Source organism: Mucilaginibacter polytrichastri, assembly GCF_001911425.1.
In the GTDB taxonomy this organism is placed as follows: Bacteria; Bacteroidota; Bacteroidia; order Sphingobacteriales; family Sphingobacteriaceae; genus Mucilaginibacter; species Mucilaginibacter polytrichastri.
In genome coordinates this window covers 3,086,740-3,142,300 of sequence record NZ_MPPL01000001.1, presented here as the reverse complement: position 1 = coordinate 3,142,300, position 55,561 = coordinate 3,086,740, and the positions used below count along the sequence as shown (strand labels likewise).

The following is a 55,561-nucleotide window of genomic DNA, read 5'->3' as shown; positions in this document are numbered from 1 at the left end:
CTTAACTTCAAGACCTCCGGCAAATTCCGAGACACTGTCTCGGAATTTGGAGAACCGGGAAGAGAATTACGAGACGGTGTCTCGTAATTCTGGTAAACAATGAAAAATGAACGCATATTCTCCAGGTTATCGACTGAATATCCTCTGCCGAAAACACCCGTTAAATACTGACTCAATCCCACCATGGTTTTTGTACCGTAAGCGGCATAGGTTTTTCCTTGCTGTTCATCTTCTACGATCATCCTACCGATTTGAAAGTAGGTTGACACCATCGTTGAATTAACATTCCTGACAATGCTGCGTTTGGCTTGTTCTATCAGTTCCTGGACCGATAGAAACAGTTCTTGTTGTGCCGCCGGTTTCATTAACTTACCTTTTTAAGATGATTGACTGAATTGCCTTTACGCACCGCTTTTCTTTTAGAGGTGGCTGGCTCCAACTTTTCCCTTAACACATGCATATCGTCACTGATCTTTTTGAGCAGCACCCTGGCATAAATTTGCGTGGTTGCGATCTTGGTATGCCCCATCATTTTACTGACCGTTTCAATTGGGACATTGTTGGAAAGTGTAATGGTGGTGGCAAATGTGTGCCTTGCTACGCCGAATGTCAGCACCTTTTTGATCTGATTAATAATGCCGATCTCTTTTAGGCAGCTATTAACTCTTTGATTGGAGATATTAGGAAATAAAGTTCCGGTTATCGCGGCACGATCAGTATGCCGGTAGCGTTCTAATATTTTAAGCGCTGTTGGCAGGATAGGTATATTGGTAGGTTCGTTACTTTTCTGCCGGAAGAATTTGATCCATTGGGCACCATCTTCTCCAATCCTGATGTTGCCTTCATTCAAATTCATCAGATCAACAAAAGAAAGACCGGTATAACAGCTAAAGATGAAAAGGTCACGCACCATGTTCAGCCGCTCCGCTGAAAACTCTTTATTTTGGATGGCATTTAATTCCGTCTGGTTGAGAAACGCAGTTTCTACTTTCTTATAACGGAACTTGTAATTCTTAAAAGGGTCTTTGGATATCCAGGTCAGTTTCAATGCTAGTGTGGTCATTTTACGCAGGCGGATCAGGTGTTTCATTACCCCGTTATTGTTCAGCGGCTTCTGGTGATCCTTCGGCTTATGATTTCGAAGAAAGGTTTCAAAGTCAATGATGAACTTATAGTCGATATCGTTAATGCGGACATCGGTTGTGTTACGCTTTTCTTTCAGGAATTTTTCCAGGTAGCGACGGGAAACCGCATAGTGTTTGAGCGTGCTCCAGGTCAGAGAAGCCGAGGCGACCTCATGATGATAGTCCATCAACTTGCTAAGAGAATAAGTTTCCTCCGTGTCCTCGCCCAGGAAAATGGATTTGAGTAATTGCGGTGTTACTTCTTTACCGGCGATCTGTAATTGCTGGTAGTAGGTGGTGATCGTAAATTTGACTTCTTCCAGGTAAGCGTTCGTGTCTTCTGCCTCTGGAACTTTTATTTTTACGCCGCCTTTTCCTTTGTCCCAATTTTCAACTTTAACATGATGCTTTAAAGCAAAATGTATCCGGTCTTTGTTAATGGTAATACAGGCGTAAACATTTGTTACACCATCCTTTGCTTTGTCTTTTTTAATGGTGAAATGCAAACCAAATGACTGCGATGTTCTCATCTTTTTTACAGTTTGAAATGAATAAATGATTAATTACATCCTGAAACCGTCATTTTCAGGGCGCATTTAAGGCGCAGGAATAAATGTTTATTTTAGTCTCTTTGAGTACTTTTTGGGCTATTTCAGTACCATTAACTAATTGTAAAACAAGTCCTTAACTCTTAAATACGCCCCGAAATTAAAAACTAATTTCAGGTAGCCGGATAGGGGTTCCAAAGTGTGTATTCGTAAGGACTGAAAAGGATTAGAATAAAATAAAAAACCCTCTAAATCAACGACTTAGAGGGTTTTAAGAAGCGGTTAAACTTCATTTTGTGCGCCCACCTGGGCTCGAACCAGGGACCAAAAGATTATGAGTCTTCTACTCTAACCGACTGAGCTATAGGCGCCGGAATTCTGTAGTGTTTTTCCGGGTGCAATTTTACATATTTGTGCTCAATTAGCCAAATCAAATATGCAAAACATCAAAAATATCATCTTCGACTACGGTAACGTTATATTCAGTATCGATTTTGGCCTCACTAACTAAGTGAGTAACAAGCCTGAGTAACATTTTGAGTAACAGTAGTAGAAAGAACGATTATTTTGCACTCGTTTACAAAACGTCACAAATATAGCTAAAAGCAACAAATTGCATCGAAATAGGACTCGTAATGTGTAAACAATCTGTACTTGCTTAAGCCTCAATTTTCATCAAAAGCTACTCCTGCTATTAGATTTAAAAGTCTTAATGGAAATATTACCAGTAAATTAAGACAGTAAAATATCAGTGTATAACCCCTTATATTTAGGTGTCTTATTTATAAATTAGAATATGCCTGCCGACACCCTAAAACAGTTGTTTGATTTTTTAAAAGACAACAGAATCTATAATAAAGAAGTACAACAAGCATTCTACAGATCAGTAATTTTGCCGTATCAATCTCCTAATGATAAAATTATATCGTTGCTACACCTGGAGATTCTGATGAACTAGACCACCTGATTCCGGGGCAAGCTGACCACCAATTCCGGGGCAAACTGACCAGGGGATTCCGGAACAAACTGACCACCCTCAACGTGTAGCAAATGCTGTAGAAGCAACCATCTTTCGGAGGCAACATATACCTCCAAACATGGCCAATTCGACGATCAGCATGAGTAAGATTAGAAAGATTTTAAGGATGTACAGCCAGCAGCGGCCCATAATGACCATCGCTGCTCAGACTGATGCATCCCGGAATACCGTAAAGAAGTACCTGGCAGCCTTTAAAGCCAGCAGCTTTACCTTTGAAGAGATCGATGCCCTTAACGATAAGGAACTCGAAGATCTCTTCGGGAAAAGCAAAGAACACCCGCCTACCAGCCGTATGCAGTCCATGCAGCGCTGTTTTCCCCAAGTAGATAAAGAACTCAAACGCACCGGTGTCAACCGGTATATGCTATGGGAATCCTACCGCAAAGAGTTTCCTGACGGTTACCAGTACAGCCAATTCTGCTTTTATTACAGCCAGTGGAAAGCCAGGGTCAACCCGACCATGCACATGGATCACAAAGCCGGTGATAAGCTTTATGTGGATTTTGCAGGCGAAAAGCTAAGCTATACCGATAAGGATACCGGTGAAGTTATTGCAGTAGAGGTCTTTGTGGCTATCCTCGGAGCCAGTCAGCTTACTTATGTAGAGGCGGTTCCGAGCCAGCAAAAGGAAGACTTTATAGCGGCCTGCGAGAATACGCTGCACTTTATCGGCGGCGTTCCTGCCGCCATTGTGCCGGATAACCTGAAGGCAGCTGTAACCAAAAGCAGCCGCTATGAACCTACTTTGAACGAAACGTTTGAGGACTTTGCAGACCATTACGGCACCACCATACTACCAGCGCGGGCGTACCGCCCGCGTGATAAAGCACTGGTAGAAGGTGCCGTTAAGGTCATCTATACCAAGATCTACGCACCTATCAACCGGGTTACCTATCATTCTTTAAAAGAGCTGAATACAGGTATATGGGAAGCATTGGAAACCCATAACAGCCAGTTGCTTAAAGGACGTAACTACAGCCGCAGGCTACAGTTTGAAGAGATCGAACGGCATACCCTGATGCCACTGCCTGTCCTGCTTTACCAGTTCAAAAAGCACTTTTATGCTAAGGTGATCAAGAATGGCCATGTCAACCTTGGCCCTGATAAACACTATTACAGCGTGCCTTACCGCTTCATCGGTAAACGGGTTAAGCTGTTGTATTCCCGCACCATCGTGGAGATCTATTCCAACTATGAACGTATTGCCCTGCATAAACGGGCAAAGAACCCTTACGGTTATACGACCGATAAAGACCACATGGCCACTACGCACCGCTTTGTAACTGACTGGACACCTGATAAGTTCTTAGATTGGGCAGCATCTATCCATGAGGATGTAAGGCTGTATATCCTAAAGATCCTTGACCGGAAGCAACACCCGGAGCAGGCTTACAAGTCTTGCCTGGGTGTACTTGGCTTCGCCAAGAAAGCCGGGAACGAACGCTTAACGATGGCCTGCCAGCGTGCACTCAGCTATGGTATTCATAACTATAAAACGATACAAACGATCCTGGAGAACAAGATGGATGGCTAGGAGGAAAGCCTGTTTGCCGACGAGCTGCCGATGCCTAACCATGATAATATCCGGGGAAAAGACTATTACAAATAACCATTAAACAACAAATAACATGAACACAAGTACATTGGACAAACTGCGGAAGATGAAGTTCTTCGGCATGTTCCATGCCTTCAAAAGCAGCATGGAAACGGGTAAAACAAATGATTATACAGCGGATGAACTGCTGGCTCACCTGGTAGATGCCGAGTGGGATGACCGGCAAAACAGGCGTATAGAACGGCAGATATTGTATGCTAAGTTCCGCTATAAAGCTTCGATAGAGGACGTGCATTACCATGCTGACCGAAGCATCGACCGTAACCAGATCATGCGGCTGGCAGACTGTACATTCATTGATCGCAATGAAAATATCCTGGTCACTGGCAGCACTGGTATCGGTAAAAGCTATGTGGCTTCTGCTGTGGGCTACCAGGCCTGTATGCTGGGCTACAGGGTGCTTTATGCCAGCACGCCTAAGCTGTTCGCTAAACTAAAGATGGCTAAGGCAGACGGCTCCTATATCAAGGAACTCGCCAAACTTGAACGGCAGCAATTGCTTATACTGGATGATTTCGGTATCCAGCCCTTTGATGCACAAAGCAGGGCTGCGCTAATGGAACTTATTGAGGACAGGCATGGCAAAACCTCGCTGATCATAACCTCACAGTTACCGGTAAGCAAATGGTTTGAAGTGATCGGTGAAAAAACGGTTGCTGATGCGATCCTGGACCGGATCGTTCATGATGCACACCGCATCGAATTGAAGGGGGGATCTATGAGAAGAAAACGTAACGTTGAACCGGAAACCAGCTACTAATGAAAATACCTTTTAAATAACTATTTTTGTACACGCTTTTATAGCGTTTGCTGCACGCCCCACGTCAGCTAATTGCCTGGTCAGTTTGGCCCGGAATCAGGTGGTCAACATCTCCATAACATACATTATGGAGGCCTATAATTTGAAAGAAGTTAGGATTCAAAAAGTCACTGAAGATATTACTTTGCAGATTTTAAAGCCTACAATTGGTACCGCTTTTTTAGCAGACCTTATATTTAAAACCAATCGTTTACCGCTAGATGAGTTTGGTAGAACAATCTACGATGCTTCTAAATTGATAGTGAGATCGGACACCGACGCACACAGTAAACTTATTGATAGAAAGGCTATAGAATTTATAGTTGCTCCACTTATTAAAAACAATGTTTTGTTTCTTGGAGAAATAGGAAATCATTTAGCTCAATGGAAATCTTTAGGTGGGCAGGATTAAACTAAAAATCATTTAGTCATTTGACCTATCTCCAGGCAGTAGTCCCTAATCAATATCATTTTCTTCATCCCTCACTGCTTTTGCGGCTTACTCATAGAATCAGCCATGCGTCTTAATCGACAATAATTATTCATTTAGTTACCAGGCTTAAATAAAATTCCGGATAGATACATACCAATTATCCAAGTCGGCCTTATATGTCGAAAATTTATTGAGAACAAATATATTAAAAGCTATTAGGCTAAGAGAATGAGCATATTGCGTGACCATCTGTACATCTTTCAAATATCTGATTTGAGTACTAGTAAAATCTCTTCGTCCATTCCAAACTTACCCTTCAAGATATCTTTCCGTACGCAGCTTTGGCGGTATGAAAATGGGGAAGACCTGTATTTTCATCCCTGTTAAAAGTGCTTAGAGCTTTGGATATTAGCCTATATGATTTTTTTTAAAGAAGGATTCGACAAAGCTGTTTAGTTAGTATGACTAACTGAAAACTCTTTTTGATAGGGTTATTATCCTAGCTATTCTTTTGTTTTTGTATCATATTAAGTTCGATCATTAACAAATTTTAATTAAGTAAATCTTATAACATTGTTAATTTACCTAATAAATTATTGTTTAGGTGCTCTTTGTGCATGGAAGTTGATTTTTAAGTTTTCAAACGCTTTAATAATATTAATTAATGATTAGAGCTGGAAACACTATCCCTGTTTGCAAGTCGATTTACTATCAGCTTTCATCTATCATTTCCATTGCTATGAGTTAATTGTTTGCTCATTAGTTAAGTGTAAATAACTGACACAGATTACAACTTCTATTGATATATTGTGGCCAAGTTTTAAAGCTTAAACGTATCACAATTTCATGAAAAAACTTCTACTGGCAATCTGCCTTTAATAGCGGCAAGTAATTCCTACGCACAAAGCACATTTCCAACTGATGGCAGCAATGTTGGCATCGAAGCAATAACGCCAGCAAACAAACTTGAGATCAAGGCAAACGTGGGTTCGAGCGCATTGCTTCGTCTTTATAATTCTAACGCTACGGATGGCCGGGCAAGCATACTCTTTGGGAGTGATAAGTTGCCCCTGCAACAATGGGAAGTAGGACAAAATGCGGGAGGTGGAAACAAATATTTCGGTATAAGGGATATAACAGCAAGCGGCTTTCCAGTAAGGTTCCTGGTTAATACGGATGGTAATATCGGGTTGGTACTTATACACCACAGGCAAGTCTTGATGTCAATAACAATTCAATAATTGGCACTAGAGCGGGTAAGCTTGTAACTGCTTTAACGCTAGTTAAAAATGGAGATGCAAATGGCACTGACTATTCAACGCTTCTAATTAAGCATAGCGGAGTAGGAAGTAATCAATTCACTAATTCTGCAACAGATGTTGGTGTTATAAGAATCCAGGGCTTTAACGCATCTGTTGCCAATAAGGCAATTAACTCAAATGATAATTTCTATGTTTTTACAAATGGTACAGTTGGCATAAACACCAATTATATACCAAGCGGGTTTAACTTGGCTGTTAATGGGAGTGCTACAGCAACCTCAGTCACTGTAATGGTCAGAAGTGCCTGGCCGGATTATATTTTTAACCCGTCTTATCATGCTCTAAATCTAAGTGATATTAAAGCCTACATAGACAAAAATCATCATTTACCTGAAATCCCTTCGGCGCAAGAAGTGGCTAAAAGCGGGATCAATTTAGGAGAGATGAATACGAAGCTTTTGAAAAAAATAGAAGAGTTGACTTTATACCTCATTGAAAAATGATAAGGAGCTAAAGTTACAAAAGAAATTACTTATCGATCAACAAAATCAACTTAATAACGTGAATAAAAAATTACATATCTAATTACACCATTTAAATCTTCCAAATTCCATAAAAAAAATCTTCGTCCTTGTTATACTGCTTTGCAGCTTGCAGTTTTGTTATGCGCAATGGACTACCGGCACAGATATCAGCAATACCAACACTGGAAATGTGGGTATTGGTATTACAACACCTACTTACAAGCTTGATGTAAATGGAATAATTAGAACAAATAATAATATAATAGCACCCTCATTAAATTCTCAATATTTAGGGTTTGGAGCCGATGGTAGCTCAACTGTTTCATTTGCAGCGGGCAATAATGTGCTCGGTAGCGCAACAAGTTCTTCTGAATATAATGTAGCGTTAGGCTTTCAAGTTTTGAACTCAAATACAACAGGAGTCGCAAATTTGGCAATAGGTTTCGGTACGTTAAATGCAAATACTACTGGTTCACAAAATATAGCGATAGGAATGTATGCATTAGGATTTGGCAATACTACTGGAGGTAACTCCATAGCTATTGGCCCTCAATCATTACGATATGCCACGGGCGGCCAAAACTTGGCTGTGGGCACCTATGCTGGACAAAGTTTAAGAACGGGCAGCAATAACATATTTTCGGTATCGGTTCTGGGTCTTCTGTAACAACAGGGAATAATAATTTACTCATTGGTCAGTGTGGTGCAGGATCGGACCCAGGCATTACCACCGGCTCAAATAATACTATAGTAGGGTCTTTCTTAAGAGGATTTTTACCCTCAATGAGTAATCATATTATTCTGGGTGATGGAAGTGGAAACCAACGACTGGTAATTGATGATCGGGGTTATACCGGGATTGGCACGACTAATCCAGATGCAAAACTTACACCGATGCCAACTCTAAGCAAGACCAAATTAACGGAATACCGTTTAACAGGCCAAGCCCGTAATATTATTAAAATAGATAAAAATAACGGGCTGGGTTATTGAAGAAAGTTCGAAACAGACGATGACTGGTAATGCAGAAATAATAGATAATCCCCGCGTCCCAGGTGGCGCCAACCTACCTTTAAGTTTCAGTTCAGATATAAAGACAACAAATAGATAGCATTAAGCTATTTTTAGAGTGAAAGAATATTTTACTGAATATGTTATATTTTTGCTGATTTTTTTAACAGTTTGGTAAACAAACTGTTATGTCGAACTGTTACATAAATTGTAGACTAAGCATTTGCCATGAACCCAAAAAGCGGCGAATATAGACCTTGATTTCGGTCATGGAAGAGTAGAAAAACGGACCTGCCAGGCCATAGACAACCTTACTTTTTTAGACGATGAAGAGGATTGGCCAGGACTAAAAAGCATCGCTAAAATCATCTTGGGAGGTACAGACAACGGAGCGGAAAAGAATCCACCGAAACGAGATATTATATATCTTCACTTCCGGCAAGGCCCAAAGTGCTCGGTAATGCTATCCGAAGACATTGGGCTGTAGAAAATATCTTCATTGGACACTTGATATGATTTTCAAGGAGGATAATTGACTCAAAAAGAAAGGAAACTCACCATTAAACTACAATATCATCGCAAAATGTGCCTAACTATCATCGAAAGAGAAACCGAATCGAAAGGTAGCAAATCGCAAGAAAGAAAACGGGCTGCTTTAGATGATGAGTTTAGAAGTATACTCATCGCTGATCAACAAGTTAAAAGCGATTTCCCTGCACCTCTCATGACCTACTTCACAAGTTTATAAAATTAATCCAAGCCCAGCACAATGCTGGAGTTTTTTTATAATCATAAATTGGTCTTACGCTACGTACTAATCCACCTAAAAAAAACACTCATCAGACACTATGATATTTCCATATAAAATTAATAGATTCGTTACATCCTTATCAAAATGCATAATACACCCCTAAAAACAGATAAAAATCGCTTAACCGCGTATACCCTCACTGAAATTTTAGTGGTTTTAGTGATCATCGGCATTCTGGTTTTGCTGGCACTACCCAACCTCCTCCCTTTAATTACCAAAGCAAAAAGCACCGAAGCCAAAGTACAGCTGGAACATATTCAAACGCTGGAAAAAAATTATTTTTACGAACATTCTAAGTATACAAACGACCTGACGGAATTGGGTTTCATCCAGGAGAAGTTAAGTACAGATACCAAAGACGGCAGGGCCAACTACCGTATCGAAATTACCAACTTCACTAATACCACTTTTACAGCCAAGGCAACTGCGGTGGTTGATTTTAATGGCAATGGTACCTTTAATGTCTGGCAAATAGATCAGGACAAAACTTTAAAAGAAGTAACGCCTGACTGAGATGTTCATTGTCAAAATGCTGGTTCTTATTTTTTTGTTAATCATTTTTATAGAAGATATGTTAAGCCGCTCGGTGCACTGGTTTTTATTTCCGATGCTGTACGCCGCCTTGTTGATTACCGGTTATTTTTCTGGTAATGGCTTAGCTTCGGTATTGCAGCACAGTTTATATAATACGTTATTTATCGTGTTGCAGCTGGTTGTTTTGACGGTTTACTTTTCTATAAAAAGCGGAAAGCTCACTAATATTGCTAACGGATTGCTGGGTTGGGGCGATATTCTACTACTGATCAGTATTACGGTCTGTTTCTCCTTAGTTAATTTCGTGCTCTTCTACACCAGCAGTTTAATTTTTGTGCTGCTGACTTGGGGTATGGTTAATTACTTTTCAAAGAACAAGCAACAGCATATTCCCCTGGCCGGACTGCAGGCTCTGGTATTTTCCGTACTATTTATTGCTACGTGGTTTCATCCGGCATTCGACTTAAATAACGATGAATGGATCATCAATAAACTACTAATCTACTGATGAACCTGGCAGAAGAAATTACTTTATCGGCAGACCAGGTACACCTGCTGACCAAAGAGCAGGCCTGGCATTATAAGATCCTGCCGAAGGCTAAAGGGCAGGGCGTGTTCAGCCTGTACTGCGAAGATAATATTGATGCCGATACTTTATTAGCCGAACTGGAGGTCTTAACCGGTGAAAATATCCGACTGGTGCCTACACCATCACCGGTGATCAATAAACTCCTTTCCAAATACTACCTGAAAGAAAGTGCTGGGCAAGGTGGGAATCAACTGAGCCTGAACAATGCTGACGATTTTCTAATTAACCTGATCCGGGAAGCCAAAAGTTTAAAGAGCAGCGATATTCATGTCGAAAACTACGAACACAAATGCCGGGTGAGGATTAGAATTGACGGGATGATGGTAGAGCGTTACTTATTAAAGCATGAAGATTACCCGGCGCTGATCAACAAGATCAAAATCCTTTCCAACCTGGATATCGCCGAAAAACGGTTGCCCCAGGATGGCCGCATCAACTTTAAAACAGGCGACCAGCAGTTTGACATCCGCGTATCGATACTCCCTACATTACACGGCGAAAAGGTAGTGCTGCGTTTGCTCAATAACGATGCAACAGACATTGACCTTTACAAGCTCGGTTTTTCCAAAGAAGATCTGGAAAACTATTTGCAGGGTGTAAAACGTCCTAATGGGATACTACTCATCAGCGGGCCTACAGGCTCCGGGAAAACGACCACTTTGTATGCCACACTAAAGCTCCTCAACAAAGAAACGCGGAATATCCTCACTATTGAAGACCCGATTGAGTATACTATGGAAGGCATCAACCAGGTGCAGTTAAAGGAAACGATCGGTTTGAGCTTTTCGGTTGCGCTAAAAACGTTCTTAAGGCAGGATCCGGACGTAATCATGGTAGGAGAGATCAGGGATAGTGAGACGGCCAACATGGCTATCCGGGCCGCATTAACCGGCCACCTCGTTTTATCAACCATACACACTAACTCCGCTTGGGGAACAGTCTCTCGTCTGATCGATATGGGCATTCCGCCATTCTTATTGGCTAATACGTTAAATACCACGGCTGCCCAGCGGTTGATCCGGTTGTTATGTCCGCATTGTAAAAAACAAGAGTATTTCGATCCTGCTTTGTATCCTAAGCAATTTAAACCCTACCGCGTGGTCAACCATCACAATATCCCACAAGGTTGTGAGAAATGCCATTATACAGGGTACAAAGGCCGTAAAGCGGTTTATGAAGTGATTCCTATTGACCAGGAATTTGCCCTAGCTATTAAAAATGCCGATATGAGCGTAGGTGATCTGCTTTCCGAACGCGGCATACAAACATTGGCAGAAAATGCTTTTAATCTTTTTAGCGAGGGTAATACCTCACTGGAGGAAATCTACCCCCTGTTATTTAACTATTGATTTAAAACCTATAAATGGATAAAGCTTTTACCCGATTACTATTATTCGTTTTCTTTGTTTTGTTAGCGCCGGTATGGTCAATGGCGCAGCAGCAAAATCGCATTGACCAGCTTAAACTACGGCTAGACAGCCTGTCTGCAACGATTCCCGGATTAAAAGAACAAGTGCAGATCTCCGTTGCAGGCGCATCGGTAAAGGATTATTTAAATGCGATAGCACGGGCTAATAAACTGAGTTTTCATGTCGATCCAGCTTTAGACTTTAAGATCAATACTACATTTACAAACGTTACAGCGGCTAACATCCTGATACTGATGGCTCAGCAATACAACCTGGATATCACGTCCATTGGATCGATCATCGTAGTTAAACCGTATCACGATCCTAAGGAAAATGTCAGGCCCGCTGCCAAAATTCTGGGCGTAAAATACCAGTCGGAACAAGGGCTTTTATCACTGGAACTTAATAATGATTCCCTAATGGCTGTCACCCGGAAAGTAACACAGCTTTCTGGCCGGAACATTATTGTCCCTGCTGCACTTCAAGGTAAAATGGTGAATGCCTATATCGCTTCAGCGCCGTTTGATATGGCAATCGAAAAACTGGCCTATGGTAACGAACTGAAAGTGGTCAAAACCAATGATAATTTCTATTTATTTCAACCCTTAGAGGATGGTGAACAGCTTTATGTAAATGGGGATAACCATACTGCGGTTCGTAAAACCTTTAAAGCCCAAACAGCTGCTGGTGCCACCGGTAATACCGGCTTGTTTAGCCGGGTTGTTAACGGGCAAAAACTGTTATCTGCTGATGCGACCAATGCGCCGATTCTGGATATGGTCAAAGCGGCATCGCATGAATGTAATAAGAGTTATTTTATCTATTCGGACATTAAAGGTACCATCTCCATGCATGCCGCTGATTTATCTTATGATGACTTTATGGACATGCTGTTTAAAAGTACGGGATATACTTACACGCAGGAAAAAGGAGTATATATGTTTGGTGAACGAGGCCTAGAAGGTTTAAGAACTAATAAAGTCATTCAATTGCAGAACCGCTCTATAGACACAGTGATGGCCATGATCCCGGCGGATTGGAAGAAAGGGGTAGAGATCAAAGAATTCAGAGAGCAGAATACCATTCTTTTATCAGGTTCTAAGCCCCAGATTGCAGAGATAGAATCTTTTATCAAGCAGATCGACCTGCTGGTACCTATGGTGTTGATAGAGGTAACACTGATTGACTTTCATAATACCAGGACGGTTTCTACGGGTATTGCTGCCGGCGTTTCGGACAGTGTTAAAACCGGGGGCAGCGTTTTACCGGGATTGAATTTTACCATGAGTGCTAATTCTGTAAATAGTTTTTTGAATAAGGTAAGTGGAGTTGCCCACATCAATCTGGGGCATGTTGTACCCAGTTTCTACGTGTCGCTACAGGCTTCGGAAAATAAAGACAATGTAGATATCCGTTCTGTGCCTAAACTTTCGACGCTAAACGGGCACTATGCAACGTTAAGTATTGGCAATAGCCGGTGGTATAAAAACACGCAGGCTAATGTGATTCCTTCTGCAGCAACCTCACAAACAATTCTCTCTAATACTTATACAGAAACTAAAGCTGATTTAAAAATTGACATCAAGCCTATCGTTTCCGGGGATGACCAAGTGACCTTAAATATCAAGGTAAATATTTCTGATTTTACATCTATTCCGACCGATGGTTCCCCTCCACCAAAATCTACCAGTAATTTTGAGTCGATCATCAGGGCTCATAATGAAGATACAATTGTGTTAGGTGGTATTGAACGTACAGAAAGTAATGAATCCGGCTCCGGAATCCCTATCCTTTCCCGTATCCCTATACTCAAGTATATCTTTAGTTCGAGGTCAAAAACAAATGCCAAAGTAGTAACCGTCGTATTTATCAAACCAACCATCATCCGTTAGCCGTTATGTTTGAAAAGTATTACCGTTTTAATAAAGTTGCAGGGCTTAACATCGAGGTCGATAAAGATGGGAATGCTAGTTATAGTGCGTGCTTATTAAGCATCACCGGTAATCAACTGGCTTTAGATCAGAAAATAACTGGTTTAAACGATATCAATGAATTAAAAAAACATATCCCCGCTAAAACGATTATTGCAGTGAATCTGGTAGGTAAGGGTGTATTAATTAAGCAAACAGCCAGTATTACATCAGAAGATGAGCTGAACTTTGCCAGCATTCTTCCTAATGCCCAAGAGCGTGATTTTTATACACAGCTCTTCAATTCAGGCGATAAATTATTTGTATCCTTCATCAGGCAGCAGGAAGCAGATAAGTGGATCGCCCAATTAAAAAATCTGGATTTTATACCAGTAGTATTTAGCCTTGGCCCGTTTGTGATTGGGCAGGTTATTAACCAGTTGAATATATACGGACAGGAGATCGTCTTTGATAACCATGTGATTCAACGCGATGAACAATTGAATTGGATCACTTATCAATACAGCTTATCAGCCTCATCTGCATATCCGTTCAAACTAGAGAATGAGCAAATTGATGAAGCGCTGTTACTGCCTTATGCAGCTGCTTTTCAACTGGCTTTATACCCCAACATTGATTTGATTAGGGCAAACCATGTTACCCTATCAGATCAACTACAAAAACGGTCAGATGGCATTAAGCTAAAAGTACAAAGTGCGACAGTATTAGTATGCTTTTTCGTACTGCTATTAGGTAACTTTTTATTGTTCTCTTATTACAATTCTGCCAATCTGAAACTGGCCGGTCAGGTAGGTCAAAGTGTAAAGTTGGCCAATAATGCAGAATCACTGGCTGACAGTTTAAAAGCTAAACAACAATTACTGGCAGCCATCGGCTGGGAGGGCAAGGTAGACAAAAGTATTATGATAGATCAGATAGCACAGTTGTTACCCGCAGAAGTGAACTGGCAGCAAGTGGCAGTAGACCCGCTGGGCCCGAATCCTGATCATGGGGTTAGTCAGGATGTTTTTGCCAGCAGACAGATCAGGATCAATGGCACATCTGCACGGATTATCCCGGTTAACGAGTGGATTGCCCGGTTGAAGACCAAAAGCTGGGTTAAGAATGTTCAGTTGCAGAGTTATTATTTCAATAATGAATTGAATACCGGGCAGTTTGTGGTTGCTATAAATTACTAATCATGATTAGAAAGCTTCGTTTAAATACTACTTACACGCTTATTGCCGGCGCTATATGCTTGCTGCTGATCAGCTATCAGTTAGCTCTAAAAAATACGCTGGAAGCTTGGCAGTTAAACAAGAAACTGAACGCACAGGTCAATAAGGTAACCATAGCGGAACAGCCTGCTTACCTGGAGCGACAGGACAAAGCATTGGCCGCCATTATTAAGGCCTATCAAACAGACACGGTTAATTACCGGAATACGATCGTTAGCCAAATCTCCGAGATCGGGGATAAAGAGCATGTACGCATTGTAGAGGTTCCAACACAAACCAATTTTTCCACGGGTCAATATCTCGTTCAAAAGATTAACCTGAAGGGTGACTTCTTTGCTTTGCTCAGAACGCTCAATCATTTACAGGAGTTGAATGGGATTGGCTATGTAAGGTCGGTTTTATTAAAGAAAAATGCAAATCCAAACCGCATGAAGGAAGATAAGGAGGTTTTGTTGGATTTATATTTAGAAGTAATAAAGCAAAGAGATTTTTAAATACAATATGCTATTAAATACAATTTGAGCAATAATCTCATCATAACATGAAAAAGCTATTTTTTGCTATTCTGCCATTGTTGGCTACAGCCAATGTTTACGGTCAGTTTAGTACCACTGGAACTATTACCTCAACACCTAACACAGTTGGAATCGGCACGACAAATCCATTGGGCCTTTTAGACGTAACAGGGACAGTTACAAATGCTGCATTGTCAAATACAGTGAAAATCAATGCGGCTATTTTAAAAGACCATACCAGTTATGGCGGTATTTATCTAGGTTATGATAATTTAAGCCAAACAGGTGTAATCGGGGGAGCTACAGCTGGAAATCCAAGTAATCTGGCCTTTGGAATTACAGTGGATCTACATGGTTCGACGCGATGCGACTAACCTCCACGGGAAATTTGGGTATAAGTACTGGAACTCCACAGGCGAGGTTCCACGTTCTTAGCACTGGATCTTCTATTAATGCCGCGATACAATATACAGGTGATTTGATCATCCAAGATAATCCGGGAGTTAGAAATTCCAGTACCGGCGCTTCGTTAGAATTTGTTATTCCAGCCAATACGGATGGAAGCAACCCATGGGGACAGGCACGAATTATTACTGTAGGAGCCAATGGGACAAATCAAGATGCAACGGGCAAGATGATTTTAGGCACGAGGAGGATGTTCGACAAGTGGATAGTCAATGGCACTACCTGGAATTATGGAGATGATCTGGTTATTGATGGGGCAGGCAATGTTGGTATCGGTACAATTAATCCTAATGGCTATAAACTTGCCGTCAAAGGACTAATGCATACGCAATCTATCCAGGTTGACATGAATGGGTGGTCTGATTATGTTTTCGACAAAGAATATGATCTTGCTACATTAAAAGATTTAAAATCTTATATCGACAAAAATAACCACTTACCCGAAATTCCATCAGCAGACGAAGTTGCCAGAGATGGTATCAATCTGGGAGAAATGAATGCTAAGCTGCTGAGGAAGATTGAAGAACTTACTTTGTACCTGATAGAAGAACATCAAAATAATCAGGAACTAAAATCTACTGTTGCAAATCTTAAAAATGAGGTGACTTTAGTGAAACGAAAACTTCGTAATAAATGATAAAATAATTTAAAATGAGAAATCTACTTTTATTGCTTTTCTTATGCTGCCCTTTTTTCGTAAAAGCCCAGTATAGCTATGCGCTTGTTTCTAATACGGATCGGCCAACACTACTTGTAGGTACATTGGGGCCTAACAATACTGGGAACTATCAGAAACTTCAGGTTGATGTATTTGGAGGTGGTTGGGGTGCCAATACATTGGGTAAGACTACTTATTATGTAGGAAACCGTAATGGTATAACCATTACGCAAACAACCATGGGAAGTGCGTCTTCGAGTTTTACGATCAAGGCATATGCCCAGTCGAATGGGACGACCAATATCTACCTAATATGTACAGCGGACTATGCTTCTTTTGCAGTAAACTCTTTGTTTTTTGCCTATAATACGGTTCAGGCTATAACAGTCGGCCCACAAACTCCAACAGGAATAGACATCACGCCAATAATATTGCCCGTTATGATTACAGATCAAAACGGTAATATCTCATTAAACACTATTGATAATAAAGGATATAAACTAGCCGTCAATGGAAGCGCAATTGCAACTTCAGTAACCGTTAAATTATATGACCAATGGTCTGACTATGTTTTCGACAAAGAATATGATCTTGCTACATTGAAGGACGTAAAATCTTACATCAATAAGCATCACCATTTATCCGAAATTCCCTCAGCAGACGAGGTTGCCAGAGATGGCGTCAATTTGGGAGAAATGAATGCCAAGCTTTTGAAAAAGATCGAGGAACTGACTTTGTATTTGATTGAAAAAGATAAACAGTTAAATGACCAGCAAGATCAGTTAAATAAAATTAAGAATAAACTCGGAATTAAATAGTTATCAACGCTTTACAGAAGTAATTTATCTTCATAACATGAACTCTAAAGTCGTATTCATTCTTTTATTACTTTCTGTTGGTGTTTCTTTAACACTTTCTTCCTGCAAGGATCTTATAGAACCTGATATAAGCAACAGGCAAGTTGTGGCGGAAGCTCCCGGAGACAAACTGCAAACGCAAAACTACAGCATGAATTTTTGGTGGGATGATTTAGAGGATGCGCTTCAATACAGGTTGCAAGTAGTCTCGCCCAAATTTGATTCCATTCCTTCGCTGGTGCTAGACACGATCATTAAGGGAACTAAGTTTTCGATTAATTTAAGTCCTGGCTATTATCAGTGGCATGTCCGTGCGGAAAATGGCAGTTCCAAAACAGCTTACTCACAGGCTAAATCATTTACGATTCTACAGTCATCAATTAAGCTACAAAAAGTGCAGCTGTCCACCCCTGCAAATAATTTTTTAACCAATCAAAATAGTTTATCTTTCAGCTGGAGCCCATTATATGGTGCTACACAATATCACCTGGAAATTGATACGGCTAATTTCGCTGATGAAAAAAGTATCTATTATGATAAAACCATTTCCGGCCAGCAAATCAATGTGACCCTTAGTAAGGACCAGGTTTATCAATGGCGTGTAATGGCCATCAATGATACGGCGCAGGCACAGTGGTCGGCTATTAATACATTCACGTATGACCGTACGCCACCGGCCGCAGTAAAACAAATTGCTCCGGGAGATAAGACCACGCTCAATAACCCGGTCAGTCTCCAGTGGAACACGGTCAGCACGGCAGTTAAGTACAAATTGTATGTGTATAAAGCTGATGGTACGACACCTTACAGCAGCAGTTTCCCAATGCTTTTGACGGCGACGAGTTATAATTTTACAACAGGCTCATCGGGAGATACGGTATACTGGAAAGTTACAGCAATTGATGCTGTAGGTAACGAAGGACCTGCAAGCGATACGCGAAGTTTTATGATCCAATAATTGTAATCATGAAAAATAAACCTGTTACTTATTTTTTGATTGCTGCAGTAATTGGTCTTTGGGGAATTATTATTTACCGGATAGTAGATGCTACGGGTAGCAATGAGGATCTTTCCATTAGTAATAATGCGATACTGCCACGTAAAAAAGCCTTGGAAGATTATACAAACATGAAAGATACTACGCATTTGTTGTTGAACTATCGTAACCCGTTTGATGAAGCAACTAAAAAAGAAGAGCAGGAAATCCCGGTGGCAAAATTGATCAACCAAGCGCCTGTGAATCACATCGCTCCGGCAAAGGTTTCTATGAACTGGAGTTTTATTACCTACACTGGTTATATTAGAAACTCGAAGTCGAAGCAATTGCTGGCAATCGTCAATATTCGCGGCGTAGAGTACATGATGGCAGAGGGAGAAACTGATGCCCAGGTTAAACTGGTTAAAAATTTAAGAGATTCTATTAAAATCACTTTCGGTGGTCAATCGAAGTTTATTGCGATGAATACGAAATAATGAAAAAATTAATCCTATTACTGCTATTACCGGTTTCGGCATTGGCACAAAAAATGCCCGATATGGGTTTAAATAAAATCCGGATTACAGAACAGGATCAAACGATTGTTGCCGAAATTGAACCTGTATCAGGGGATATCGCTATTCAGGATAACAAGCTTTATTTCTGGTATAGCAGTAATGGTATTCATACCACGCAGGGCGGTTACAGTGGTAGAGTATTAAATGGTTTGTATACGGCTTATTATTACAATAAAAATCTGAAAGAGCAGGGCGAATTTAAAAAGGGATTGAAAGATGGTACTTGGAAAACCTGGAATGAAAGCGGGAAGCTATCCAAAGAATTAACCTGGAAGAAAGGGACTATGGACGGTAATTTTACGCTATACGATGAAGCCGGCAACTTGAAACAAACCGGAAGGTACCAGGACAATTTACTAGAGGGCCAGTCGGTGCTTTATCTGGGAAAGGACTCTACCAAAACCATTAAGTATCACCACGGGCAGTTAAATAATACAAAAGATCTGACCATTTGGCAACGACTCTATCTCGTTAAAAAAAACAAAGATTCCACCAAAGTAAAGATTTCACCTAAAAAAGAGCATCAAGCTAAATCAAAGACCAATAAAACTCCATAAGCCATCATCGTGATTAAATCATCGGCCTTATATATTGTAATTGTAATTGCGCTAGTTATCGCCTTGCTATGCTCTTCTTTAATCGTAGCTGCCTATTTTTACAGAGCGCAATATCAACGAAAATTCAGGTATGATTTGCTCAAGAATAATGTGAATTCCGGTGTAAACATCCTACTTGCAGGAAGCGACCATGCTTATTCAACCAAAAAGATGAGTTTATTTGGTGGCGAACAGGATTCAGTTTTACTTAAAAATATTTGCTGGGGTATGTATGATGTAGGAGTAGCCCGTTCTTTCATCCACGCCGACACACTAACGGAAATATTTTCAATTGCCTCCAAAGTGGATTCCGTTAAATGGGCTGCATTATACCTGATCGATGAGGACAGACCCTTATCCGTTAGCGGAAAAACAGAAATCAAAGGCAACGCTTTTTTACCTAAAGCCGGAGTTAAAGAAGCTTATGTAGATAACATGGCCTATACCGGCAATAAGAAATTGGTTCAGGGTATAAAAAAAAACAGTGAAAAAGCATTGCCAGTTTTAGATGAAACCCGAATTGGTAACATTAAAAGTCTTTTTAATTGGAAGGCTGGCCGGGATAGTACTTTAAATGATGATTCTTTGAATAAGTCATTTATGGCTGATATCAAGGTCATTAGCCTTGGTAAAAAAACATTACTCATACGGCAAAAATTAGAGGGATATATCCTGATCCGGTCAGATACTATAGTCACTATAGCGAATACAGCACAATTAAATAACTTGGTCATTTGCGCCAGATTCATCAATGTTCAATCAGGTTTTAAAGGAACGTGCCAATTATTTGCGACAGATTCTATCCATATTGAAAAGAATTGTCAATTTGAATATCCATCCGCCATTGGAGTGCTCCAGTTCGAATCCACTACCCTGAAAGCCGCTCCGAAGATTATTATAGATGCGGGTACTATTATTAACGGTGCCGTGTTCAGTTATCAAAAATCCCAATCTGAGGTAAAACCACTGATAAGCCTGGGCGATCATACAACCATTATCGGGCAAATTTATTCTCAGGGTATTTTAAGTTACAAAAAGCAAATTGTCGTTAATGGAAGTGTCTTTACCAATCGGTTTATATATCAAAGCAGCAATACCATGTATGAGAACTACCTGATCAATATACTGATTAACAGCGATCGGCTCTCCCGTTACTATTTAACCAGCGACCTTTTGCCCGCTGCTTCAGCTAAACGTAAAGTATTGCAATGGCTCAAATAAAACAATACCGGACACGAAACCGCATGCAGGCATCATCTATACTGGAGGTTGTGATCGCTATGGTCATTATCGTATTTGTGATTGGTATTGCATTGATGATCCTGTCTAATGTTTTGCGGTTATCCTTGTCTGTAAAGCAAGTTAAGGCCAATGCCATTTTGCAACAGGAGTTGATAAAAACAAATCAAACTGGCAACGTAAGTGATGAAATTTTACACATTAATGAATGGCGGATGGAGAAAATCTTCAAATCATCCAATTTAGGTGGATCATTACTGGAAGCGGATTTTACGCTCTATGATCAAAATAATACGCGGATTACAGAACTCAAAAGTATGATCATTCATGAAACTAAATAAGCAACGCCTGGCTGCATTTACAATACTGGAGCTTACTGTGGTGATGCTACTCTCGGCTATTGTAATCGGGATCACATATACAGCTTACAGCATCATGAGCCAGTCCTACTTGAATTTCACCAATAAGAATGAGGCCATGGGGATGCTGATTAGGGTTGATGAATTATTGAGGAAAGATTTTGAAAGAAGTGAGGCCATAGCATTAGATCATCACTTAATTACATTTCAGGATTCAATAGCCATAATAAAATATCAGATCGAACCGGATTTTATTGTGAGAACTGGGCTCAGCACGGACACCTTTAAATTGAAAACAGCTGGAGTATGGACAGACTTTGAAAGTAATCCGGTTACTATTGATGAGCCAAGCACAGACACTGCCCAACAAATAGATGAATTGTCAATAAATCTTTTATTGAAAGCTGATACAATCACTTATCATTATCATAAAGTTTATAGTTCACAAAACTTAATTAAAGCAAACGCACATGCCGTCAATTGACTTACGCAGATACGAAGTTAAAAAAGTAACAAATAACGCGGTAAGGTTGGGTTCCGAACCCAGTATACTGGATTTGCTTAACCGCGATATCAGTTTTGGTAGTAAGGAGTTAAGCGATAAGCGGAAAGAATATCTGTACCTGGAATTAGGCTCATTGCTGCAAGCTGGAATTAACCTGAAAAGTAGTCTGGACCTCGTCACTGCTGATCAAAAAAAGGAAAAAGACAAAAAGCTCTTTGTTGCCATACAGCAAAGTGTGCTAAATGGATCAACCCTGTCTTTGGCGTTGAAAGAGAGCGGACAGTTTTCGCTTTACGAGGTCTTTAGCTTGCAAATTGGGGAAGAAACGGGAAAAATTATCGAGGTATTAACCGATCTGGCCAGGTATTACCAAAACAAGATCAAACAACGAAGAAAGATTGTTTCGGCCTTAACTTATCCATGTATCGTTATGGCATCCTCGCTTGGTGCTGTATTTTTTATGCTGAAATTTATTGTGCCCATGTTTGGTGACGTGTTCAGGCGATTCGGAGGGCATTTACCCTGGATTACCGAGAAAATTATCAATATCTCCAAAGCATTGGAAGATAACTTTTACAAAGGATTCATATTAACCGTACTGATCGCGATTGCTTTATTTACCTTTCGTAACAGCTTGAAATTTAAAAGGGTATTATCCAAAATGGTTTTGAAAATACCGGTAGTAGGTAATCTGGTGCAAAAGATCTACCTGGCACGCTTCTGTAATTCTATGCGACTATTGATCAACGCGCGATTGCCTTTGCTAAAGGCGATCGCATTAATTCGTCAAATGATTAATTATTATCCCATTGAATCCGCATTACTTATTATCGAAGACGATATCATGAAGGGAAAAACACTTTATCAAAGCATGCAGCAATTCGGAATCTTCCCAGCTAAAATGATCCAACTGGTAAAAGTTGGGGAGGAGACGAACCAGCTTGATTATTTCTTCGCTAAGATATCAGAACAATATATAGAAGAGGTTGAATATAAAACCAGTACGCTCAGCAGTGCTATGGAACCGCTGATCATTATTTTTCTGGGCTTTATCGTTGGGATTATCTTAATTTCTATGTATCTACCACTTTTTCAGATGAGTAATAGTTTTCAATAATTTGTGAAGAGTTAGATTTATTACTAAAATTAGATATAAATGGTTAACCGTATCACAATTTCATAAAAAACTGCTATTGGCAATTTTCCATTTATTAGCTATCAGCTATTCTCACGCACAAAATTTATTCCGCCTGCCTAATGGTATTATTGGCATCAGGACTGGATATTCCGCGAGGCTTGACCAGGCGATTCCATACGCTTTGGAGCATTGAGTGGTGTAGGCTAATAGGAACGATCACAATTGAAAATTAATAAATTAAAATGGTCACCCTTACGTAATCAACTGTTTGCTATTCCGTAACAGGGTGATCAATGGCTCTGGAATGTCCATATTTATGCTAAACCGAATAAAAGGAGAATTTGATTTTCGAGAGAATGTTCGAGGCTATAAAATAATTCCTTTATTCAAACTTAACGACAAGAAAGTATGTCGGCAACGGAAATCAATTGTTCTTTATAGAGCTAACCAACAATGATATTAATAAGAAAGGAAGAGCATCTCGGCTTGGCTGGATTCGAGCATAGATATAACCGCTTTTTTTATTTCAAAAGACTTTAAGGAAGTTTATTACGGAAAAGGAGATTTTACTCAAGCTTTGGTATTATGAAGGCAAGCAATGGTGAAAGCTGAAGAATAATTTGTCAGTTTATTAGATCTGCATTATGAAAATTAGATCCGTACGCTAAAAGCTGTAGATCAAAAGAAGTGTTATTAATTTTTGATTTAAATTATAATAATTGGTTTAAAATGGTTAATATATGAATTTAAGGGAAACCCATTTTGAATCGAATTGAGCCAAGATAAGTCAATAAGACCATAAAATACCTGTATAATTACTCTCGGCGGGACCACTAAAAACGTCATGCTTCAGTGTAAGAATGGCTTTTTTTGCTTTATGGGGCGAACAATAGGTAAATTCAGATGAGTTGTAATGGTAATGAATGATTCGATTTGAGCCAAAATAACTTTTAAGTTTATTCAACACAGCATCAAACTATACACGCTACTAAGCATCGCAAATTCCTCTTCAAATTAATCAAAGCCTTTGTGCATAAAAGTTGATTTTCAAGTTTTCGAACGCTTTAATGATATTGATTAATGGTTAGAGCTGGAAACACTATCCCTGTTTGCAAGTCGATTTACTATCAGCTTTCATCTATCATTTCCATTGCTATGAGTTAATTGTTTGCCCATTAGTTAAGTGTAAATAACTGACACAGATTACAACTTCTATTGATATATTTTAGCCAAGTTTTAAAACTTAAACGTATCACAATTTTATGAAAAAACTTCTATTGGCAATTCTGCCTTTAATAGCGGCAAGTTATTCCTAGGCACAAAGCACATTTTCAACTGATTAGGTCTTAAATAAAAGAATTGGAAAATTAGAAAATAAAAATTGAAATGAAAAACCTTTACCTTTTCTTGGTTCTGTTATTTACAACAAGTCAAATGATAGCACAAGATTATACAGACAGTATTACTTTCCAGCGTAATTACCATGTCGGTGACTATGTTGAATTTGTAGGTGTACATCCACCGGATGCGGTTGCATCTGGATATTATGAAATTTCAATTTCTTACACCCGGGGCAATATCGCAGCGGGCTCTACGCATTTAGCAAGCATCACACATGCCGACCCTGCACTGTGGAGAGAGGTTGGAAAGATAAATGGTAACCCCTATATTCTAGCTGGGTTGTACAATTTTACTGTCGACTTCAACACAGAATTCGCCAACCCCCGGTTTCGGATCAGGGCAACGAACACTTATGGAGATACGACTCGGGCACTAACCGTTCATATTAAAGTTCATTCAATTGGTATTAATTCATCATGGACACCTTTGAGGGTTTCCGGTAATGACGTAAGCACGTTGGGCTTCCTGCCGATGACGGATGAATGGAGTTTATATGTTGGTAATGATATTAGAACTCCCGGTGCAAAGTTGGCTATTCGGGCAATCGAGAATGGTTATGTAGGTATTAACAGCAGTATACCTGATGCACAATTAACGGTAGGTGGACTTATACATGCCACTGGAATTAAAATGGATCTTTCTGTACCAACACCTGATTATGTTTTCGATAAAGACTATGATCTCACTACGTTAAAAGACGTAAAGGCTTACATCGATAAAAATCATCACCTACCCGAAATTCCATCAGCTGCACAGGTAGCCAAAGATGGGATAAACCTAGGTGAGATGAATGCCAAGTTATTAAAGAAGATCGAAGAGTTAACATTGTATCTCATCGAGAAAGATAATGAACTGAAGTTACAAAAGAAATTACTTATCGATCAACAAAATCAACTTAATAACGTGAAGAAAAAATTGCATATCTAGTTAAGCCACCTAAATCTTCCAGAATATCATGAAAAAAATCTTCGGTCTTATTATACTGCTTTGCAGCTTGCAGTTTTGTTATGCGCAATGGACTACCGGCACAGACATATGAAAAGCTTTTACTTGCAATCCTGCCATTATTAATCGCAGACTATTCCAATGCGCAATCTCAAATTATTAACTATAGGTAATATTTTAACAGATATAACAATCGTAAAATAACTATTTGAACTATCAAATTATGAAGTTGCATTTTTTTGCTTTCTATCACTTATTCTCTGCAACAATATCTACGGACAATCGGGCGATCAGGATCCGCAACCACCAAGCCCCAATGCAGCTGCATTAGGCGTATTTTCCCAATATCCACAAAGCGGCTTTACTGGAGTTCCTGCTATTAATATACCCCTATACAATTTTTACTATGGAGGTTTATCGTTGCCCATTCAGTTAAGTTACAATCCTAATTTGGTAAAACCATTTCATAACGGAAGTTGGGTTGGGCTTGGTTTTAATTTAACAGCCGGAGGAAGTATAACCAGAGTTGTTAATGATAAACCCGATGATTGCTCATGGTACAACTCCAGTGTATTATTTACGAATGAGGTACACGGAGGCTTTTTCTACAACCACGGTTTTATGGCTTCCGCAGCCTGGGCTAGCAGTGGCAATTTAACGAACGCAATCAACGACTTAAGAAATTACGGCCTGAAAAATATTACGCAAAATTACGGCTACTTTGTTGTCAAGGACTATGCCCCCGATGAATTTTCGTTTACTATTGGTGAATTATCGGGCACTTTTTATATGGACGAAAACGGTAATTTCAAAGTGCGGTGCAATGAAAAAGTCAAAGTGGTTATCGGTAGCGGTGATATCTTAAGCGTTCCAACTCCACCATTACCTGGAACACCCGCTTTTGGGTCATTGCCAGCTATTCCGCCAACCCCTCTTCCGAACCAGACTTATTTAAATCGCATTACTTTAATTGATACTAAAGGTGTTCAATATGTATTTGGTGGCGCTGCAAATTCAATTGAGTTTGGCACTACCTGTCCAAAGACATGGTATATAACGTCTATAACGACCACAAATGGGAAAACCATCAATTATAGTTATCAGGCAGGACAAGCCGTTAGTTATAACTTACCTGGTTATTATGGAACCTATCAGGATGGCTTAGGGGGAAGGATAATTTTTCAGGAACCCACCCCCGCAGTAAAAAGCGAGTATCTTAAAGAAATTCGTACGGATGACCAAGTAATTACTTTTTTTAGCTCGTATAACAATCCCAATGAATTCTCAAAACTTGATTCTATCAAGGTAAACAGCTTGTCGAATGGTAGCGAGGTTTGGAATTTTGCTTTTGAGTACATTAACACTCCTATGGATCGGTTGAAGCTTGTAGATTTTTATCAAAAAGATTTAAATGGCCAAACTAATAACAAATACGCTTTCACATATAACGCTTTACAAATACAGGAGATAAAGTTCGTAAGGATGCAGTGTTGCCAGATGGGACACCTGTTATAATAAAACCAGACTCACCGACGGGTGAAAAGTCCGCTGAAAAGAGAGAGGAATATTGAAGAAGAATGGTTATAATGGAACTGATAAACCTTTGCCTCAAACCATATTATATAATCCATGGAATCCAGCATATCAGCCAGGTTCACCAAGTTATATAGGCCCTAAGAAATCTAATTAAAATGAAACTCACAAAGAATCAATTGATAAAGGCCACTAAAGCCGAAATTGAAATTCTGAATTATAGAGAAGTTAAAGATACAATCACTGGTGCACAGGGCTTATATATTAAGTCAATAGATAAGAATTTGTACTTAACACTGGGCTTGACTATTTCAAAGTACTATGAATCTAAGTTTACAAGGGCCTTTTATCTATCTAAACTAACATCTTGGTCAATGTTCGGAGGAGATATACCTAAGGAGTCCTACCAAAGAGTTGGACGCTTTTTAACAATTGAAGAGCGATCAAGGCTATTAGAAAGCGAATATTCAAAGAATGGAGTAATTGACGCATGGTGGGACATCAGCATAGAGCAATCTATTAATAACTTTATTGAGGCGATTAGGATAACGGAAGGACGTTTTCTAAATCAACCCCATTTAATTGATAACATACTTAGGAGCAACGATGTATCAAGATTAGAAACTAGAGTACAATTAGTTATTAAAAGAGTAAATTCAATAGACGATGTAATTTACAAATATATACCAACGAAGCCTGTTGACGATATTCCTATGGAATGGTTTAAGGCAGCTGAATTAGTCTTAATAGAAGAGCATGCGATATTGAATGCGAATGCGGTAAAGAGTTTGGGTGCTGATGCATATCGGCAAAATACCTTTAAAATACCTTTAAAATATAATTAAATTCAAGCCCAGCCTTCACGCTGGGCTTACTATTACCTACCTCTTAGCTTTGGAGTCTCTAATGAGCGGTTTAAGATAATAGCATCTAACTCAAGGTAATCTCTTGAATGCTAATTTATAATCAACCAATTATAATATATGGTTTAACAATTATAACATCAGGGGCAGGTTATTTATGCTTACCACGTCTTTTTCTTTTTGATACGACGTTTATTTGAAATAAGCGGCCTATTGGGATATTCCAGCATGCTGACCATGCTATTCCGTGCGCATAAAACCAATGACTTGTGTTGATTAATATTAATTTCGAATATTTAAATGGTCGCGGTCTTTAAGCATAATAAGATGTATGCAGTGGGGGAAAAATTAATAGCGTAAAGCTACGCTGGCAATTGTCTGTCAAATAGATCGATCCCGGCTGTTACACGGCATGTTTTCTCAATTTTACATAAAAAGACGTGCCTTCACCTGGTTTGCTTTCCATTCGGATATTACCACGGTGTAATTCGATGATTTGTTGGGTGATGTACATCCCCAAACCAGTTGATTGTTCGCCATTGGTACCCTTTCTTTGTGCCCTGGTGAACTTTTCAAAAATCCCGGGTTGTAACTCTATAGGGATACCAATCCCTGTATCACTAATCTTTATCAGATAATCGTTCGCTTGCGCTTTCATTTCAATAGTAACCGTACCACCTCGTGGTGTAAACTTAACGGCGTTGGAAAGCAGATTATTGAAAGCTCTTTTTAATTTGATAGCATCCGCCAGGATCATGGCCTTGCCTGGGTCGATGTTAACCACTAAATCCACTACCTTATTTGCAGCGGTGATATGGAACGAGCTAATGGCAGCTATCAATAGCCCGTTTAAATCCACGAGTTCCATTCTCAACGGATTCTTTTGTTGATCTTCACTAAATAAAAGGTCGTTTACAATTTCATTGGCATAGTTGCATGCCTCCTTTGCATAGCCAATCAGCTCCTTTTCCTCCAGGTAATGGCCGCTTTCCTCCAGTAAATAGGCGATGCTTAATACACTTGCCAAGGGGTTTTTTAGATCATGGGCAATGCTGTGCACCAGTGTTTTCTGCTGTTCCATTGTCTGGCACAGATAATCTGTAATATCATTTTTATGCAATACACCCAACATTTCATCACCGTCATAAACCATAAGGAGATCGGAGTGTACCTCTTTCATGATCGAAAGCACTTCGGGGATCATATGCTGCCTGGACAACACGGGTTTGGAGGTAATACAATCAATGACCAGATTATGATGCATGGTAGCCAGGTCATGGGCACTAATAATACCTACTGCCTTTGAGTCTTCCATCACCACTAAGGCGCCGCCATGGGCAGCTATTGTTTTCTTTAACTGATGGATACCATGAAAAGCATTAACAGTTGAAAAATCTTTTCTAATTAAATGACCGATCAGCATATTAATCCTGAAGTTTAATGTTTTGAACAGATACAGAAACTTTGAAATCGACCCGGATAATTTCGCCTTCAGAAATAAAGGGGAAAACATGTTGGCGAAGTATATTAATCACCTTTTCGGCCGACACTTTATGGAGAATGTTTTTTTGGACAAATACGGCATCAATTAACTCGTCCTCAACATCAAGCATTTCGAAACCATTGGGTAACAGCAGCTCAAATGAACGGCTCAGACCAATTTTACCCTGTGGCGAATTTTTGGCCAGAATTAAAATATCTTGAAACGGAGGTAGTTTAATTTGCTCGAAGCATAAATCAATATTGTATTTCACAGCAGGGTAAGGTAAAAAGTCCTGCTAAATTACAGATATTTTACTGGTAGTAAAGACTTTGGGAAAGGCATTAATTATCCAGAAAAAGTCATATTCTATATAGTTAATTTAATTAACTATATAGGGTGTTATATTTAACCTCAATATCCGGTTTTACGCCAGGGCGCCATTAAATACACATGAACTGAACATTGGAACGTTATGTGTTTATGATTTTAAACCTATGGTTTTAACAGCTTTACAGCAAGAAATGTTGTAAAGGCCTTGTTAAACAAGCCATCAGGATATTTGAATTTGAGGCTAGCCTGCACTTATTAAGAGAACATGATGGATTGTTGCGGTCAGAAGAAACTAAGCTGAGATCTTTATTTGAAAGTATCAGTTCCTGCCACCTGCTTTTGGATATGGAGCTTCGTGTAATCTCCTCCAACAGAACTCTGGTCAATGTGCCTATCGCCCGCCCGAGAAACGCCCCATGTTTTCCTATAGTTTAATGATCTTGTCCAATACCTGTAGCGCTGTGTTTTTGATGACACCAACTAACTTAGCTAAAAAAAGTGTAGACTAAAGTATGTCATCGTTGATCTTCTTTAAAATCTAAAAATTTATTGTACTTCATTCTTTGACTAGCAGCTTCAAATATGTAAAAATCTTCCCACTATGCTCCGCTTCGTGATAGTTAGCGGCTTGTAGTGCCTGGACATGATTTTTTACATGAAATCCGATGGGTAACTCAAAGGGGGCATAGTTAACAAATAATTTGGATTCCAGATCGGATTCAAGCTGGTTCACTGTATCAATCAATAAATGTTTAACCTCATTAACATCTGGAGTAACTTTCCAAGAAACTGGAGACGATCCAATTTTGAAACACTCCTCAAATTCTTTAGATATGTACATTGGTAATCCGCTACGCATATACATATGCCGCTGTTGAGAAGTGATACAATGACCAATTTGCCAAATTATATTATTGTTAAAACCGGCTGGAATTTTAAATAGTATTTCGTGATTACTTTTTTCAATCAGTTGTGATAGTCTGGTCCTGCTAGCTCTTAAAATTTCACATTCAAAACGTTCATTAATCATTTAAGTCTTAGCAACGGAAGAAACCGGGATGTCTTCTAAAATAACTTTTTCATATGAAAGTTAGACATTGATATTTCGTTTTTTTTGCTTCCATTTTCATAAATTTTAGTTTCGTATTTTATTATTTGCCCTTAAATCCATAATGAGGCTAATGCAGCGATCAAAGCAGTAGTCATGATCACGGTACCTAATTTCAAAAATGTCCAGGCACTTACTTCCTGATTTTCCCGTCGTAAAGCGACCAACCATAAAATAGTAGCCAAAGAGCCGGTAATAGAAAGGTTTGGCCCCAAGTCTACCCCAATTAGCACAGAACTTTTTACCATTTCCGGTGTGTGGCCACTTTGGAGTACATTACCGGCAATAAGCCCTGCGGGGAGGTTATTCATTAAATTACAGGCTACCGCAATTGCCGAGCCGCTAAGCCAGGCTGCACCGGTAACCGACTGAGCGATATTGTGATTCAACAAAGCAGTTAAACTTTGGATCATACCTGTTTTATTGAGTGCTTCGACAATAACGAAGAGGCCGGCAACTAAAGGAAGTACAGCCCACGATACCCCTTTTATAATAATCAGCGGGCTTTTTCTTGCTTTTATAAGTACAATGGCTGAGGTCAATATACCAGTTATTGCGGTTGGTAAACCCAGCTGTATATTTAATGCCGAAGAAACAAGCAGGATTATTGCCGTTGCGCCTATACCGATCAAAGCAGTTTTACCTCCATTCGATAAGTTGGGCAGGTTAATATCTGTTTTGATCTTATCCTTAAAACAGTTACGCTGAGTAAAGCGCAGCATAAAATAAGTTACCGTAATTGCGCAAACAGATGGTATTAAATACTGCCCCAGCCAATGTAACAAGGGTGGCATATGGCTGCCATAGATCACCAGGTTAGCCGGGTTCGAAATTGGAAGAACAAATGATGCTGCGTTGGCTATAAAAGCACATATCAATAAATATGGTAATGGTTTTTCTACCTTTGCGGCTTTAACGGCAGCCGCTACAGCAGGTGTTAGTACCACGGCGGCTGCGTCATTTGATAAAAAAGTGGTTACAACGACACCCACCAGATAAATTAACAGAAATAACTTTCCTGAAGATCCTTTAGCCATTAAGGTAGCATGTGCTGCCAGCCAATCGAAAAGTTTCTCTTCTCTTGCGGTTTCTGCAAGCAGCATCATGCCTGTCAAAAAAAGGTAAACGTCCAGGCCTTTAGAAATGCCAGAGAAAGCTTCTTGTGCGGTTATTAATCTAAATATCAATAGTAAAACTGCGCCTGTTACCGCGTATACAGCCTCTGTAACTTTAAACGGGCGTATGATAACCCCTGCAATAGCAAGGAACGAAATGATCCAGATCAATGTATTCATGATGGTTTTCCGTTACTTTTAGGCCCAAGTTGTGTACCCATTACGCCGTTTTCCGGCCAGGCGCCAATTGTATCTGCATCACTGTCATCTTGCACATGCTCGGGTATAATATAAAGCTGTGTTGCAGGTTGTATTGTCCACTGTCCCGGCCTGCCCGATTGATCGGTAGCTTGCACTGTTAAGCTATTAAGTGTTTTCTCTTCGGCTTTCGCTTCCGCATGCCAGACTTGTAGCTCATTATTCCAGTTCATTGCTATCAGTTCATTTGTTGTAATGGCTTTGGCCGTGTGAGGCGGGAAATTAACTTTTGCTGTTCCCTTTTCATTTGTTAATTCCAGCGCATCGATATCGGCGTGTTTATTTGCCCGGAAGCCCTGAAGCTTTCCGCTGATTTCAATTTGATTTTTTTCTACTATTTCCATGTTTATGGTTAACTCTTTAAATTTTTCCTTGTTTTTGAAGTGGTTTTGTATGAAGAGAATTAATTTGGGTAAAGTATTTAGCAAGCCTCCTTCAATGTTTTGGCGAAGAAGGTCCATAATAAAATAGATCCTATAGCAAAAGCGCCGAGTACCATAAATGTTGTGCTGTAACCGATGCTTTGCGCTATCCAACCGCCAATGGCAGGGCTGAACGAGGCACCTAAACCCTGAACAGTCATCACGGCACCCTGTCCGATGTTTACCCTGCCCGTACCATTTAATATGTGTGCTACCAAACCAGGTACGGCGACACTTTGCAAACCAGCCCCAATTCCGTCCAGAATTTGTACAGGGTATATACCTATGTGGCTTGATAGGTAGGCTGCTAATAAGCCACGCACCGGAAGCGATAGAAAGGAAATCAATAGCACCAGCCAGTAACCTTTATTTTCGGCCATGTGCATCGCCAACAAAGATGTTGCAATCATTACCACCTGCGCTATCACTATCGTCATTGCCACAAATACAGAAGCGTTACCCTGGTGGTTGGCGGCAGCAGCTAAACCATATAAAGGCAGCATTGCACCGTTACCCAAGTGGAAAAAAGCCAATGCCCCAGCAAGTATTAATAGTGGTTTACACTGTAACAAAACCTTTATACCGCTCGCCTTATCATCCTTGCCGCCTTCTTTCATGCCCCGTGCCGCGCGGTCGTCAATCGTTTTGGCAGGAATTAATAAAACTGAAAGTATGGCGAGTGCACCAAAAACTGCCGAAAGTATAAAGATAGCGGGCATGCCGAATTTATAGCCCAGGTATCCAGAAAGTGCTGCACCGACAACATTACCAGCGTGGTTATAAGCCTGGTTGTAACCATTTTGCCGGTTAAACCCTTTTTGTTTAACGATACCCAGAGTGATGCCGATAATTGCCGGGCCTATAGCGGAACCTGCAATGGCGGTAGCCACCTGTGATATGCTGACCAGCCAGAAGTTTTGCGTAACCAGGATAATTGCCGAGGCGATGATAGTGAATACCGCTGATATAACGACATAAAACCGCTTCCGTTTAGTAGCATCGATCAAAGCTCCGGCGGGAATAGTCATAATCATACCGGCTACGCCGCCGATGGTCATAACCGAACCGATAAGCCCGCTTTTCCAGCCATGTGCTAAAAGGAAGATGCCTAAAAATGGCCCTATGCCCGCCTGAAGATCAGCCATGCAAAAATTTAATGATTGTAAAGGCCAAATGATCCTCTTATCTATGGTGCTTGTGTTTTTAAGTTTGCTCATATCGAGTATTTTAACACGATATAAAGCAAGATGTTTAATTCTATAATTGTGCTTGTTTTATTTATTATATTGATTTTAAGTGCTTTACAATAAATAAGATAAGATTAATTTTTCTTCATATTGCATTGGTAGGTCTAAATTCATCATAGTGATAAAAATATTAATTTTTCCATTTCATAGCAACCTCATTGCCGCGGACTTTATTTGCAGCGGCGAAAAGCAGCAAATCAGCGTGGTCAATATTGGGAAGCTGGCTTAAAAAATCATCCATTCGTCTGGCAGGGTTTGTTTTTCGCTAGTGAAGGTAGAATGTATTGGGAGAAACATATTTGGGCATGATCCTGAACCAACTTTATTTAATTTTGACATTATTAAAAAAGCCATTACCTGTTTAACAAACAAGTTTTCCGAAAAGAGCTGTTTAATGATGATTTGTGGAAAAGCTGGGATGCTTCCAAAATAAAAAATCGGATTTTAAAAAACTCAAATATGATTTCTGCCGTAACCATTAATACAACACAAGTCTGATCAATCTATCTGCAATGGCCCAAAAAAACGCGAAGCCCCAGGACCTGGCATTACATGTATTAGAAAAATTGAACCATAGCAAATTACCTTTGCCTGTGCCGCCTATTACCGTGCTGGAAGAATTATTTGAATGTATGTTCTTTACCAGTATGCGTACAGAAGAAAGTGATTTGATCAAGGTCACCGTTACCTTGATTGACCCGGAGAACCCTGACCCCAGGCCACCTAAAAGGATCGTGGCTGAGCGTTGGAGCAGCATCTGTTTTGAATTGCCGCTGGAATTCACCATCAAGAATTTAGTTAAGCTCTCTAAAGCTTCAGACCCTTCCACAACATCACTGGCGGTTTATTATGATGCTCAGGGGAAGCTTTCCATCTGGGGAATGATAGATCAGGCGATCCATTATCACAATTTCCTGAACTATGAATCAGAGTCTGGTTCTGAGCAGCCAGGATTATTTCAGGTAACGATAAGCGATATCGGGACGCTAAATGTATTATTCGATTATGAACTGCTGGCCACCCTGAAGCAGAATACCTTAGTGACACGGTACCTTGACGTGTTTACCATTGGCCCTGTTTCTAAAATTTTAAAGGCCAATGCGGCTCATCTTAAGATAGACCTAATGGCGTTTTTAGCTGCAATGCACCCAGGTGAGGATTTCGAAGACTGGGAATCATTTATCAATGGCATCTGGATACAGACATTATCCCGGCTCTTGCTACGCATCCAAAACTATCATCACGGCGGGGCGATACTGATTACTGATGATGAACAGGAAATTGATATTAAGTACCGAATACGATATGACAGGTTGAAAATTGCTATCAGTAAATATGCAAAGGAAACCATCAATAATTACGTTGCAGAAAACCTGATAGATGGTAACCTCAACGGCGGCAGAAAGGTTATTTCCAAAACCTCTTATCTTGAAGAATCCCGTTCTTTGTATGCGAAAAATGAAATAGCCGATGAAATAAAGGGCGCAATCTCGTTTCTATCTTCACATACCTGTGTGGACGGTGTACTTCTTTTTGACCGGGATATGGTATCCAAAGGTTTCGGCGCTGTACTTAAGGCGCGAAGAATGCCTAAAAAGATCTTCGTTTCGGGGACCGCAACTGCAACGCCCAAATCAATGATGCCTGTCGATCCGAACCATTTCGGCACCAGGCATCGCTCTATGATCGCTTACTGTTGGAATTATCCCGGCAGTTTGGGTTTGGTTATTTCCCAGGATGGAGACATCCGGGCTTTTTACCGGATAGATGAAAAGCTGATCATGTGGGAGAATATTAAAACGCAGCAATTTCTGAAAAGCAGGAAATTGAAACGGCAGGCCGCGACCGACCGCATTTGATGATCATATCTTTAAATATTTTATCCGATATTTAAAAAAGATACCTTTTGCTAACTCAAAGGGTTGGTTATTTTAAGGCCAAACATGTTTGTTTAACTGGAAACGCAATTGTTTAAAATGCAAATTAATCTGTTTCTTGAAATACTGATCTCAGCATTCCACTTTGCAAATTAAGAAGGTTTTCAACGCTCTGACTTTTTTTAAAATAGTTGAGATACCAGATTTAATAGCCGCAATTTCCCCGAATCAACTACAAATTAATTAATCAAAAAGAGGCTATATTTGATCAATGATAAGCAGACACGTTCAATTAAGTGCATCATATGTTTGAGGTTCTTTTTTCTCATATTCAGGAAAAGGTTAATCTCGCTGATGAAGAAAAAGAAAGCTTGAAAAATTTCTTTATTCCTAAAAAGTTACGGAAAAGGCAATACTTGCTTCAGGAGGGTGATGTTTGTAAATACCTTTGCTTTGTGGTAAAGGGCTTATTACGGACGTACAATGTTGACGATAAGGGCGACGAGCACATGAGCCTTTTTGGATGGGAAGGCTGGTGGATATCTGATTTTAACAGTTTCTTGTCGGGTGAAAAGGCCGTGTTTAATATAGATGCCATTGAGGATACGGAATTACTAATGATCTCGCCTGAAAATTACGAAGCCCTTACGCTGGCAATTCCTGTAATGGATCGTTATTTCCGTATCTTATATCAAAACAGTATAGTTACCAAAGAGCGAAGGTTAATGAGTTCTATTACCCATACGGCAGAAGAGAAATACAGTCAGCTGGCCACTTCTCATCCCCAACTGATACAGCGAATTCCACAAAATTTAATTGCCTCATATTTGGGGCTTGCGCCAGAAACTTTAAGCCGGATCAAGAAGAATATTGCCATCCGCAAATAAGCCGGCTTGATCCAGATCAAGTGAATTTATTGCTACAGGTCAACTGCTGGTAAATATGTGGCAGGTAACTTTGTATCAATAAAATTTATTGATATGTCTCGCACAAAAAATTCTAAAATATTGATCACCGGTGCTACCGGCCAGGTGGGCAGTAAAACAATTAATTTCCTCAATCAACTAAAAGATATAGAACTTGTTGCTGCGATTCGTACGCCAGCAAAAGCTGCCCCTTTTACTGCAAAGGGAATTGCAACCGTTATCCTCGATTTTGATGACGAAAGTACACATCTGCCCGCTCTCGAAGGCATCGACCGAATTTTGATCGTTACCGGTTACACGGTTGATATGTTAAGGCAGAGCAAGGCATTACTGGATAATGCAAAAAAAGCAGGTGTACAGCATGTGGTACATTTGGGTGCCTGTGGCCGTGATGATACCACAGTTGCCCATTGGGCCTGGCATCAGCTGATTGAAAGGTACATCGAATGGTCTGGATTTTCTTATACGCATCTGCGCCCCGAAACCTTTATGCAAAATGTGTTGAGTTACGGTGGAAAAAAAGCCATTGAAAACGGGGTTATCCATGCCTATGTTGCGGGTGCACGGCTGAGCTGGGTAGATGTGGAAGATGTGGCGCAGGTTGCTGCTTTGGCTTTAGCTTACCCCGAACTACATACAGGCCAAACTTATCGCTTAGGCTATGATGCAGTTACTTTTGATGAAATGGCAGAATTGATGACTAAGCTTATTGGTCAGCCATTCCGTTATGAGCCGCTATCTCCGGATATTTTCTTACGTTCTATGATTGATGCAGGTGCAGAAATGGCCTATATGGGTTGTGTATATGAGCATTGGAAACGTTATGCGGCAGGTGCCATACCCGGAGCTGATGATACATTCGATAATTTTCAGGCCATTACCGGCAAACAACCAGTGAAATGGGCTGATTTTATTCAAAAGCATAAAACAGAACTTCAGTATTAATAGTGCAGTTGCCTAATGCAATTTAGTTATACCAGCATAAATAACTATCCTTATTCTCGGATAATTTGTTGCATAAAACACATAAGCCTATGAACTAAAATTAATTTCTATTTCATATCCTCTTCAGCCCGTCATGGTAGTTTTGAATTATTAAACAATTAGTAATTCAAATAATAGAAAGATGAAAAGTCAAATTAAAAAAATTGCAAGCCTCATTATGGATTTAGCAAAAGTTTGAGAAGGTAATTTATTGCATTGCTTGTGCATAAAATGTGATGTTATTTATTAAAATCAGGCAAGCCATTTATAGTATAACTCATATTTTTGTACTAAATACATTCAATGACATACCAGGAAAAACTGGCTGCCGTCCGTAAACAAATGGCAGAGCAGCATGCCGATGCATACATTATAACATCGTCAGACCCGCACATGAGCGAATATGTGCCCAATCATTATAAATGCCTCGAATTTGCTTCGGGTTTTACAGGATCGGCAGGTACGTTGGTAGTTACGCAGCATTTTGCGGGTTTATGGACAGATTTCAGATATTTTACCCAAGCCACCGAACAACTTGCCAATAGCGGGTATAAGCTGGTTAAATTGAAAATACAACATACCCCGGAGTATATAGACTGGCTATACCAAACCCTGCCCGATGGCGCTGTAGTTGCATTTGACGATAAACTGCTCTCTGTAACACTTGGCCAACTGCTGCAAAGCAAGCTTGCTGATAAAAATATAACTTTAAAAAGTTTCGATTTTTTAGATACGATATGGGCTGACAGGCCTCCACTCCCTATGAAGAAAGCCTTTTTAATAAATGAAAAATATACCGGCGAATCTGTTGCATCCAAGCTTCAACGGGTAAAAGCATCTTTAAAAATACAAAAGGCAGATTATCAATTGATCTCCTCGTTAGATGATATTGCCTGGCTGTTTAACATCAGGGGCGAGGATGTAACTTACAACCCCGTGGTACTGAGCTTTGCCCTGCTTGGCCCGTCCGAAACAACACTATTTATCGACGTAAATAAACTAACTGCTGAAGATAAAACAAGCTTACACCATAGCGGTGTGCAAATTTCCGGATATAGTGATGTAGAAGACGCCCTGGCCACTTTACCTGCCAATGCCACTATTTTTATCGACCCAAAACGCAATTGTTTTGGTTTGTATAATTTGCTGCCGGCCGGCGTTAGCATTGTGCAGGAAACCAACCCCAGCACTTACTTTAAAGCAATTAAGAACCCAATTGAAGTAGTAAACATGCGCAGTGTAATGATTAGGGATGGGGTGGCCCTAACGCAGTTTTTTAAATGGATAGAAGAGAATATTGGTAAAATTAAAATTACAGAGATGAGCGCTGCCGCACAGTTAAAAGAATTTAGGGCAGCGCAGGCTGGCTTTGCCGGTGCTAGTTTTAATATCATTGCAGGCTACAAAGCACACGGCGCTTTACCACACTACGCTGCAACAGCAGAGAGCGATAGCGAAATACTGCCCGAAGGTTTGTTCCTTGTAGATTCGGGCGGGCAATACCATTACGGTACAACCGATATTACGCGTGTTATTCCATTAGGCAACAACACCGAAGAAGAACGGACTGACTATACACTTGTGCTAAAAGCCATGATAGAGGGTTCAAAAACCTTCTTCCCCAAAGGTACAAAAGGCTACCAGATTGATGCCATTTGCCGTAAACCCCTGTGGGATTATAAAATTAACTATGGCCACGGCACAGGCCATGGTATTGGCTTTTATTTAAACGTACACGAAGGCCCGCAGGCATTTAACGGAACCAATAACCCGGTTGCTGTTGACCTGGGCATGATTACTTCGATAGAGCCGGGCGTTTACAGGCCGGGCAGGCATGGTGTACGTATAGAGAATTTAGTGATTACTATTGCTGCCGAAGTAAATGAGTTTGAAGAGTTTTACACTTTCGAAACATTAACCCTGGCATTGATCGATACTTCGCTGGTTAAAAAAGATTTGCTGGAAACACACCAGATAGCCTGGTTAAATAATTATAATCAAACTGTTTTTGAGAAACTAAGTCCTGCTCTGTCTGCAGACGAAGCCGCGTGGTTAAAAAATAAAAGCCGGGCTATTTAATAAGCCCGGCTTTGGTATTATAGCGGTATTTTAACAGGGGTGACTATTCAACGTCTACTAAATCGGCATTTTCTATTTTAGTAGTATTGCGCGCAAGGAAATAGTAAACAGGTATGCCGGCCAGTGTTATAATTAATCCCGGCCAGGTATAGTTGGGTTTGTAAGTAATTAGCAAAATGCAAAAGGTTAAGCCCATTAGTATATACACAATAGGTAAAACCGGGTAGCCAACTGCTTTGTAAGGGCGCTCTGCATCGGGCATTTTTTTACGGAGGATGAAGATGCCCGCAATGGTAAGCATATAGAAAACCACCACCACAAAAGAGATCATATCCAGCAGGTCGCCGTATTTACCGCTAAGGCACCAGGCGCAGGCAAATAAGCATTGTATCCATAAACCAAATCCGGGTACGGCGTTCTTGTTTAAGCTACCTGCTTTTTTAAAGAACAGCCCATCCTTAGCCATCGAATAATATACCCGCGCACCGGCCATAATTAAGCCGTTATTACAGCCAAAGGTTGATACCATAATGAGCAAAGCAATAATGGTGGTACCCGCGTAGCCAAATATTTGCTGTGATACGCTCACGGCAACCCGGTCTTTCTCGGCCAAAGCAATATCGTGCAGGGATAGTACCCCGGTGTACATAATGTTGGTAATAATGTAAATCAGCGTTACAATCATGGTACCCAGTGCCAGGCTTAAGCCAATATTACGCTTGGGGTTTTTAATTTCGCCGGCTATAAAGGTTACGTTATTCCACGAGTCGCTGCTGAAGATAGAACCTACCATGGCCGCTGCTATGGCACCCACTGCTGCAATACTGGTATAAGAGGCAATGCTACCATCTTTATTAAGCTTGTGCAAATCCCAGGCACTTTGCCAGTTGGCCGTCCAGATCTTAGCATTAAAGGCGTAGAAGCCAAACCCGATTAGCCCTATTAAGCTCAATAGCTTGGCCAGTGTAAAAATGGTTTGCACAATTTTACCGCTTTTAACACCGCGGTTATTAATTAATGTAAGTAACACAATTACCAATATGGCCAGCAGTTGTGCCGGAGATATTTTTAGGAAGCCCAGATTAACTGCTACTAAATCTTCGCTAAACTGCGGCAACAGGTAAGCTGTAAATTTGGCAAAGGCTACACCTACAGCCGCAATGGTTGCAGTTTGTATTACGGTAAAAAAACTCCAGCCGTACAAGAAGCCAATTAATGGATTGTAGGCTTGCTTTAAATAAACGTATTGCCCGCCTGCTTTTGGGAACATGGCGCTTAGCTCGCCATAACTTAGGGCGGCGGTAAGGGTCATAAAGCCGGTTATCAACCAAACAAATATCAGCCAGCCTGCGCTGCCTACATTGCGGGTTATGTCGGCACTTACAATAAATATTCCCGAACCAATCATGCTGCCGGCAACCAGCATGGTGGCGTCAATTAGTCTTAGTGATGGTTTAAATGCAGTATTATTATCGCTCATTTGATGGTTTGTATTTAGAGGGAATACTGATCTTAATTTTTAAAGTCGTAAAACTTCCAGCTGGTGGTAAAGTCGCGGGTTAACGGTTGGTTGGTCAGCGTAGCCCTTATCATTTCAATTGGGATCTGGTTTTCTTTCATCACCGCATCATGGTATTGTTTAAAGGTCATTTTGCCGCTGTCAACCAATTCTTTTTTCAAGCCCCAAAGTTCTAGACCACCTACCAGGTAAGCGATCTGGTAGAGCGGACTATAACCACCCTCGAATGACCGGCGTACTTCGCCCTCTGCATTAGCTTTTTCATGGCCCACGCGGTCAACTAAAAAGTCTACACATTGCTGCGGAGCCCAGTTACCCATGTGGTAGTTAAGCGAAAAAATAATCCTGGCGCAACGGTGCATCCTCCAGAATAGCATACCTATACGTTCTTCGGGCGTTTTGGCAAAGCCTTTATCATACAACAATAATTCCCAGTACAGCGACCAGCCTTCAACAGAAAACGGCGTAGAAAAATCGCTGCGGTAAGGCTTATAACGGCTGTTCATAAAGTATTGCAGGTTATGGCCCGGTATCAGTTCGTGCTGTACCGTACCGCGCGAAAAGTAAGGGTTGTTGCCGCGCATGCTCATTAGTTTATCGTTTTCCTGCATGGTATTGGTAGGGTAGGAGATACTGATCTCTTTACCACCTGTAAAAAACGGATTAACCAGCTGGCGTTCGGGCGTCATCATAATCATGCCCCAGGTTTCTTCGGCCAATGGCGGTATGGTAATCAGGTCGCGCTCTTTAATAAAGCTGATGGCATCGTTATATAATTTCAAAATTAGTTCGGGCTGATGGCCGGCGGGTACATAGCTGGTTTTAACCTTTTCCAGCGCAGCTTTCCAGTTGTCGCCATAACCCATCTCGCGCGATGCTTTTAACATTTCTTTATCGCACCAGGCAAACTCCTTATTCGCTAAAGATATCAGCTCTTCCGGTGTGTAAGAAATCATCTCGGTTTTTAACTGGCGCACCAGTTCTTCGCGGCCAATGGGTACACCTTTAATGCCGCTGCTATCGGGCTTCTGGGTGGTAATCAGTTTGCCTTTGCTGTCTATCAGCTTGGCATAGGTGGTTAATGAAGAGTCGAGCAGTTTATAAGGCTGTGGGACCCACCAGGTAAACATGGGGTCGTAACCCATGTAAAAGTCGTACACGTTTTTTAGGCGCTGTTGTAAGCCATGTACCGCATTTTTTCCTTTGGTAGCCAGTGGCTTATCAATTGATTCTGTTTTTTTAAATGATGCAATGGCATCTTTCAGCTGTTTGTTGATGCTGGTTAATTGAAGCGCAACCTGCTGGCCGTCTAAAAATGTACCGCGACGGCGTTTTTTTTCTAACTGGTAAATATCATCGGCATAGGGTATGTATTTGGTAATCTTATTGTACTCATCCTCTTCCTTTTTTAAGGCCCCTAAGTCAAAATCAATATCCTTTTTTAGCAAAATATAGTCAACCTTGCCATACACGCTCATGTTATCGAAATCGAGCTGTTTTAGTTTATTCAGGTAATCTGTGTGTACCTCTACCAGCCTCTGGCGTTCCTCGGGCGAATTAAGAACATATATTTTATCCTGCCATTCAATTTTTGGATTTAAGTTATAAGGCGAGTAAAAATCTTTAATAGCGCCAATATCCTGTCCGTGCTGAATAATCAGCCCAGATACCTCGCTGGCTTGTTCATATATAGCTGCCTTAAAATTGCCGCTTTGTGCAGCAACTTTTGGAGCTTGAAGCGTTACGGCACTAAAAATTCCAACAAACAGGGCCGGTAATAAATTGGTTTTTAGAACTGATTTAATAAAACAGGAAGGGATCATGCGGTAGTTAGTTAATCAAAAAATTAAAAAGGTAGAGCCCGGAATATCCATATTGCCGAATTAAGACCAATGCAGAAGCATTAATTATAAAACAGTTTGCCCTGCTATAAAAATAGGGTAGTATTAGGTATGGTTTTTATATAAAATTAGCCTGTTCTAGTATTTTTTTAACCAATATTATCTAATTATTAATAAGTTGCCCATATTAAGTGCAGTGTTTGCATCTAATTTCAGAAAAAAATGGCTAAAGACGTAAGTGTCGAGTATGTACGTTGATAAAATATTATAATTACATTAATTAACTGGCCGCTTTAGTTAAATTACTAAAATTTTTACCATAGTTATCTAAATATTCGCGTGGGGAGCTGCCAATAATGATGCGAAATACCCTGTTGAAATTGGTGATGCTATTAAAACCGCATTTATAAGCTACTGTAGAGATGCTGTCGAACTTATAATCTGTTAACTTTTTACAGGCTTCATTAATCCTGATCTCGTTTAAGAAAGAGATAAAGGTATGGCCGGTGTGTTTCTTAAAATAACGGCAAAAAGCCTGCGGGGTCATGTATGCTGCGTTGGCTACATCCTCAAGCGTAATAGGCTCGCTGTAGTGCTGCATAATGTAGTTATAAATATTACTGATCCGGATGCCCTCGTTCTCAGAAATGCTGTGCGAAGTACCGTATGATGAAAGCGGGTCTACTTTAGCGTTGATGTTTTGCAGCGTTTTCAATAACTGAAAAAACTGGATCAGCTGATCGGGGCCGAACGAGTTTTTGGTAGAAAGCAAGGTTTGAGATACTTCATTAAAGGCATCCTCCGGTATTTTAAAACCCTGCTGGTGCTGCTGTAAAAATGCTTTCAGTGGTTTCATCTCCGGCATATCCAGCAGCGGGGTAAGCATGCCCGAGGGGTTGAAAAACAGGCTGATTGCTTTTACACCTTTTTTTTCGTCGCCGTTAAAATATTCGGGGTTGCTTTTAAAAAGGTGGGGCAGGTCTGGCCCAAGTAAAAAGATATCGCCGGGGGCAAACGCATGCATGTTATTGCCAACAATTAAAGTGCCCTCGCCATCCTGTATCCAGGTGATCTGGGTTTCGTGATGGCGGTGCAGATACGGATAAAAATGCGGTAAGTTCACCATTTCAAAAATGATGCTCTTATCGTGCGCTACGGGGATCGTAAATTGCAGAACTTTCATCGGGGTATTTGTTTAATTGTTTTATGAACCTACAAATTTTAACCCTAAAAAGCAATATTTTAATCGGTTTGGGTTAAAATATAAGAAGAGTTGGCTAATTTACAGATGTGATAATCACACTTATTGCCGGTTTTAGTATATTATCAAGTAGTTAATATATGCTTAGCATCCATCAATAAATACGAAAGTATAGTCATTTATATTTATTTACTTTAAAGCTTATGTATTTATAATGAGATATTTATATACCCGGTTGTTTGTTTTTACTACTTTTTGTATAGCTGGTCAGTTTGTTTTTGCCAGGCAGATAAAACCTGCCGTTGATACAGTTAGCCTGCAAAAAATTAACCCATATTTTAACCTTGACTTTAACGGTGCCGGCCTTAGTTCAATTAAAAAGCCGGGAGATCATTTTCCGACTGATTATATTAGCAAGGGAAGGGCTTTTGGGGAGTTTACTTTAAAATATAAAACAGGAAAGCAAGACGCCTGGTCGGTTGTTAACACTGCCAATCTGCTTCATTTACAAAACAGCTCTGCTAGGGGTGTAGCCTATAATGCAGCAGATAATAATGCCGATATAAAGCTAAGTAACAGTTTTACGCTAAGCGGCGATGCCATAATTTACCAATTAAACATTACTAATTTAAGTAATGCCAAATTGCAAGTTGGAAGCCTGAGTTTGCCACTTAATTACAACAATCTGTCTGGTGAGAACCCGAAACAGATCTTTGAGGAGCGGGTAATGAAGCATCATTTTATTTCGGGCGATGGCTCCTATGTTTTTTGGGAACGGCCAACCGGTTTGGGCCCCTACCTGGTGATGACCCCGTTGCCGGGCACGCATCTGGAATATGACGACCTGGCGAAGAACGATTCGGACGAGAATGTTTTCCGCATGTTTATCCACTCTAAAGCCGAGGCCGAAAATGTAGCAGGTACCTGGCGGCAGCCGCAAACCGTGGGAGAGGTGTCTGCTAAATCTTCGGTTACTTATGGCTTCAAGTTTAGGTGGGCAAAAGATTACCAGGGTGTTCGGGATATTCTATACCAGGAAGGTTTGCCGGATATTAACATCATTCCGGGTATGACGGTTCCTGATGATTTGTTTGCCTTGTTCTCCATTCGTTGCAGGCAAAAGATCAATGCTATCGAATCCGAATTTCCGGCTGATACTAAACTGATTGATCAGGGTACTAAGCCCGATGGTACACATTTATATAAGGTACAGTTTAGCCATCATGGTGAAAACCGGCTGACGATTAATTATGGCAAGGGCTTAAAAACCTATCTCGAGTTTTTCTCTACAGAACCTTTGGCTACGCTTTATCAAAAGCGTGCTTCGTTTATTACCAGTCATCAGCAGCATAAGGTTCCGGGCAAATGGTATGATGGTGTTTTTTCGCAATGGGATATGTGCAACCAGGTTTTAAGAGGGCCGGATAATTCTGACGGGTTTGACGGCTGGTGGAGCTATGTGCTTACCTGCGATGACCCCGGTTTGTGCAAGGCCCCGTTTCTCGCCGCCAAGAATATGCACTACCCCGATCAAAAGCAGATTGATGCCTTAGAATATTACATCAAAAACTTTGTATGGGGCAAGCTGCAACGCACGGACCAAGAAAAACCTTATCCCTATGGCGTTTACGGCACGCCAAGTTGGTATGTAGACCGCGACCCGGAGAAGCGTAAACTGGTAACCACACAAAACCTCGATAAAGAACACATCTGGCGCTCGTACGATTATCCGCACATCATGATGCTGTATTTCCACATGTATCAGATTGCCAGCATGTATCCGGATAAAACGCATTACCTGGATAAAACCGGCTATCTCATTCGTGCAAAGGAGACAGCCAAAGCATTTTTTAAATACCCATATGAAATTATGCCCTGGTACGAAACCTATAAGTGGGGCTGTTATAATGAACTGTTACTGGTTGATCTGATTGCGGCCCTTAAAAAAGAAGGCTACCCACAAGATGCCGAATGGCTGCAGAAAGAATGGGAGAAAAAGGTAAAATACTTTATATATGATGATAAATATCCTTACCGGTCTGAGTATAGTATTGATGCTACAGCCTTTGAGTCGAGCCATGCGTTTGCAAAATATGCCATAGCTAATACCATGCAGCCTGATAGTAATTTATGGTATGATAAAAAACTGAAAAAATGGTACTCGCATCCGCACGTTACCAAACAGGACGCGGTAGATTTTATGCAGAAGCAAATGCAAGCTAATATAGCCTGTCGGGGTTGGCTGGAGAACGCTTACTACCTGAAAGGTAGCGATTTTAGAGGTAGCAGCGATGGTTATTTGTTGAGCTACATGGCGCAAATGGGCGGCTGGGCTATTGTAGATTATGCGCTCAATTATACAAACGACGCCGCTAAATACCTGCAACTGGGCTATGCCTCGTACCTCAGCTCGTTTGCGCTGATGAATACAGGTACGGCTAAAAGCAACTATGGCTATTGGTACCCGGGTAAAGAAAATGACGGCGCATCGGGCTGGGCTTTTGAACCTATGCGGCACAGTACTACCTGGATAAGAAAAGAGCAGGACAGGGGGGCCTGGTTCTATGATGGTGAAATTGACCTGGGGTACAGCGGCGCGCTGCGTACGGCCTCTACCATTGTAACTACCGACCCGGTATTCGGGCTGTTTGCATACGGGGGCCTGGTGAACAAAATAGGAGATCAATATGCTGTTTCGCCGAAGGATGGATTGCAACAACGATTTTACTATCGTAACAAAGGTCGCAAACTCGATGTTGAGCTAAATAGGGATGGCTTTGCCAATAATAAGTCAATCATATTTAATAAGCAGCTTACCGGCTTAACGCTTCATTTACAGAACCGTACGGGCGATGTACATACAGAAAAGATAACCGTATCTGGCTTAAGCCAGGGGAAATATAATGTACAGGTTGATGGAAAGGTTAACGGTATAATTACTATTGTAAATGATCAGCCATCGGTGTTAAGTGTTGCAGTTAATAAAAACTCCGGCACGGTTAAGCTAATCAAAAAATAAGGCCATAAAAAAGCTCCCTAGCATCGCGCCGGGGAGCTAATAAAAATTAAAATTTAACTAGAAACGATTAACTGAAAAAGCTTTTGTATCAATAGTGGTAGCCTTTTCTGAGATGATCTCGCTAACCAGGTTGCCGGTTGCCGGGCCTAAGCTTAAACCCATCATGCCGTGGCCTGTTGCTACCACTAAGTTGTTATATTTATTAGATCGGCCTATGTAAGGCAAACCATCCGGCGAAGCCGGACGGAAACCGAACCAAATGTCTTTCTGCGCCGGAACAGCCGGATGCAGATCTGGGAAGTATTTAGGGATCGATTCTACAATACCTTCCACACGGTTCATGTTAATGCGGGTATTAATCTTATCCAGCTCCATGGTGCCGCCATAACGCAACTGGCCATTCATTGGGGTAATGGCTACGCGGGCCTCTGCTAAAAGGGCGGGGATGGTCATGCGTTTTTCCGGTTCGGGTACCATAAATGAGTAGCCTTTGCCCGGTAACAACGAAATTTTCATATCCACCATTTTGGCAATAGCCGGCGACCATGAACCACCTGCAATGATGTATTGGTCGGCTGTCCATTCTTTGGCACCGGTAAAAACTTTGGTAATTTTAGTACCAGAAGTTTCTATGTGGGTAACCATTTGGTTTTTCTCGATTGCACCGCCATTTTTAAGCAGGTAATCTGTTAGGCCGGCAATAAGTGCATTAGGGTAAACGTGTGCATCGCAACGGTAATGTACTGCGCCTAAAACATCGAGCTTAAGTTCGGGCTGTAGTGCCACACACTCGGCAGGGGTAAGTACCTTCATATCTAACCCAAGCTCATTGGCTCTGTGTGCCAGGTGTGCTTCTTCTTCGGCAGCCTGCTCGGTTTTGTAAAACATCAGGATGCCTTTATCTACCAGGCCAAAGTTGAAGCCTGATTCCTGCTCTAAATTTTTATACAGTTTCTTGCTGAGTAAAGATAAGTCGCGCAGTGGTACAGCGGCAGCCTGCACATGCTTATCTGTAGCATGTTTCATAAACTTTAAGCCCCACGATATAAGGGTAGGGTTTAAAGATGGCTTTACGTAGAAAGGGCTTTTGCTGTTAAACATCCAACGGATACCCTGCTGAATCATGCCCGGCGTAGCCAGCGGAATAAAATGGCTGGGCACAATCATCCCGGCATTGCCCGATGAGCAATTGTCGGTAAGGTCGCCTTTGTCCAGTATGGTAACCTTGTGGCCGGCCTTTGTTAAGTAATAGGCAGAGCTGAGGCCAATAATTCCGCCGCCTATAATCAGTATTTCAGACATTAATTTCTCTTGAATAATAAATCTTTAAATCACCTGGAAACCGTGTGCATACGGGTCATCATCATCAATTTTAATGGTGTTGTATCCATATACACGGGCCCAGCCTTCAATACCGGGTACAATGGCATCTATATCTCCAATTTTTACTTCATCTTCTACAGTGCCAATAAATTTACTGCCGATGATGCTTTCGTGGATAAATACATCACCTTTTTTCAATAAGCCTTTAGCATGCCACTGCGCCATACGGGCCGATGTACCGGTACCGCAAGGAGAGCGGTCAATCGCCTTATCGCCATAAAAAACAGCGTTGCGGGCGGTTGCATCTTCAGATAGGGTGGCACCTGCCCACAAAATATGCGTACAGGTATTTATAGTAGGGTTTTGCGGATGCACAAAGGTATACAGCTCATTAATGCGCTGGCGTAAAACACGGCTCCAGGCAATAAGCTGCCCGGCTGTGTAATCTTCCAGCCCTGCAAAATTGGGCTGTGGGTCAACAATGGCGTAATAATTACCACCGTAAGCTACGTCAATGGTTAGCATACCCAGGTCCGGGCATTCTACCTGCAGGTTTTGTGCCGCAAGGTAAGCCGGTACATTGGTTAACTTAACAGATGTTACTTTAGCACCTTCTTGTTTATATTCAATCAGTACCAGCCCGGCAGGGACTTCCATGCGTACAATGCCCGGTGTTTTGGGTTTAATTAAACCTTCTTCAATGGCAATAGTGATGGTGCCAATGGTACCGTGGCCACACATGGGTAAACAGCCACTGGTTTCTATAAATAAAACAGCAACATCATTATCCGGGTTGTGAGGCGGGTATAAAATACTGCCAGACATCATATCGTGGCCACGCGGTTCAAACATTAAGCCGGTACGGATCCAGTCAAATTCACGCAGAAAATGCTGGCGTTTCTCGCTCATATTTTCACCAACAAGCTGGGGGCCGCCACCGGCAACCAAGCGAACCGGGTTACCGCAGGTATGCGCATCTATACAAAAAAATGTTTTACTTGCCATGTTAGTCTTTAGTCCATTGATTATTAACCTGTCTCCAGATATTAAGCGGGTTAGCGTGTTGCAGTTCGGCAGGCAACAGGGTGTCATCCCAGTCTTGCCAGGCCAGCGGCCTTACAAAACGGTAAATAGCAGCCGTACCTACAGAGGTATACCTGCTATCGCTGCTTGCCGGGAAAGGCCCGCCGTGTTGCATAGCCGCACAAACCTCAACACCGGTTGGTACGCCGTTCAGAATCAAACGGCCGGTTATCGAACTCAGTATATCTACTAAATCCGAATATTGTGCCAGTTCGGTTTTTTCGGCCATTATGGTTACGGTAAGCTGGCCTTCCAGTGAGGCCGCAACTGCTTCCAATTGTTGTGGGCTGTCGGCAATTACCAATAAAGATAATGGGCCGAAGATCTCTTCGCGCAGTTTAGGATTCGCTAAAAAGTCTGCAGCAGTCACTGTTAAAATTTTGGCTGTTGACTGATTAACCAGCTCGCTACTAATAGCTTTTGATTCGGCTACCAGGGTAATGCCGTTTTTCGCTGTAATACCTTCAGAAAGTTTCTGGTAATTTTTCCAGATGCCTTCGGTAAGCATGGTGGCAGAGGGTACGGTTTCAATAGCCTTAGCTATTTCCTGCACAAAGGTATCTAAGCCCGGCGATTTGATGGCCAGCATTAAACCGGGATTGGTACAAAACTGCCCTGCCCCCAATGTAATGGAAGCTGCATACTTAGCCGCCATTTCTTTAGGCTGATTCTGGATGATCTCTGGTAAAAATACAACCGGGTTAATGCTCCCCATTTCTGTAAATACAGGGATAAGAGCAGTGCGTTGCTGGGCTAATTTTATTAACGCCATACCACCATTAAACGAACCTGTAAAGGCTACGGCTTTAGTTTGCGGGTGTTTAACTAATTGCTCGCCTACGCTGTAACCGGTATCATACAATAGTGAAAATACGCCTGCCGGCATGCCTGTATCGGCCGCTGCTTTGCAAATAGCACCGCCAACCATAGCACTGGTGCCGGGGTGTGCAGGGTGTACTTTTACTACAACCGGGCAACCTGCTGCCAGTGCCGATGCGGTATCGCCGCCTGCTACAGAAAATGCAAGCGGGAAGTTGCTGGCGCCAAATACTACCACGGGGCCAATGGCAGTCAGCATTCTGCGCAAATCTGGTTTGGGTAGGGGGGCGCGTTCAGGTAGTGCGGTATCAATCACAGCATCTACCCAGCTTCCTTCTTCAACCATATCTGCAAACATGCGTAACTGGCCTGTTGTGCGGCCCATTTCGCCGGTTATGCGGCCTGCGGGTAAACCACTTTCGGCTACGGCACGGTTAATCAAGGTTTCGCCCAGGGCGGCAATTTCTGTGGCTATTGCCCGCAGAAATTCGGCTTTTTTTGCTTTGCCAATGTTTTTATACACTTTATAAGCATCGGTGGCGGCTGCAAGGGCGCTGTTAACAGTAGCTTCATCGGCCACTGTAAAATCGCCTTCCAGCTGTAAGCCTGTTGATGGTGCAAGCCCTTTAAAGCTTTTACCATCAACAGTAACATAATTACAGGCTACAATATTATTACCATTCATGCTGTAAAGATATTAAACAGTCACTTTATCTAATCTTCCCCAGCTACCTTCCGGCAATTGCGGGCGATTTGCCAATGCATCATTAATCACTTTTAATACACTTTCGCGTTCGGCACCTGCCAACGGTAAGCGTGGGGCGCGTGTGCGCTCGGTACCAATACCGGTAGCCACTTCGGCCAGTTTAATGTATTGTACCAGTTTCGGGTGGATGTCCAGCTCGAGTACAGGTAAAAACCAACGGTGGATAGCACGAGCCTCATCATAGCGGCCGGCTTTAACCAATCTGTAAATAGCTACAGTTTCTTTAGGGAAAGCATCAACCAAACCGGCAACCCAGCCATCGGCACCCATCATCAGGCTTTCGGTAGCAATAGGGTCAACACCGGTAAATATTTTAAAGCGGTTACCAAAGCGGTTAAACATGCGGGTTACATTGATAACGTCGCGGGTTGATTCTTTTACCGCCTGGATGTTTTCAAAAGAAGCAAGTTGCTCAAACATATCCAGCGTTACCTCAATTTTATAATCTACCGGGTTATTGTAAATCATAATTGGCAGCGGTGTGCTTTCGGCTATTTCGGCAAAGTAAGCAACGGTTTCATACTCATCTGCCTTGTAACGCATAGGTGGCAGCAGCATCAGGCCATCGGCACCGTACTCATAGGCTTTTTTTGCAATGGCAACTGCCGCTTTGGTAGTTTGTTCGGCAATATTTAAAATTACCGGTACCGAGCCTTTTACATACGCCAATGTGTGTTTAAGCAGTTCAAATTTTTCGTCGTCTGTTAAAACGCTTGCTTCACCTAATGATCCGCCTAATATTATTCCGTTTGCACCAGCTTCAAGCTGGGCGTTTATGTTAATGTCAAATGCTTCAAAATCAAGCTCGTCGTTGTCACCAAACTTGGTTGTTACTGCCGGGAATACACCGGTCCATTCAAATGCTATCATGTATCTTTTATATTTTTTACAAAATTAGTTGTGCGCCAAAAGGTTTGCAGGGTGTATTTTACCTCATACTTAGCCTATTTTAACAAGATAAAAATAACCCTGCGCCTATTTATAGTTTATCAAAAATATTACTTTACATCCCACCAAACCCGGTCTGTAAGCTTGGCGGTTTGCTGTGGTTGTACGTTAGATGTGATCTCTACCTGTGGATAAAGTATTCTGCGCGGAATACTAGCTACAGATGGATTGATAACAGTTTTTAATACCGGGTAGCCGGTACGTCTCCAATCGTTAAAGTTTTCGAGTGATAAGAAATCAGCAAGTTGTTTTTCTTCCATAATTAACTGGGTAGCGTTAGCACTCGTTAAAGTGCGGCTTGCCAGATAAGTGGCAGCGTCAGCACTGCTTACGCCCAATTTAGTCATGTGCGATTGCACGCCTGCGATGTAAAATGGCGCAGCAGCCGTATAGCCCGAAGTTACCAATGTTGCTTCGGCCTTAATAAACAAAGCTTCAGAGTAATTAACCATATAATCATAAGCACCTGCGCCTGCATAAAAATCAGCAGGGATAGAATATGCTGCTAAACTGCCAATGTTTGTTAACCCATTTTGGCGGCCGGTGTATAAGCCTGTTTGCGTAGCAGGTGCAACCATTTTGGTTAAACGCGGATCATTTCGGGCTATTAAGGCATTAACAAAAGTATCGCCTAGTACATAGGTTGATGTTGATAAGAAGTTTTGTTGCCAAGGATTTTCGCCACCAGCGGCACCTGTATAAGGCATTTTCATGTCATCATCATTTGATGCCATGCCGCTTTGCAGGGCAGTTAAAGCAAGTTGTGCTTGTGCCGCAGCACTGGTGCCGGGTGCTTTTGATAAATGCATGTAGTAACGGGCTTTAAGCGTATAGGCCAGTTTTAACCATTTGCTCATATCGCCATTATAGAGGTAATCATCGCCGCCGGGAGTAACAGTGCTATTCTTTTTGATGTCGGCAATACCGGCATCAAGCAAGCTTTGCATTTGGGTATAAATGCTTTGCTGCGAATCATATTTGGGGGTTAAGTTAGCTACTCCATTAAAAGCCTGTGAATATGGGATATCACCCCATAAATCTGTAGCTGTACCTAATGAATAGGCCGTTAAAATTTTAGCAATGCCGGCATAGTTGGTTTTACCATCGGCAGTGGCCATTTTATTAAGATTAACCAAGCTGTTAAGGCATTTTACGTAGATGCTGGTCCAATCGCCATCCATGTCTGAATTGTACATTAAATAGGTGCCCGAGTTTGGTGCAACCTGGTTAAGAGCCATTACCTGAAGGTACTCCTGCGCTATACAGGCTGCGCCACTCCCGCCAAAAACGTTTGATGATAGCTGTAGCTCAATTGGCGCCAGTATCAATGACTCCTGTACGTTTGTAGGGTTATTAGGGTCTTGATTTACGTCGACGTATTTTTTACAGCCCGTAAAACCAATGAGGCTGCCTGTTAATAATATGATGTATAATTTTTTCATGATAATTTATGTTATAGAGTTAACTTCAAACTAAAATCAAATGATCTTGAAGTAGGGGTAGAGAAGGAATAAATACCTTGTGAGGCACTTGACGCTCCGAATGAACTCACCTCCGGATCTCCGCCGGTAAAGTGCGGTGCATATACCCAAAGGTTACGGCCTGTTACGCTAAAATTAAGCGCTTTAAACGGTGTGCCTGTTAGCCATGATGGTTTTAGCGTATAGCCTATGCTTGCATTACGAAGTTTGATATAAGTACCATCTTGTATTACAGATTCTGTAATGCCATTAATACGTTGGTAGTAGCTTTGGCCGCTTACTGAAATAGTATTAGGTTGCCCTGTAGCTGCGCTGATACCATCTACTACTCTTGGTCCGCGATCTTCAGTTACCTTAGGTGTACCGTAGAAATAACCGTAACCATCTACGTTGTTTTGGATGTCGCCACCTTTTTTAACATCGAAGAAGAAGCTGAAATTAAATTGTTTGTATCTGAAGTTATTGGTAAAACCACCGGTCCATGTTGGGTTAATATTGCCAATTACACCTTGGGTGTCATCTGCATAGGGTAAGCCATCTGTGCCAATTAATAGTTTGCCTTGTGCGTTACGTGCATAGCGGGTACCATAAATAGTGCCGTATGGCTGGCCAACTATAATGGTGGTAAAACCATTGCCAATCTGTGGCAGGTCGCCATTTATGGATATTACTTTATTTCTAATCCGGCTAAAGTTAACGGTGAAATCCCAGCTAAAGTTTTTGGTTTTTAACGGCGTAACATTTAATAAGGCTTCAATACCACGGTTACGCATTACACCGGTATTTACTGTTGTACCACTGTAGCCTGTAGAAGGTGCAATAGTTACACCTGGGATAATACCGCTGGTGGTTTTCTTATCAAAATATGATGCTTCCAGCCTGATTCGGTTTTTAAAGAACCCAGTTTCTATACCTGTTTCAAATTCGTTAATCCGCTCGTTTTGCAGGTTAGGGTTACCCAATGTGGTATTTAATAAAAATCCTGCCTGGCCGTTATATGGGAAACTGATATTACGTACAGCTGTATTTGCACTAGCTGTTTGGCTTTGATAAGGCGTAAGTAATGAATAAGGGCTAACACCATCGTTACCTACTGTAGAATAAGAAACCCTTATTTTGGCAAAATTCATCACTTCCGATAAGCGTGGAGAGAAAAAGTCTGATAAAATAAAGCTTGTTGCAGCAGAACCATAAGGATAATAGGTATGATCTGTAGATAATACAGAACTGCCATCGTATCTGCCGGTTAACGATAATATTAAAAAGCGTTTATAATCAATATTTGATTGTGCATAAAAACCAATTTTTCGTTGTAAATAATGATTTTCTGTGTAGGTGATGTTTGATGCCGAACTTATATTGTCGAACCCGGTAATATTAAGCCCGGTGCCAACTGCATATAAATATTGGGTGTATTTAGAGTAAACATTGTTACCTAAAATTAAATCTGTGTTAAAATCGCCAAACTGTTTTTTTGCTGTCAAGAAAAAATCGTTATTAAACTGTCTGAAATTGATAGTTTGGTCAATTATTTTTCCGTTAGGGTTCGATACAGATCCGGCTGCTTCTTTGTATTTATCCTGTTCGGTGTAAACGTCGGCTCCAAATCTTTCTGTTACGGTTAACCAGCTTAGTGGTTTGTAATCTGTAGTAAAGGTTGGCAGGAAACGGTTTACTGATGATTTATTGTAAATGTTGTTCAATACCCAATATGGGTTATTGCGCGAGTAGCGGTATAAGCGCTGGTTACCGCTGGCATCTTCATACGGTTGCAGGTTGTATGATATAGGTGCTGTGTAAATAGTCCATACCGGGCTTTCTAATGCATAGCCTTCTGGTAATCTATAATTTTGTGAATTAGAATAGTTAAGTTGGAACGTAGTATTCAGATTTTTTAAGATCTGCGCGCTGTATTTTCCAAAAACTGTGTTTCTTAAAAAACTGGTGTTAGGGACAGTACCTTTCTGGTCGAAATTAGAATATGATATTAAATAGGTATTGTTATTATTACCGCCATTAACACTTACTGTATTATTACGTGTAGTACCTGTTTTAAAAAACTCTTTCATTTGGTTATACACAGGTGCTTTTTGGCCGTTAATTTTTAAGGTATCCATTAAAGCACCCCAGGATGTACTTGTTTTTTGGTTAACACCGTCAAAATATACACCATTATTACCTTGTGAATATTTGTTTTGAACTTGAGGAAGAAGTGCTTTTTCGAAAGAAAAATCGGACGAGAAATTTACTGTAGGGGC

General features: G+C 41.0%; 47 protein-coding genes and 1 tRNA gene. 30 read left to right on the top strand and 18 right to left on the bottom strand.

The features are described 5' to 3' along the window. From RG47T_RS26730 to RG47T_RS13380, 3 genes are all read right to left on the bottom strand, one after another. The coding region (locus tag RG47T_RS26730) for a DUF1016 N-terminal domain-containing protein (RefSeq protein WP_253187518.1) at window positions 1-365 on the bottom strand (365 nt) is incomplete at its 3' end. Further along, a complete protein-coding gene (locus tag RG47T_RS13385; RefSeq protein WP_074489941.1) occupies window positions 365-1,654 on the bottom strand; it encodes a site-specific integrase in 1,290 nt (429 codons plus the stop codon). The genes RG47T_RS13385 and RG47T_RS26730, both read right to left, overlap by 1 nt. A gap of 315 nt (window positions 1,655-1,969) precedes the next feature. Beyond that, window positions 1,970-2,043, bottom strand: a tRNA-Ile gene (locus tag RG47T_RS13380). A 747-nt stretch (window positions 2,044-2,790) separates the two neighbouring features. Between RG47T_RS13380 and istA the strand changes: the two genes are divergently transcribed. From istA to RG47T_RS13255, 25 genes are all read left to right on the top strand, one after another. Further along, window positions 2,791-4,245: an IS21 family transposase gene (gene istA, locus RG47T_RS13375; RefSeq protein WP_245770894.1), complete on the top strand. Its 1,455-nt coding sequence runs from the start codon at window positions 2,791-2,793 to the stop codon at window positions 4,243-4,245. A gap of 94 nt (window positions 4,246-4,339) precedes the next feature. Then, window positions 4,340-5,086, top strand: coding sequence for an IS21-like element helper ATPase IstB (gene istB / locus RG47T_RS13370; protein WP_074487516.1), 747 nt, complete (start codon window positions 4,340-4,342; stop codon window positions 5,084-5,086). Window positions 5,087-5,213: 127 nt separating this feature from the next. After that, window positions 5,214-5,537 carry a hypothetical protein gene (locus tag RG47T_RS13365; RefSeq protein WP_139235754.1) on the top strand — a complete coding sequence of 108 codons (324 nt, stop codon included), beginning with the start codon at window positions 5,214-5,216 and terminating at the stop codon, window positions 5,535-5,537. A gap of 1,573 nt (window positions 5,538-7,110) precedes the next feature. Next, window positions 7,111-7,323, top strand: a complete 213-nt coding sequence (locus RG47T_RS13360) for a hypothetical protein (RefSeq protein ID WP_139235755.1) — start codon at window positions 7,111-7,113, stop codon at window positions 7,321-7,323. A gap of 148 nt (window positions 7,324-7,471) precedes the next feature. Continuing rightward, a complete protein-coding gene (locus RG47T_RS13355) occupies window positions 7,472-8,011 on the top strand; it encodes a hypothetical protein (RefSeq protein ID WP_074489938.1) in 540 nt (179 codons plus the stop codon). Window positions 8,012-8,127: 116 nt separating this feature from the next. Beyond that, window positions 8,128-8,337, top strand: a complete 210-nt coding sequence (locus RG47T_RS13350; RefSeq protein ID WP_074489937.1) for a hypothetical protein — start codon at window positions 8,128-8,130, stop codon at window positions 8,335-8,337. Window positions 8,338-9,250: 913 nt separating this feature from the next. After that, window positions 9,251-9,679 (top strand): type IV pilin protein, encoded by a 429-nt coding sequence (locus RG47T_RS13345; RefSeq protein WP_074489936.1) that lies wholly within the window; start codon window positions 9,251-9,253, stop codon window positions 9,677-9,679. Window positions 9,680-9,695: 16 nt separating this feature from the next. Then, the gene (locus RG47T_RS13340; protein WP_216351055.1) at window positions 9,696-10,208 is read left to right on the top strand and encodes a hypothetical protein; all 513 of its coding nucleotides are present in this window, start codon (window positions 9,696-9,698) and stop codon (window positions 10,206-10,208) included. Further along, the gene (locus tag RG47T_RS13335) at window positions 10,208-11,638 is read left to right on the top strand and encodes a GspE/PulE family protein (protein WP_074489934.1); all 1,431 of its coding nucleotides are present in this window, start codon (window positions 10,208-10,210) and stop codon (window positions 11,636-11,638) included. The genes RG47T_RS13340 and RG47T_RS13335 overlap by 1 nt, the downstream gene beginning before the upstream one ends. Window positions 11,639-11,652: 14 nt before the next feature. Beyond that, a complete protein-coding gene (locus RG47T_RS13330; protein ID WP_074489933.1) occupies window positions 11,653-13,590 on the top strand; it encodes a type II secretion system protein GspD in 1,938 nt (645 codons plus the stop codon). 5 nt (window positions 13,591-13,595) lie between these two features. Then, on the top strand, window positions 13,596-14,807 hold the full coding sequence (locus RG47T_RS13325) for a hypothetical protein (protein WP_074489932.1): 1,212 nt from the start codon (window positions 13,596-13,598) through the stop codon (window positions 14,805-14,807). Between the two features lie 2 nt (window positions 14,808-14,809). After that, window positions 14,810-15,340: a hypothetical protein gene (locus RG47T_RS13320; RefSeq protein WP_074489931.1), complete on the top strand. Its 531-nt coding sequence runs from the start codon at window positions 14,810-14,812 to the stop codon at window positions 15,338-15,340. 47 nt (window positions 15,341-15,387) lie between these two features. Next, a complete protein-coding gene (locus RG47T_RS13315) occupies window positions 15,388-15,735 on the top strand; it encodes a hypothetical protein (protein ID WP_074489930.1) in 348 nt (115 codons plus the stop codon). Window positions 15,736-15,839: 104 nt separating this feature from the next. Then, entirely contained in the window at window positions 15,840-16,463 is a 624-nt protein-coding gene (locus RG47T_RS13310; RefSeq protein WP_139235758.1) for a hypothetical protein, read from the top strand. Between the two features lie 14 nt (window positions 16,464-16,477). Continuing rightward, on the top strand, window positions 16,478-17,302 hold the full coding sequence (locus tag RG47T_RS13305) for a hypothetical protein (RefSeq protein WP_074489928.1): 825 nt from the start codon (window positions 16,478-16,480) through the stop codon (window positions 17,300-17,302). 37 nt (window positions 17,303-17,339) lie between these two features. Next, complete coding sequence (locus RG47T_RS13300) at window positions 17,340-18,299, top strand: fibronectin type III domain-containing protein (RefSeq protein ID WP_074489927.1); 960 nt, start codon at window positions 17,340-17,342, stop codon at window positions 18,297-18,299. A gap of 8 nt (window positions 18,300-18,307) precedes the next feature. Beyond that, the gene (locus RG47T_RS13295) at window positions 18,308-18,814 is read left to right on the top strand and encodes a hypothetical protein (protein ID WP_074489926.1); all 507 of its coding nucleotides are present in this window, start codon (window positions 18,308-18,310) and stop codon (window positions 18,812-18,814) included. After that, on the top strand, window positions 18,814-19,452 hold the full coding sequence (locus RG47T_RS13290) for a toxin-antitoxin system YwqK family antitoxin (RefSeq protein WP_074489925.1): 639 nt from the start codon (window positions 18,814-18,816) through the stop codon (window positions 19,450-19,452). Before RG47T_RS13295 ends, RG47T_RS13290 begins: the two co-directional genes overlap by 1 nt. Before the next feature lie 9 nt (window positions 19,453-19,461). Then, a complete protein-coding gene (locus tag RG47T_RS13285) occupies window positions 19,462-20,712 on the top strand; it encodes a hypothetical protein (RefSeq protein ID WP_139235759.1) in 1,251 nt (416 codons plus the stop codon). Then, window positions 20,700-21,071 (top strand): hypothetical protein, encoded by a 372-nt coding sequence (locus RG47T_RS13280; RefSeq protein WP_074489923.1) that lies wholly within the window; start codon window positions 20,700-20,702, stop codon window positions 21,069-21,071. Before RG47T_RS13285 ends, RG47T_RS13280 begins: the two co-directional genes overlap by 13 nt. Next, on the top strand, window positions 21,058-21,573 hold the full coding sequence (locus tag RG47T_RS13275) for a PulJ/GspJ family protein (protein ID WP_074489922.1): 516 nt from the start codon (window positions 21,058-21,060) through the stop codon (window positions 21,571-21,573). Before RG47T_RS13280 ends, RG47T_RS13275 begins: the two co-directional genes overlap by 14 nt. Further along, window positions 21,560-22,711 carry a type II secretion system F family protein gene (locus RG47T_RS13270; protein WP_074489921.1) on the top strand — a complete coding sequence of 384 codons (1,152 nt, stop codon included), beginning with the start codon at window positions 21,560-21,562 and terminating at the stop codon, window positions 22,709-22,711. The genes RG47T_RS13275 and RG47T_RS13270 overlap by 14 nt, the downstream gene beginning before the upstream one ends. Window positions 22,712-24,118: 1,407 nt before the next feature. Beyond that, complete coding sequence (locus RG47T_RS13265) at window positions 24,119-25,060, top strand: hypothetical protein (protein WP_139235760.1); 942 nt, start codon at window positions 24,119-24,121, stop codon at window positions 25,058-25,060. 468 nt (window positions 25,061-25,528) lie between these two features. Beyond that, on the top strand, window positions 25,529-26,593 hold the full coding sequence (locus RG47T_RS13260; RefSeq protein WP_171972526.1) for a hypothetical protein: 1,065 nt from the start codon (window positions 25,529-25,531) through the stop codon (window positions 26,591-26,593). Between the two features lie 176 nt (window positions 26,594-26,769). Beyond that, entirely contained in the window at window positions 26,770-27,456 is a 687-nt protein-coding gene (locus RG47T_RS13255) for a hypothetical protein (protein WP_074489918.1), read from the top strand. Window positions 27,457-27,877: 421 nt separating this feature from the next. Here RG47T_RS13255 and RG47T_RS13250 read toward each other — a convergent pair whose 3' ends face one another. The 6 genes from RG47T_RS13250 to RG47T_RS13225 form a co-directional block, all read right to left on the bottom strand. Then, window positions 27,878-28,897, bottom strand: a complete 1,020-nt coding sequence (locus RG47T_RS13250; protein ID WP_074489917.1) for a sensor histidine kinase — start codon at window positions 28,895-28,897, stop codon at window positions 27,878-27,880. Between the two features lies 1 nt (window position 28,898). Continuing rightward, window positions 28,899-29,228, bottom strand: a complete 330-nt coding sequence (locus RG47T_RS13245; protein ID WP_074489916.1) for a hypothetical protein — start codon at window positions 29,226-29,228, stop codon at window positions 28,899-28,901. 615 nt (window positions 29,229-29,843) lie between these two features. Then, window positions 29,844-30,317, bottom strand: a complete 474-nt coding sequence (locus tag RG47T_RS13240; protein WP_074489915.1) for a DinB family protein — start codon at window positions 30,315-30,317, stop codon at window positions 29,844-29,846. Window positions 30,318-30,448: 131 nt separating this feature from the next. After that, window positions 30,449-31,690 carry an arsenic transporter gene (locus RG47T_RS13235; protein WP_091690982.1) on the bottom strand — a complete coding sequence of 414 codons (1,242 nt, stop codon included), beginning with the start codon at window positions 31,688-31,690 and terminating at the stop codon, window positions 30,449-30,451. Next, window positions 31,687-32,112, bottom strand: coding sequence for a hypothetical protein (locus tag RG47T_RS13230; protein ID WP_139235761.1), 426 nt, complete (start codon window positions 32,110-32,112; stop codon window positions 31,687-31,689). Before RG47T_RS13230 ends, RG47T_RS13235 begins: the two co-directional genes overlap by 4 nt. A 77-nt stretch (window positions 32,113-32,189) precedes the next feature. Further along, entirely contained in the window at window positions 32,190-33,407 is a 1,218-nt protein-coding gene (locus tag RG47T_RS13225) for an MFS transporter (protein ID WP_074489912.1), read from the bottom strand. A 542-nt stretch (window positions 33,408-33,949) separates the two neighbouring features. Here RG47T_RS13225 and RG47T_RS13220 point away from each other — a divergent pair. The 4 genes from RG47T_RS13220 to RG47T_RS13205 all read left to right on the top strand — a co-directional run bounded on the left by RG47T_RS13220 (window position 33,950) and on the right by RG47T_RS13205 (window position 39,303). Further along, a complete protein-coding gene (locus RG47T_RS13220) occupies window positions 33,950-35,296 on the top strand; it encodes a putative sensor domain DACNV-containing protein (RefSeq protein ID WP_074489911.1) in 1,347 nt (448 codons plus the stop codon). A 323-nt stretch (window positions 35,297-35,619) separates the two neighbouring features. Then, window positions 35,620-36,201 carry a Crp/Fnr family transcriptional regulator gene (locus RG47T_RS13215; protein WP_074489910.1) on the top strand — a complete coding sequence of 194 codons (582 nt, stop codon included), beginning with the start codon at window positions 35,620-35,622 and terminating at the stop codon, window positions 36,199-36,201. 93 nt (window positions 36,202-36,294) lie between these two features. Beyond that, entirely contained in the window at window positions 36,295-37,185 is an 891-nt protein-coding gene (locus RG47T_RS13210) for an SDR family oxidoreductase (protein ID WP_074493417.1), read from the top strand. 342 nt (window positions 37,186-37,527) lie between these two features. Beyond that, a complete protein-coding gene (locus RG47T_RS13205) occupies window positions 37,528-39,303 on the top strand; it encodes an aminopeptidase P family protein (RefSeq protein WP_074489909.1) in 1,776 nt (591 codons plus the stop codon). Window positions 39,304-39,346: 43 nt separating this feature from the next. Here RG47T_RS13205 and RG47T_RS13200 read toward each other — a convergent pair whose 3' ends face one another. From RG47T_RS13200 to RG47T_RS13190, 3 genes are all read right to left on the bottom strand, one after another. Then, complete coding sequence (locus tag RG47T_RS13200; protein WP_074489908.1) at window positions 39,347-40,783, bottom strand: APC family permease; 1,437 nt, start codon at window positions 40,781-40,783, stop codon at window positions 39,347-39,349. A 32-nt stretch (window positions 40,784-40,815) separates the two neighbouring features. Continuing rightward, window positions 40,816-42,645 (bottom strand): DUF885 family protein, encoded by a 1,830-nt coding sequence (locus RG47T_RS13195; protein WP_083627400.1) that lies wholly within the window; start codon window positions 42,643-42,645, stop codon window positions 40,816-40,818. Between the two features lie 298 nt (window positions 42,646-42,943). Continuing rightward, window positions 42,944-43,846, bottom strand: a complete 903-nt coding sequence (locus tag RG47T_RS13190; protein WP_074489907.1) for an AraC family transcriptional regulator — start codon at window positions 43,844-43,846, stop codon at window positions 42,944-42,946. 232 nt (window positions 43,847-44,078) lie between these two features. On the opposite strand from RG47T_RS13190, the gene RG47T_RS13185 reads away from it, so the two are divergent. Next, window positions 44,079-46,883, top strand: a complete 2,805-nt coding sequence (locus tag RG47T_RS13185; protein ID WP_074489906.1) for a DUF5695 domain-containing protein — start codon at window positions 44,079-44,081, stop codon at window positions 46,881-46,883. A gap of 57 nt (window positions 46,884-46,940) precedes the next feature. Here the strand turns inward: RG47T_RS13185 and RG47T_RS13180 are convergent, their stop codons facing one another. From RG47T_RS13180 to RG47T_RS13155, 6 genes are all read right to left on the bottom strand, one after another. Beyond that, complete coding sequence (locus tag RG47T_RS13180) at window positions 46,941-48,185, bottom strand: NAD(P)/FAD-dependent oxidoreductase (RefSeq protein ID WP_074489905.1); 1,245 nt, start codon at window positions 48,183-48,185, stop codon at window positions 46,941-46,943. Between the two features lie 24 nt (window positions 48,186-48,209). Continuing rightward, entirely contained in the window at window positions 48,210-49,211 is a 1,002-nt protein-coding gene (locus RG47T_RS13175; RefSeq protein WP_074489904.1) for a 4-hydroxyproline epimerase, read from the bottom strand. Between the two features lies 1 nt (window position 49,212). After that, a complete protein-coding gene (locus tag RG47T_RS13170) occupies window positions 49,213-50,793 on the bottom strand; it encodes an aldehyde dehydrogenase (NADP(+)) (RefSeq protein WP_074489903.1) in 1,581 nt (526 codons plus the stop codon). A gap of 12 nt (window positions 50,794-50,805) precedes the next feature. Next, the gene (locus RG47T_RS13165) at window positions 50,806-51,744 is read right to left on the bottom strand and encodes a dihydrodipicolinate synthase family protein (RefSeq protein WP_074489902.1); all 939 of its coding nucleotides are present in this window, start codon (window positions 51,742-51,744) and stop codon (window positions 50,806-50,808) included. Window positions 51,745-51,872: 128 nt separating this feature from the next. After that, the gene (locus RG47T_RS13160) at window positions 51,873-53,264 is read right to left on the bottom strand and encodes a SusD/RagB family nutrient-binding outer membrane lipoprotein (protein ID WP_074489901.1); all 1,392 of its coding nucleotides are present in this window, start codon (window positions 53,262-53,264) and stop codon (window positions 51,873-51,875) included. Window positions 53,265-53,275: 11 nt separating this feature from the next. Continuing rightward, on the bottom strand, window positions 53,276-55,561 hold a 2,286-nt coding region (locus RG47T_RS13155; protein WP_216351054.1), incomplete at its 5' end, for a TonB-dependent receptor domain-containing protein.

Bases quoted from the DNA above. Each gene is read 5' to 3' on its own strand.
- RG47T_RS13160 (WP_074489901.1), bottom strand. From the start codon at position 53,264: ATGAAAAAATTATACATCATATTATTAACAGGCAGCCTCATTGGTTTT.
- RG47T_RS13275 (WP_074489922.1), top strand. From the start codon at position 21,058: ATGAAACTAAATAAGCAACGCCTGGCTGCATTTACAATACTGGAGCTT.
- RG47T_RS13200 (WP_074489908.1), bottom strand. From the start codon at position 40,783: ATGAGCGATAATAATACTGCATTTAAACCATCACTAAGACTAATTGAC.
- RG47T_RS13195 (WP_083627400.1), bottom strand. From the start codon at position 42,645: ATGATCCCTTCCTGTTTTATTAAATCAGTTCTAAAAACCAATTTATTA.
- RG47T_RS13350 (WP_074489937.1), top strand. From the start codon at position 8,128: ATGAGTAATCATATTATTCTGGGTGATGGAAGTGGAAACCAACGACTG.
- RG47T_RS13170 (WP_074489903.1), bottom strand. From the start codon at position 50,793: ATGAATGGTAATAATATTGTAGCCTGTAATTATGTTACTGTTGATGGT.
- RG47T_RS13265 (WP_139235760.1), top strand. From the start codon at position 24,119: ATGAAAAACCTTTACCTTTTCTTGGTTCTGTTATTTACAACAAGTCAA.
- RG47T_RS13340 (WP_216351055.1), top strand. From the start codon at position 9,696: ATGCTGGTTCTTATTTTTTTGTTAATCATTTTTATAGAAGATATGTTA.
- RG47T_RS13280 (WP_074489923.1), top strand. From the start codon at position 20,700: ATGGCTCAAATAAAACAATACCGGACACGAAACCGCATGCAGGCATCA.
- RG47T_RS13180 (WP_074489905.1), bottom strand. From the start codon at position 48,185: ATGTCTGAAATACTGATTATAGGCGGCGGAATTATTGGCCTCAGCTCT.
- RG47T_RS13230 (WP_139235761.1), bottom strand. From the start codon at position 32,112: ATGGAAATAGTAGAAAAAAATCAAATTGAAATCAGCGGAAAGCTTCAG.
- RG47T_RS13335 (WP_074489934.1), top strand. From the start codon at position 10,208: ATGAACCTGGCAGAAGAAATTACTTTATCGGCAGACCAGGTACACCTG.
- RG47T_RS13210 (WP_074493417.1), top strand. From the start codon at position 36,295: ATGTCTCGCACAAAAAATTCTAAAATATTGATCACCGGTGCTACCGGC.
- RG47T_RS13175 (WP_074489904.1), bottom strand. From the start codon at position 49,211: ATGGCAAGTAAAACATTTTTTTGTATAGATGCGCATACCTGCGGTAAC.
- RG47T_RS13235 (WP_091690982.1), bottom strand. From the start codon at position 31,690: ATGAATACATTGATCTGGATCATTTCGTTCCTTGCTATTGCAGGGGTT.
- RG47T_RS13165 (WP_074489902.1), bottom strand. From the start codon at position 51,744: ATGATAGCATTTGAATGGACCGGTGTATTCCCGGCAGTAACAACCAAG.
- RG47T_RS13290 (WP_074489925.1), top strand. From the start codon at position 18,814: ATGAAAAAATTAATCCTATTACTGCTATTACCGGTTTCGGCATTGGCA.
- RG47T_RS13215 (WP_074489910.1), top strand. From the start codon at position 35,620: ATGTTTGAGGTTCTTTTTTCTCATATTCAGGAAAAGGTTAATCTCGCT.
- RG47T_RS13360 (WP_139235755.1), top strand. From the start codon at position 7,111: ATGGTCAGAAGTGCCTGGCCGGATTATATTTTTAACCCGTCTTATCAT.
- RG47T_RS13270 (WP_074489921.1), top strand. From the start codon at position 21,560: ATGCCGTCAATTGACTTACGCAGATACGAAGTTAAAAAAGTAACAAAT.
- RG47T_RS13365 (WP_139235754.1), top strand. From the start codon at position 5,214: ATGGAGGCCTATAATTTGAAAGAAGTTAGGATTCAAAAAGTCACTGAA.
- RG47T_RS13300 (WP_074489927.1), top strand. From the start codon at position 17,340: ATGAACTCTAAAGTCGTATTCATTCTTTTATTACTTTCTGTTGGTGTT.
- RG47T_RS13325 (WP_074489932.1), top strand. From the start codon at position 13,596: ATGTTTGAAAAGTATTACCGTTTTAATAAAGTTGCAGGGCTTAACATC.
- istB (WP_074487516.1), top strand. From the start codon at position 4,340: ATGAACACAAGTACATTGGACAAACTGCGGAAGATGAAGTTCTTCGGC.
- RG47T_RS13345 (WP_074489936.1), top strand. From the start codon at position 9,251: ATGCATAATACACCCCTAAAAACAGATAAAAATCGCTTAACCGCGTAT.
- RG47T_RS13330 (WP_074489933.1), top strand. From the start codon at position 11,653: ATGGATAAAGCTTTTACCCGATTACTATTATTCGTTTTCTTTGTTTTG.
- RG47T_RS13250 (WP_074489917.1), bottom strand. From the start codon at position 28,897: ATGCTGATCGGTCATTTAATTAGAAAAGATTTTTCAACTGTTAATGCT.
- RG47T_RS13315 (WP_074489930.1), top strand. From the start codon at position 15,388: ATGAAAAAGCTATTTTTTGCTATTCTGCCATTGTTGGCTACAGCCAAT.
- RG47T_RS13255 (WP_074489918.1), top strand. From the start codon at position 26,770: ATGAAACTCACAAAGAATCAATTGATAAAGGCCACTAAAGCCGAAATT.
- RG47T_RS13185 (WP_074489906.1), top strand. From the start codon at position 44,079: ATGAGATATTTATATACCCGGTTGTTTGTTTTTACTACTTTTTGTATA.
- RG47T_RS13225 (WP_074489912.1), bottom strand. From the start codon at position 33,407: ATGAGCAAACTTAAAAACACAAGCACCATAGATAAGAGGATCATTTGG.
- RG47T_RS13305 (WP_074489928.1), top strand. From the start codon at position 16,478: ATGAGAAATCTACTTTTATTGCTTTTCTTATGCTGCCCTTTTTTCGTA.
- RG47T_RS13385 (WP_074489941.1), bottom strand. From the start codon at position 1,654: ATGAGAACATCGCAGTCATTTGGTTTGCATTTCACCATTAAAAAAGAC.
- RG47T_RS13240 (WP_074489915.1), bottom strand. From the start codon at position 30,317: ATGATTAATGAACGTTTTGAATGTGAAATTTTAAGAGCTAGCAGGACC.
- RG47T_RS13320 (WP_074489931.1), top strand. From the start codon at position 14,810: ATGATTAGAAAGCTTCGTTTAAATACTACTTACACGCTTATTGCCGGC.
- RG47T_RS13220 (WP_074489911.1), top strand. From the start codon at position 33,950: ATGGCCCAAAAAAACGCGAAGCCCCAGGACCTGGCATTACATGTATTA.
- RG47T_RS13295 (WP_074489926.1), top strand. From the start codon at position 18,308: ATGAAAAATAAACCTGTTACTTATTTTTTGATTGCTGCAGTAATTGGT.
- RG47T_RS13205 (WP_074489909.1), top strand. From the start codon at position 37,528: ATGACATACCAGGAAAAACTGGCTGCCGTCCGTAAACAAATGGCAGAG.
- RG47T_RS13190 (WP_074489907.1), bottom strand. From the start codon at position 43,846: ATGAAAGTTCTGCAATTTACGATCCCCGTAGCGCACGATAAGAGCATC.
- istA (WP_245770894.1), top strand. From the start codon at position 2,791: ATGAGTAAGATTAGAAAGATTTTAAGGATGTACAGCCAGCAGCGGCCC.